The sequence below is a fragment of the Rhizobium sp. B21/90 genome, assembly GCF_019355815.1.
In the GTDB taxonomy this organism is placed as follows: Bacteria; Pseudomonadota; Alphaproteobacteria; order Rhizobiales; family Rhizobiaceae; genus Rhizobium; species Rhizobium rhododendri.
Genome location: NZ_CP072163.1, coordinates 1,611,009 through 1,668,679 on the forward strand (window position 1 = coordinate 1,611,009; position 57,671 = coordinate 1,668,679).

General features: G+C 55.3%; 52 protein-coding genes (1 of these 52 only partly in view). 31 read left to right on the plus strand and 21 right to left on the minus strand.

Annotated features, from left to right (window positions below; genetic code table 11):
- Positions 1-612 carry the 3' portion of a hypothetical protein gene (locus tag J5278_RS25430; protein WP_209186111.1) on the plus strand. It extends 78 nt beyond the left edge of the window, so only the last 612 of its 690 coding nucleotides appear in the window; its start codon lies beyond the left edge, outside the window; it ends in the stop codon at positions 610-612.
- A gap of 136 nt (positions 613-748) precedes the next feature.
- Positions 749-1,777, plus strand: coding sequence for a glycosyltransferase family 2 protein (locus J5278_RS25435; RefSeq protein WP_209186112.1), 1,029 nt, complete (start codon positions 749-751; stop codon positions 1,775-1,777).
- Positions 1,778-1,802: 25 nt separating this feature from the next.
- On the opposite strand, the gene J5278_RS25440 is transcribed toward J5278_RS25435, so the two are convergent.
- Positions 1,803-3,260: an efflux transporter outer membrane subunit gene (locus J5278_RS25440; RefSeq protein WP_209186113.1), complete on the minus strand. Its 1,458-nt coding sequence runs from the start codon at positions 3,258-3,260 to the stop codon at positions 1,803-1,805.
- A 710-nt stretch (positions 3,261-3,970) separates the two neighbouring features.
- Between J5278_RS25440 and J5278_RS25445 the strand changes: the two genes are divergently transcribed.
- Both J5278_RS25445 and J5278_RS25450 read left to right on the plus strand, forming a co-directional pair.
- Complete coding sequence (locus tag J5278_RS25445) at positions 3,971-5,128, plus strand: glycosyltransferase (protein WP_257623445.1); 1,158 nt, start codon at positions 3,971-3,973, stop codon at positions 5,126-5,128.
- A 254-nt stretch (positions 5,129-5,382) separates the two neighbouring features.
- Positions 5,383-6,186, plus strand: coding sequence for a YdcF family protein (locus J5278_RS25450; RefSeq protein ID WP_209186115.1), 804 nt, complete (start codon positions 5,383-5,385; stop codon positions 6,184-6,186).
- Positions 6,187-6,216: 30 nt separating this feature from the next.
- On the opposite strand, the gene J5278_RS25455 is transcribed toward J5278_RS25450, so the two are convergent.
- The 3 genes from J5278_RS25455 to J5278_RS25465 all read right to left on the minus strand — a co-directional run bounded on the left by J5278_RS25455 (position 6,217) and on the right by J5278_RS25465 (position 9,709).
- Positions 6,217-7,149, minus strand: coding sequence for a 1,3-beta-glucanase (locus J5278_RS25455; protein WP_142831101.1), 933 nt, complete (start codon positions 7,147-7,149; stop codon positions 6,217-6,219).
- A gap of 23 nt (positions 7,150-7,172) precedes the next feature.
- On the minus strand, positions 7,173-8,270 hold the full coding sequence (locus J5278_RS25460) for a glycosyltransferase family 4 protein (RefSeq protein ID WP_219258804.1): 1,098 nt from the start codon (positions 8,268-8,270) through the stop codon (positions 7,173-7,175).
- A gap of 101 nt (positions 8,271-8,371) precedes the next feature.
- Positions 8,372-9,709 carry an NAD(P)-binding protein gene (locus tag J5278_RS25465; protein WP_209186117.1) on the minus strand — a complete coding sequence of 446 codons (1,338 nt, stop codon included), beginning with the start codon at positions 9,707-9,709 and terminating at the stop codon, positions 8,372-8,374.
- A gap of 496 nt (positions 9,710-10,205) precedes the next feature.
- Here J5278_RS25465 and J5278_RS25470 point away from each other — a divergent pair, with 496 nt between their 5' ends.
- Positions 10,206-11,645 (plus strand): lipopolysaccharide biosynthesis protein, encoded by a 1,440-nt coding sequence (locus tag J5278_RS25470; protein WP_209186118.1) that lies wholly within the window; start codon positions 10,206-10,208, stop codon positions 11,643-11,645.
- Positions 11,646-12,095: 450 nt separating this feature from the next.
- Here the strand turns inward: J5278_RS25470 and J5278_RS25475 are convergent, their stop codons facing one another.
- The 4 genes from J5278_RS25475 to J5278_RS25490 form a co-directional block, all read right to left on the minus strand.
- Entirely contained in the window at positions 12,096-13,829 is a 1,734-nt protein-coding gene (locus J5278_RS25475) for a Wzz/FepE/Etk N-terminal domain-containing protein (protein ID WP_142831105.1), read from the minus strand.
- Entirely contained in the window at positions 13,826-15,865 is a 2,040-nt protein-coding gene (locus tag J5278_RS25480; protein WP_209186120.1) for a glycosyltransferase, read from the minus strand. The genes J5278_RS25475 and J5278_RS25480 overlap by 4 nt, the downstream gene beginning before the upstream one ends.
- A complete protein-coding gene (locus J5278_RS25485; protein WP_209186121.1) occupies positions 15,862-17,265 on the minus strand; it encodes a hypothetical protein in 1,404 nt (467 codons plus the stop codon). The genes J5278_RS25480 and J5278_RS25485 overlap by 4 nt, the downstream gene beginning before the upstream one ends.
- Positions 17,266-17,600: 335 nt before the next feature.
- Positions 17,601-18,323, minus strand: a complete 723-nt coding sequence (locus J5278_RS25490; RefSeq protein WP_142831108.1) for a sugar transferase — start codon at positions 18,321-18,323, stop codon at positions 17,601-17,603.
- 316 nt (positions 18,324-18,639) lie between these two features.
- Here J5278_RS25490 and J5278_RS25495 point away from each other — a divergent pair, with 316 nt between their 5' ends.
- Positions 18,640-19,713, plus strand: coding sequence for a glycosyltransferase (locus J5278_RS25495; RefSeq protein ID WP_209186125.1), 1,074 nt, complete (start codon positions 18,640-18,642; stop codon positions 19,711-19,713).
- A gap of 52 nt (positions 19,714-19,765) precedes the next feature.
- Complete coding sequence (locus J5278_RS25500; protein ID WP_142831109.1) at positions 19,766-21,148, plus strand: polysaccharide biosynthesis/export family protein; 1,383 nt, start codon at positions 19,766-19,768, stop codon at positions 21,146-21,148.
- Positions 21,149-21,809: 661 nt separating this feature from the next.
- On the opposite strand, the gene J5278_RS25505 is transcribed toward J5278_RS25500, so the two are convergent.
- Together J5278_RS25505 and J5278_RS25510 are read right to left on the minus strand one after the other, a co-directional pair.
- Positions 21,810-23,048: an FAD-binding protein gene (locus tag J5278_RS25505; RefSeq protein WP_209186123.1), complete on the minus strand. Its 1,239-nt coding sequence runs from the start codon at positions 23,046-23,048 to the stop codon at positions 21,810-21,812.
- 855 nt (positions 23,049-23,903) lie between these two features.
- Complete coding sequence (locus J5278_RS25510; protein WP_307877472.1) at positions 23,904-24,179, minus strand: helix-turn-helix transcriptional regulator; 276 nt, start codon at positions 24,177-24,179, stop codon at positions 23,904-23,906.
- 798 nt (positions 24,180-24,977) lie between these two features.
- Here J5278_RS25510 and J5278_RS25515 point away from each other — a divergent pair.
- Complete coding sequence (locus J5278_RS25515) at positions 24,978-25,535, plus strand: fasciclin domain-containing protein (protein ID WP_209186124.1); 558 nt, start codon at positions 24,978-24,980, stop codon at positions 25,533-25,535.
- Between the two features lie 69 nt (positions 25,536-25,604).
- On the opposite strand, the gene J5278_RS25520 is transcribed toward J5278_RS25515, so the two are convergent.
- A complete protein-coding gene (locus tag J5278_RS25520; RefSeq protein ID WP_153816490.1) occupies positions 25,605-25,763 on the minus strand; it encodes a hypothetical protein in 159 nt (52 codons plus the stop codon).
- 161 nt (positions 25,764-25,924) lie between these two features.
- Positions 25,925-27,466 carry a flagellar hook-length control protein FliK gene (locus J5278_RS25525; protein WP_209207428.1) on the minus strand — a complete coding sequence of 514 codons (1,542 nt, stop codon included), beginning with the start codon at positions 27,464-27,466 and terminating at the stop codon, positions 25,925-25,927.
- A 701-nt stretch (positions 27,467-28,167) separates the two neighbouring features.
- On the opposite strand from J5278_RS25525, the gene J5278_RS25530 reads away from it, so the two are divergent.
- From J5278_RS25530 to J5278_RS25600, 15 genes are all read left to right on the plus strand, one after another.
- Positions 28,168-29,391: a lytic transglycosylase domain-containing protein gene (locus tag J5278_RS25530; protein ID WP_209186963.1), complete on the plus strand. Its 1,224-nt coding sequence runs from the start codon at positions 28,168-28,170 to the stop codon at positions 29,389-29,391.
- Positions 29,388-29,759 (plus strand): TrbC/VirB2 family protein, encoded by a 372-nt coding sequence (locus J5278_RS25535; protein WP_142831946.1) that lies wholly within the window; start codon positions 29,388-29,390, stop codon positions 29,757-29,759. The genes J5278_RS25530 and J5278_RS25535 overlap by 4 nt, the downstream gene beginning before the upstream one ends.
- A 2-nt stretch (positions 29,760-29,761) precedes the next feature.
- Positions 29,762-30,082 (plus strand): VirB3 family type IV secretion system protein, encoded by a 321-nt coding sequence (locus tag J5278_RS25540; RefSeq protein ID WP_142831944.1) that lies wholly within the window; start codon positions 29,762-29,764, stop codon positions 30,080-30,082.
- A gap of 3 nt (positions 30,083-30,085) precedes the next feature.
- Entirely contained in the window at positions 30,086-32,605 is a 2,520-nt protein-coding gene (locus J5278_RS25545; RefSeq protein WP_219258805.1) for a VirB4 family type IV secretion/conjugal transfer ATPase, read from the plus strand.
- On the plus strand, positions 32,583-33,755 hold the full coding sequence (locus J5278_RS25550) for a lytic transglycosylase domain-containing protein (protein WP_209229818.1): 1,173 nt from the start codon (positions 32,583-32,585) through the stop codon (positions 33,753-33,755). The genes J5278_RS25545 and J5278_RS25550 overlap by 23 nt, the downstream gene beginning before the upstream one ends.
- A gap of 22 nt (positions 33,756-33,777) precedes the next feature.
- Entirely contained in the window at positions 33,778-34,569 is a 792-nt protein-coding gene (locus J5278_RS25555) for a conjugal transfer protein (RefSeq protein WP_209186960.1), read from the plus strand.
- On the plus strand, positions 34,566-34,808 hold the full coding sequence (locus J5278_RS25560) for a hypothetical protein (RefSeq protein WP_209188087.1): 243 nt from the start codon (positions 34,566-34,568) through the stop codon (positions 34,806-34,808). The genes J5278_RS25555 and J5278_RS25560 overlap by 4 nt, the downstream gene beginning before the upstream one ends.
- Positions 34,784-35,857: a type IV secretion system protein gene (locus J5278_RS25565; RefSeq protein WP_209188088.1), complete on the plus strand. Its 1,074-nt coding sequence runs from the start codon at positions 34,784-34,786 to the stop codon at positions 35,855-35,857. Before J5278_RS25560 ends, J5278_RS25565 begins: the two co-directional genes overlap by 25 nt.
- 58 nt (positions 35,858-35,915) lie before the next feature.
- Positions 35,916-36,650, plus strand: coding sequence for a virB8 family protein (locus J5278_RS25570; protein WP_219258806.1), 735 nt, complete (start codon positions 35,916-35,918; stop codon positions 36,648-36,650).
- Positions 36,647-37,480: a TrbG/VirB9 family P-type conjugative transfer protein gene (locus J5278_RS25575; RefSeq protein WP_257623446.1), complete on the plus strand. Its 834-nt coding sequence runs from the start codon at positions 36,647-36,649 to the stop codon at positions 37,478-37,480. Before J5278_RS25570 ends, J5278_RS25575 begins: the two co-directional genes overlap by 4 nt.
- An 8-nt stretch (positions 37,481-37,488) precedes the next feature.
- A complete protein-coding gene (gene virB10 / locus J5278_RS25580) occupies positions 37,489-38,826 on the plus strand; it encodes a type IV secretion system protein VirB10 (RefSeq protein ID WP_219258808.1) in 1,338 nt (445 codons plus the stop codon).
- Positions 38,823-39,872 carry a P-type DNA transfer ATPase VirB11 gene (gene virB11 / locus J5278_RS25585; protein ID WP_142831929.1) on the plus strand — a complete coding sequence of 350 codons (1,050 nt, stop codon included), beginning with the start codon at positions 38,823-38,825 and terminating at the stop codon, positions 39,870-39,872. Before virB10 ends, virB11 begins: the two co-directional genes overlap by 4 nt.
- Positions 39,841-42,651, plus strand: coding sequence for a type IV secretory system conjugative DNA transfer family protein (locus J5278_RS25590; protein WP_219258810.1), 2,811 nt, complete (start codon positions 39,841-39,843; stop codon positions 42,649-42,651). Before virB11 ends, J5278_RS25590 begins: the two co-directional genes overlap by 32 nt.
- Positions 42,652-42,735: 84 nt before the next feature.
- Positions 42,736-43,080: a hypothetical protein gene (locus tag J5278_RS25595; RefSeq protein ID WP_219258812.1), complete on the plus strand. Its 345-nt coding sequence runs from the start codon at positions 42,736-42,738 to the stop codon at positions 43,078-43,080.
- A 391-nt stretch (positions 43,081-43,471) separates the two neighbouring features.
- Entirely contained in the window at positions 43,472-43,813 is a 342-nt protein-coding gene (locus tag J5278_RS25600; protein WP_219258814.1) for a helix-turn-helix domain-containing protein, read from the plus strand.
- A gap of 35 nt (positions 43,814-43,848) precedes the next feature.
- Here J5278_RS25600 and J5278_RS25605 read toward each other — a convergent pair whose 3' ends face one another.
- The 5 genes from J5278_RS25605 to J5278_RS25625 form a co-directional block, all read right to left on the minus strand.
- Positions 43,849-44,364, minus strand: coding sequence for a hypothetical protein (locus tag J5278_RS25605; protein ID WP_219259240.1), 516 nt, complete (start codon positions 44,362-44,364; stop codon positions 43,849-43,851).
- A gap of 426 nt (positions 44,365-44,790) precedes the next feature.
- Positions 44,791-45,102, minus strand: coding sequence for a hypothetical protein (locus tag J5278_RS25610; protein ID WP_219258818.1), 312 nt, complete (start codon positions 45,100-45,102; stop codon positions 44,791-44,793).
- The gene (locus J5278_RS25615) at positions 45,103-45,726 is read right to left on the minus strand and encodes a thermonuclease family protein (protein ID WP_219258820.1); all 624 of its coding nucleotides are present in this window, start codon (positions 45,724-45,726) and stop codon (positions 45,103-45,105) included.
- Positions 45,723-46,352, minus strand: a complete 630-nt coding sequence (locus J5278_RS25620) for a thermonuclease family protein (RefSeq protein ID WP_219258822.1) — start codon at positions 46,350-46,352, stop codon at positions 45,723-45,725. Before J5278_RS25620 ends, J5278_RS25615 begins: the two co-directional genes overlap by 4 nt.
- A 17-nt stretch (positions 46,353-46,369) precedes the next feature.
- Positions 46,370-47,050 carry a thermonuclease family protein gene (locus J5278_RS25625; protein WP_219258824.1) on the minus strand — a complete coding sequence of 227 codons (681 nt, stop codon included), beginning with the start codon at positions 47,048-47,050 and terminating at the stop codon, positions 46,370-46,372.
- 115 nt (positions 47,051-47,165) lie between these two features.
- Here J5278_RS25625 and J5278_RS25630 point away from each other — a divergent pair, with 115 nt between their 5' ends.
- The 5 genes from J5278_RS25630 (at position 47,166) to J5278_RS25650 (ending at position 51,116) form a co-directional block, all read left to right on the plus strand.
- Entirely contained in the window at positions 47,166-47,498 is a 333-nt protein-coding gene (locus J5278_RS25630) for a hypothetical protein (protein ID WP_219258826.1), read from the plus strand.
- An 80-nt stretch (positions 47,499-47,578) separates the two neighbouring features.
- On the plus strand, positions 47,579-48,328 hold the full coding sequence (locus J5278_RS25635; RefSeq protein ID WP_142831914.1) for a ParA family protein: 750 nt from the start codon (positions 47,579-47,581) through the stop codon (positions 48,326-48,328).
- Positions 48,329-48,332: 4 nt separating this feature from the next.
- Positions 48,333-48,737 carry a hypothetical protein gene (locus tag J5278_RS25640; protein WP_142831912.1) on the plus strand — a complete coding sequence of 135 codons (405 nt, stop codon included), beginning with the start codon at positions 48,333-48,335 and terminating at the stop codon, positions 48,735-48,737.
- 5 nt (positions 48,738-48,742) lie between these two features.
- The gene (locus J5278_RS25645; RefSeq protein ID WP_219258828.1) at positions 48,743-49,135 is read left to right on the plus strand and encodes a hypothetical protein; all 393 of its coding nucleotides are present in this window, start codon (positions 48,743-48,745) and stop codon (positions 49,133-49,135) included.
- A 34-nt stretch (positions 49,136-49,169) separates the two neighbouring features.
- A complete protein-coding gene (locus tag J5278_RS25650) occupies positions 49,170-51,116 on the plus strand; it encodes a relaxase/mobilization nuclease domain-containing protein (RefSeq protein WP_257623447.1) in 1,947 nt (648 codons plus the stop codon).
- Between the two features lie 114 nt (positions 51,117-51,230).
- On the opposite strand, the gene J5278_RS25655 is transcribed toward J5278_RS25650, so the two are convergent.
- From J5278_RS25655 to J5278_RS25670, 4 genes are all read right to left on the minus strand, one after another.
- The gene (locus tag J5278_RS25655; protein ID WP_257623479.1) at positions 51,231-51,455 is read right to left on the minus strand and encodes a transposase; all 225 of its coding nucleotides are present in this window, start codon (positions 51,453-51,455) and stop codon (positions 51,231-51,233) included.
- A gap of 75 nt (positions 51,456-51,530) precedes the next feature.
- Positions 51,531-51,743 carry a hypothetical protein gene (locus J5278_RS25660; RefSeq protein WP_142831910.1) on the minus strand — a complete coding sequence of 71 codons (213 nt, stop codon included), beginning with the start codon at positions 51,741-51,743 and terminating at the stop codon, positions 51,531-51,533.
- Positions 51,744-51,772: 29 nt separating this feature from the next.
- Entirely contained in the window at positions 51,773-52,312 is a 540-nt protein-coding gene (locus tag J5278_RS25665; protein ID WP_142831908.1) for a hypothetical protein, read from the minus strand.
- A 204-nt stretch (positions 52,313-52,516) separates the two neighbouring features.
- A complete protein-coding gene (locus tag J5278_RS25670) occupies positions 52,517-53,521 on the minus strand; it encodes a class I SAM-dependent methyltransferase (RefSeq protein WP_219258830.1) in 1,005 nt (334 codons plus the stop codon).
- Between the two features lie 293 nt (positions 53,522-53,814).
- On the opposite strand from J5278_RS25670, the gene J5278_RS25675 reads away from it, so the two are divergent.
- From J5278_RS25675 to J5278_RS25685, 3 genes are all read left to right on the plus strand, one after another.
- A complete protein-coding gene (locus J5278_RS25675; RefSeq protein WP_209185776.1) occupies positions 53,815-54,735 on the plus strand; it encodes an AraC family transcriptional regulator in 921 nt (306 codons plus the stop codon).
- Positions 54,736-54,809: 74 nt separating this feature from the next.
- On the plus strand, positions 54,810-56,024 hold the full coding sequence (locus J5278_RS25680) for an MFS transporter (RefSeq protein WP_257623448.1): 1,215 nt from the start codon (positions 54,810-54,812) through the stop codon (positions 56,022-56,024).
- A gap of 9 nt (positions 56,025-56,033) precedes the next feature.
- Positions 56,034-57,434 carry a hypothetical protein gene (locus tag J5278_RS25685; protein WP_219258835.1) on the plus strand — a complete coding sequence of 467 codons (1,401 nt, stop codon included), beginning with the start codon at positions 56,034-56,036 and terminating at the stop codon, positions 57,432-57,434.
- The last annotated feature ends 237 nt before the right edge of the window (positions 57,435-57,671 follow it).

Sequence of the window (57,671 nt, forward strand, 5' to 3'; positions counted from 1 at the left end):
GCCACGCACCCCGGTGAGATCGTCATTTATTGCGGTTCCTATAGAGAACTATGGCGATCTGTGATTGTGTGCGCGGTGCTCGTCGCCTTTTACACAGCCAATATTTCGGCTCAGCAGCGTGGTTTTTTTCGCGAGAGCGATATGCTAAACCATTGGGTGACAGGTCTATTTTGTGTGTTCCTCAGCATCCTGGGGTGGTCTGTGGGCAAACGAAATCCGTGGAAGCCACTCTTCACAGTGAGGACCGACGGTATCGTCTACCACCGTTTCTCCGGTCAGATTATTTATTGGTCGTCAATCAAGCAGGTCACGCTGCGCGCAGCAGGGGTCGCCTCACAGGCCTCCATGATCGACATCCTCATTAAAGATGAGGCTGACCCGATCCTTGTGCGAAGAGCGACTGTGAAAAGCGCGTTGTTTTCTCATGTGCCGGGAAAGCCGAATATAAGTATTCCAGACCAGCCGATAGGTGGTTTGCCTTGCACGGATTTGAAAAGCGTGTTGCTTCGGGCACACTATCAGCATTCGCATCCACAGGTCGACGCCACCAATGTCGTATCGCTTTGCGCGTTTCGATCGAAGAAAAGCCAACTGAAATCTCTGCCGGAGTAAGCCACGTGTCCATCATCGTTCGAGTTGCATTTCGTTTCTGTTCACATCGTGGTCCGCTGCGACGTCTCGATCATGGCATAGGTGCTCAGCGACAGCGTGGCCATCGTGGTTAGTTTGTGTGCCTGGAGTGAGATCAATGATCGTCGACGGCAAGCCGCGTTTTAGTGTCATTATTACCTGCTACAACTATAAAGATTATGTGGCCATTGCTATCGAGAGTGTCCTCAATCAGCCGATTGCTGATTTTGAGCTCATTGTGGTCAATGACGGATCGACCGACACATCGTGGAGTGTCATCAGCCGCTATTCAGACAGAATAATAGGAATTAATACCGAAAACCGCGGCTTTATTTCCGCGTGCCTGACCGGTCTCGCGGCGTCCCGAGGTCAATACGTCCTCTTCCTTGATGCCGACGATATCTTGGACGAAAAAGCTCTTCTGACTGTGTCCCCTTATCTGGAGCCCGATGTCACGAAAATTCAGTACATGCTGCAGCCCATAGATGCACAGGGACAAGAGATAGGGGACGCCTTCCCGCGTTTGACTCCCGATTACGACAATCAAAAGATGATCGAGAGTATCAATCGTCACGGATATTATCCTACGCCGCCAACCTCGGGCAATATTTACCGTCGCGATGTGTACCTGACGATTGGCGCCATCGACTACGATTTCGGAATTGATGGCATTGCTTATTTAGCAGCCCCTTTCAAGGGCCGGGTGGTGCACATTGATCAAGCTCTGGGAAAATACAGGATCCACAATAACAATATGTCTGGGTTTGGTTCAAGTTCTCACCTCGGGATGGAGAAGACGATGCGGGTATTTCGATTGCGCCTTGCACATCTTGAAAGGCTGAGCAGGGACGGAAAACTCTTGGACGGCGCGATGTTTGAGATGAAGCCTGATTATTTGTATCTGGTGGAGCATGAGGTTTTTGCGCAAATCCTCAAGGGACAACGTATCGATCTCCCCCTAATTCGTCGGTATTGTCAGCAGATTGCGCAATCATTTTCGAGCGTCGAGACCCTGTCTCGATATTTGGTCGCCGTAGTGTTATTTCTGTTGCCCAACAGTGCTGCGCGAGCCATTGTTGAGTTCAGGATAAATCCTAAAAAAAATTCGCCGCTACGCACGATGATCAAACGGCTGTTTCGGCGATGATCCCTGTTTTTACAGGCAACTTCGACTACTCGTTAGAAACGCCGAGTTTTGCAACATGCTTTTCGGCTGCGGGACGCGACTGACCCTTGCTATCCGTCTGTAAGATAAACCCGGCGCCAATGGCGACATTTAAAGCTGCGTAGTCGGTTGCAAGTTGCTGGACTGCAGCAGCCAGATTTTGCTGGGCATTGGTAACGGAGCGTTGTGCGTCAAGAACATCTAGTAATGAGGAAGCTCCGTCCTTATAGCTTGCCGTCGACAGCGATACAGCGTCGCGATAAGACCTAACCTGGGCACGCAGTGCTGCTATTGTTTGCGGGTCGCGGTTGACGGCCACCAAACCATTTTCGACTTCTTCGACGGCGGTAAGCACAGTTCCTTTCCATGTCAGGTAGGCAACCTTGGCGTTGGATTCGGCGATTTTTACGTTTGCCCGCAGCAGGCCACCATCGAGAATTGGCAGGTTTAAGGCCGGGCCGAAAGACCAGGTGGTCAAGCCTCCGCCGCGACCGGCCGTATGGATGTAAGAGGGGGAGATACTGCCATTGAGTGTGATGCTAGGTAGCAGCTGGGCTTGAGCGATTCCTATCTGTGCGACAGCGGCGGCGAGTTGTCTTTCATCACGACGTACATCCGGACGATTGCGGATCAAATCCGCTGGGACACCCGCAGAGACGCCACCTTTGTATACTGGCTGCGTTTCGCCGCGTTTCATCAGCTCAAGAATTTCGGCTGCTGGCGCGTCAAGCAAGGCCGCGATGTGGTGAACCTCGCGGCGATAGTTTACTTCCAAACCGGGAACTTCCGAAAGTGTCGAGTTGACCAGTCCCTCCGCCTGAACAACATCCAACCTCGAAGCAGCGCCGGCAGTGAGCTGGAACTTTGTAAGGTTAAGCGTGTCTCGTCGAGATTTTAGGTTTTCCCGGGCGATCGAAATACGAATCTGATAGTAGCGCGCATTTATGTATCCGGTGACCACGTCCTGCACGTAAGCCAGGCGGGCGACATCGACAGTCGCAAAGGCAGCATCGAGCGAGTCCAACGCCCCCTCACGGGCTCGACGGTACTGCCCAAAGAAATCGAGTAGCCATGAAGACGTTGCTCCCCCGCGAGACGTACTGGTGCTGCTCGCCGCTGTGCGGAGATTTCCCGTTTCACCGCTTATGGTTTGGTCCGCGCCAACTGCGATGTTTGGCAACCCACCAGATCCAGCGACGACGACATCACCTTGGGCTGCGTTGATCGCCTCAATCGCAGATAGAATGGTAATATTCTGAGAGAGTCCCCTGGCGACAAGCGCCTCCAGTGTCTCGTCGCTATAGGCGCGCCACCATTCCCTGGAGACGATACCATCAGAAGATCCGGCGCTCGGCTCTGAAAAAGTGGCCGGCAAAGGCATGATTGGCGGCTTATAATCAGGGCCACTGACGCAGCCCGAAAGAACCAGGAGGATGGCAGGAGCGCACCTTGAAATAAAAACCACGCCAGATCCCCCAAAAGCTTGTTTCAGCGAGGAGATCGCACCGTTCTGGTTATCACCACCTGAATCGTGTTGCTGCGCCTCGAATCGAAATTCACAAAACCATTCGCTCCGTCGATGAAGCCATTAATGGGTTAATAAAACGTATCATTCAAGTATGGAATCACAGAATGAAAGTTGTAATTCAAAAAAACCTTTGACGGAATTACACAGTCGTAGCTGTATATAGCATATGGTGAGTACAGATAGTCTAGAAGATGGAATCTAGCCCTATTTCTAAACATGAGATATTTTGAATATTGTAAATCGTGTTGCGGGCATGCATAAAAGCGGAAGGCGCTGCAAGCTGCGTTTCGCATATACCCATGGTGCACGCGTTACAAAACGGTAAGCTGGACGATATTTTATGCCAATGATTTCTCGTGGTGTGACCGAAGACGGCGCTTAAACTGTCATGAGCAGGTCACGGACACCATTATTCGCACCCCGCCTCTTTGGAATTTGATCAGTCATATTTCGCAGTCATTCTGTTTCGAATGAAATAAGAATTCAATTGCCCGTTGATTTGCACTAGGGGTAGATAAGATAATAGCTCTGGAACTTGCGGAGGCACTCCTCCTCAAGGTGCTGAGTTAGACGTTATTTTGTGAAAAATGGCCTGAAAGAACATTCTATTACGGTATTTTATCTTTAGGCGGAGTTTTATGTCGCTAATGTCGTCAATCGTCGCAGATAAGAAAATAAAAATATTATATATACAACAAAATACTAAATCATTTGCCGGCGTGGAACACGTTGTGGATACAGTTTGCTCTGAGATTAGTCGCAAGTTTGGTGCTTCGATCGAATTGGATGTCCTCTACACATCCAAGCACAAGAATAGACCGAAATCCCGTCCCGCTTATAATGAGATCACCCGCATCAGTCGAAATACTCTTCATATGATGAAAATTTGCCGGCGCACCGTGGCATGCAAGGACTACCAGCTCGTCGTCGTGCCTCAGATAGAACCTGCAGTTCTAGTGATGATCGCGTGTCTTGGTATCCCTCAACGTATCGCCGTCTATTTGCATGGAAATCCGCATAGGGAATGCAGTCACTGGAAGGCGAAGGTGTTATTCTTCCTCATGAAGTTCTATTTTTTGCAGCACGTGTCCGACGTTTTTGGAACTTCGCCGCGGCAGCTGGAAAGCTTTAGAAAGATGTTTGGCAGTGAGGTGCGCCAGACCTGGCTGCCAAATCCCGTCAGACGGTTCGACGATCAATCGAATTGTGCCATCGATCAGGACTTTGTGACCTTCGTCAATGTGGGGCGCTTTACCCACCAGAAGGGGCAGGATATTCTGATATCTGCATTCTCGGAGTTGGCAAGAATACGAAAAAACGTAAGGCTGAGGATCGTCGGATACGGAGAAGACGAGGCCGCCTTGCGCCAGCAAGTTTTGCAACTGAACATGCAATCTGTGATTACTTTTGACAATCTTCCAGACAATCCAGCTCCCGCGTTGTCAGCGAGCGATGTTTTTGTTTCAACATCGCGCTGGGAAGGATGGTCGTTGGCGATTTGCGAAGCTCTGCGATTTGGCATGCCGGTGGTCTCCACTGATTGTCAGTTCGGTCCTAGCGACATCCTCACCGACGAAAAGCTGGGACGCCTGGTTCAGGCTGATAAGATTGAACAACTGGTGGCCGCTATGGCTTATTACGTCGACAATCTCCGCTATGAGAAAACGTATTCAGATTATCGGAAAGCTTATGTTTCTCGCTTTGACGTCGATCAGATCGTTGATGTCCATGCAGCGGCGATACTGACAGCCGCGGGCAGGGCACCAGTGAAAATGGGAGACGTACCGGCGTTCGAGGCTCGGTGATCGGTTAGAAAGTGTGAAAGCCGGTGGCGCAGGTTTGGCCGTCCCTCGAACCAATCGGCAGAGCAAGGCTATCGAGCCCTCTAGCCGGCCATCACATGAAACCGGTGAGAACCGATAATGAGGTAGCTAAGACGGTTGGCTGACCGTAGTCCAATCGTTGACGGGGACTTTGACATTGGCAAGTCAATTCACGGTGGGAACGTCGTCCGAACGCTCCGACTTCCAGGAAATCTAATCCTTTTTAGGCGAACAAAATGTTCATTATTTCAAAAGTCATTTGGATACTTCTGCAACCTTTTTCTCTTTCTCTCATTTTTTGCGTCTTCGCACTTGTTGCCATCTGGTTCCGCAGACGGCGGCTCAGCTTGTTGCTTGTCCTGGTGCCGGCTTCCATTCTTCTTGTCGCTTTGTTCACAACGACCGGGGTTGTCATGGTTGAAGCTTTGGAGGATCGCTTTCCGCGCCCTTCTGCTGATCCACTCGATGTTCAGTGCGCCATCATATTGGGGGGTGGTTTTACCAACGACGTTGATACAGTCCGAGGGGGATACGAAATGACGGATGCGGGAGACCGGTTTGTGGAAGCACTCCGACTGGCCAACAAGTTTTCTGCTATGCGCATTATCGTATCAGGAGGGGACGGTTTTATTACCGGCGGTTACCTGGGAGATGGAATTATCGCCGAGAGGATGTTCACTGTCTTTGGAATCAAACATGACAGGCTACTGCAAGACAGCACATCCCGCACGACCTTCGAGAACGCCATCAATACCAAGAAACTCCTCGATGCCAATGGTTTGTCCCACTGCCTTCTCGTTACCTCTGGCTTCCATATGCCGCGGTCTGTTGGTATATTCCGTAAACTGGGTATCGATGTGATACCATGGGTTACCGATTATCGCACAATTGGAACGGAGAGCTTGCGATTTGACATATCTCAGCCGGAGGCAAACGCATCACTCCTTGGCGTCGCTGCGAAGGAATGGATAGGCATGGTTGGCTATTATATGACTGGTCGAACCTCTTCGCTCTACCCAGGCCCTAGTCAAAATCAGTAAGAGCGGCACCACACCAACAACGGTCTCAGTTCAGGTGTAGACCCGGACATAGTCGACGCGCATGTGGGCCTCATAATCGTTTGGATCTAGCTGAGTGGGATAGGGAACGTCGGCCCGCAGCGCCAATGTTAGTATCGGCCAGTACACATCGTTGTTAGACTGCATCTCAGCTGCTCTTCCAATCGTCCAGTTTACAGGTTCGAGGGTTTTGGGGTCGATAACTGGCTTGCGCTCGAAATAGAGCCTGAACTTTGCGTCTTTCACAAGAAGTCCGTAGCGGAAATATCCCTTGGTGATGTCGACGTCGGTCGGAACGCCAACGCCTTGGTGATGCTCGTTCGGTTGTCCCCATTCGTGCAGGTAAGCCCCGTATAGATCACTTTCCGATCCCTTTTGCTCGACGATGTCGAGCTCGACAGTGGTCTGTGGGTGAAGAATGCTCCTGCCGTTCATCAGCCAGAATGCGGGGAACGTCAGGAAATGTGCCGGAAACCACATTCTTGCTTCGAAATATCCCTCTCGCCAGCCCTGCAGGATTGTCCCATCGGGCTTGGCTGTCTGAATGTTCCCAGATACCCACTGATATTCTGGATTATCGTTGCCATAATAATTTGGCACATTCATTTTGCGACCCAGATGACGGACCGACATTTGCAATGCCTTGCCATTTTCTGTCGAGGGGTCGTCAATGATCGCATATGGATTGTAGCCATCTTCGCCGTTGATCCGACTGAACGCTGATCGTCCATAAAAGCCTGTATCAGATGTGCTTGGTTTTGCGCCGGCGTACCATATGGCGGGATCCAACATGGCAAAGTTCTCATCAAATGTCAGCGACATGTCCTTGGTGGGGTCTTCGGTTTCATCAGCTTGCACATCAGTGCCTATCATGATCAAGGTGCCTGCCGCTGCAAGCGCTGCCGATCCAATCAACACGTCGCGCCGGGATTTCAAAACTGCCATCGTATCCTCCAGGTCTATCAGTTTCATTTTGTTGCCGGGTGCGTGGAGCCGCTTACGATCGGCGACTTGTCACGCAGGGCGCTCTTGTAAACGTCGAGCGTTTCGGCAGCCACGCGCTTTATAGTCATGCGCTCAATGTTGAACTGGCTCTTGCGTTGCCATTCCTCAACCAGCGACGGGCTTTCAAACAAACATCTAAGTACTCTTGCCCAACCGACGATATCTCTCGGCTCGACAAGCAATCCTGCCGCACCGAACTCAATCAACTGCGGTATGCCATCGACGTTCGCTCCGATGATTGCACACCCGGCCTCCCGCGCTTCCGAAAGCACAAGGGGCGCGGGGTCGGCATGCGAAGGCAACGCGAAAATGTCCGCACTTGCCATCCAACTGAAAGGATCATCTTGTGGACCCATAAAAAGGATGGCGCTGGCGCACTCCATCCATGAAGCCATGTCGCGATATTTGTGCTCGAACGGCCCGCCGCCAATCACATACAGCCTCGAGTTCGGGACATCCCGGTGCGCTATTTGGAACGCCTCGAGCAGATCTGGGAGCCCCTTCCTGGGGTGCAGGCCGCCGACGAAAAGGACGCTGGGAGATTGCAATGCCAATTCAACATGTGTTCGGTTCCCGGAACGGGCACAACCGATTGTTCCGTTCAAAACCACACGCAGGCGTCGAGCACTGATGCCACGCTTGATCATGGAAGCGCCAACCGCGTCGCTCACCGCTATGACGCGTGAACCCAACCCCATCAAGATAGCACTTTTCTCAAACTCATTGTGGACAGTTGTGATGAGGGGAACGCCCACGATCTTGCACACCGGCCATGCGAGCACTGCGCTCGTCATCATATGGGCGTGAACGATATCAGGTTGCCAATTTCGGACAAAAGCGCGCAAGGCAGCAATTGACCTGAGTGCGGACAGGGGCGAGCGCTGATGGGAGAGAGTGGTCTGAGAAACCGAGTTATTAGATAGCAGCTCATCGAAATCTCCGCCCCCGCTGGCCAAACAGACATTATGTCCCAGCTTGGCCTGAGCGCAAGCAAGATCCACTGCTGCATGGACATGGCCGTTGGAGCGATTTGTGTGATTGAGAATATGCAATATGCGCAAATACGCCTCCGGGCATTTTGTGGTGATTGCTGGACTTTCAAGCCACGTTCGGACTGCCGCCACGTCAGGTGAGAGAACCGGGCGTAAATTGAAGCAAACGGTTAAGCTGCTGATGGACGGAGCGCTTCTTCGGCCTCCACAGTTGAAGATCGTGCAGTGGGTTGATAATTGAACCCGCCTTGTCGACCGAAAGATTCAATGCCGAATACGCGCAGTTTTTCTATTGCCTCTGCTGCATGTTGGGCGGCTCCCCGTCTGTAGATAGGATAGGCATGGCTAAGCACGCGGGCGCCTTCCAATCTAAGCTCGCCTTTGAAAAGGCCGTTTTCAGAGACGTGTTCACGAAAATCTGCTTCAGCGCTCTCAATCGTACCGCCTGCGTGATGGGCGATGACCTCGGCACCAAAATACTCTCGAGCGTCAACCAGGCCGTAAAAATCCGAATGCATAGTCAGCCGCTTCCAAGCGCCTTTGTACGAGAAATTGTAGATAATTGGCTGGCGGAAACCGCGGTCGCCTTTGAAACTGAAAAACAATCCGATCAGCGTGATTGTTTCGAGAGGAGGGCCGGGGTCCAAGCCGCATAGTGCGACCGTCCGTTCGATCGGAATGGTAGATATAAGTCTGCTGGTGACGACGATCCGATCTTTCGTGCGCAACCGAAACTGACTTCCGGCTTTCTCAATGCTTCTCATTTGCGCCGACAAACTGACAGCGACCCCCTCGGTCTCAAGCTTGTCAACAGCCACTTTATACAAAGCGCTGAAGCCGGCTTTCGGCCTGGCCAATTGCCGATTTGGTTTGCCCGAAGGTCGTCGCGGGAGCAACCGCGATAGTAGCTTTCGCAACGACGCGTGCTCGCTGATCCACATCATGCGCTTTTTGGCCAAATCGATATCGATCTCTGTGGTCGAGATGCCGTAGAAGCGCTGCATGTACGACTCCAGCCCAGAACGTCCCAGCAGGTATTCCCCTATCCAGAAGCGCGCAAAGTCGTGCGCATTGTCCATTCGCCGCCTGAAGAGACGAGAAAAGATGACCGATGCGAATATCCTGACGGTGCCCACGGGGCCACTACCAAAGATGTCATCGCGGATCGAGATTGGATAGCTCGTCACCATTCCCTGTGGGTTCAATCGCGCCCACTCCGGCTCAATTGGTAGATACAGAGGTAGCAATTCTGGGAAATAGAACAGGAGCGGTGAATCATCCTGGAAAACTAAGCTGCCAATATCAAAAGTATAACCATTTGAAGACCAGTCCAGGTGATTTCCACCAACGTGCTCATAGTCGTCAATGATGAGAATGTTACGGTGTCCTTGACGCGATAAAATGGCCGCCGATACGAGCCCCGATATTCCAGCACCAAGTACAACTGCGTCAAATTCTTCCTCAAGGAAATAGGATGCGCGGTCCTGATGAATAAGGTTGTCGGTCATAAAACGTCCCCGCTCCACCGCTATATTTATGATATCTCAAAAAAAGAGAATTTTAAAGTCTAATTGGCAGAACAGGCGAGATATCTGCATCGTTGTTGAATTTGGTTCTGATCGTAGCGCACTATTTGTCCAAATATCCGAGATTTTCTTTGACTATGTCTGAGCGGACCGATTTTATATCCGGTAGCCTATATGTAGGAAAACGTGGTACGTCTTGGTGATGCATTTCCAGTGTTCTTCGACGTCTCCGTTCGTACTTGGCTGATATTTTCGCGATCAAAGGATGGATAAGTGCAGCGCCAACGCCTTGATGCCCCCAAGTCCAAAGCTCGATTGTGGGTGACGGCCGATTTTCTGCCGGTAGGATACTCTCTAGAAAGGTCGCGTTCGAAGATTCGCCCTGCTTGCTGTTTTTCGCTCAGCATTGGCCGACGCTCTTTTGTGAAAGTAACGTTGCGTGGCTGCGTTTTGTCACGAGCCAACCAAGTGAGCCACAATGCTTGCCTTTAAAGCGGTTCAGGGTGCTAGCTGGCTAATCGTCTCGCGGTTCGCAGGAAAAATAGTCGACTTCTTTACATTGCTAGTTTTGGCACGGATTTTAACACCGTCGGACTTCGGGCTAGCCGCCTTGGGTATGTCTCTTGTTGCAGTGGTGGACACTGTGCTCGAGATGCCCGTGACCCAAGCGCTATTGCGCTTAGACGTAATCGATAAGACGCATCTCGATACGGGTTTTACGTTGAGCATCCTGAGAAGCGTACTGATTGCGATCATCATCTTTTGCGCTGCATGGCCCTTTTCATTCTTCAATGATAACAGCGCGCTTGTACCCCTTGTCGCAGTTTTGACGGTTGGCCCCTTCGTCAAAGGTTTCAACAGCCCCGCGATGGTTCATTTCGCGCGTGATTTGGACTTTAGACGGGCCTTCATGATGGAGTTCAGCGGCAAATTTTTCTCATTCTTTTTGACGATCTCGATCGTCTTATTGGGCGGTGGATACTGGGCGATTGCTGCGAATTTTGTGTCAAACTGCATCATTTCGGCAATCGTATCCTATGTACTGGCACCCTACAGGCCGGCATTCTCACTGGCACGCTTCTCAGACTTCTCGAGTTTTATAGGTTGGTTCAGTGGGTCTCAGCTTGTCTCCGCATTGAATTGGCAATTCGACCGCGTCTTCATCGGAGCGGCCACAGATAATGCAACACTTGGCCGATACGCGATTGCAAGCGATTTGGCTGGGTTGCCATCGCAGAGTGTGATTGGACCTGCCATGCAGTCTGTCATGTCAGCATTTTCGCGTATTTCCGGGGATGTGGAGCGTCTCAGGCTCGCATTTTTAAAGACTGCCCGTTTTGCGATGTTGATATCGTTGCCGATCTGCGTGGGGATTTCCCTGACGGCAGATCTGCTGACGGAGATATTGCTTGGTGCAAAATGGCAAGGTGCTGCGCCGGCACTGAGTATCCTCGCCCTGTCAGTGATCACGACGCCGTATTTCCAAACCCTTTATTCGGTGGGTTTGGCGGTGAATCGCCCAAATATTCTCTTCAAACTAAATGCCATAGACCTGATGTTGCGGATTATTCTAATTTCGACGGGTATCTTGCTCTACTCCTACATAGGCGCGAGCGTAGCGAGAGTGCTCCTGTCTGTCATCATGTTCGGCTTCTACGTTTTGGAGGCTCGCCGATTGCTGTCGCTCAACATAGGTGTTCAGTTAAAAAATCTCTGGAAAGTGGGGGCAGCCAACGGGTGCATGGCGGTCATCGTTCTAGCATTGCGTTACCAACTTGTCGGGTATCCGTTGAACCATACCGTTGAGTTGGTGATGGTGTCTGCGGCTGGAGCAGTCGCCTATACGCTTTCCCTTCTGGCACTGGGGATGAGACTTTCCGTCGGCCGCGGCAGGTTCGAAATCATTGACCAGGCATGAAGCCCTGCTTGACCGCGAAACCGGTTGACGTGACCGCTAGTGTGGTCGGCCAGTTCGTCCGTCGGCGCTGATCGTTTCACCCTAGCGGGGACCGGGATTCATTGGGTTGAAGCCGCCAAAACGCTTCATCACTTTTCCGTTGCCCGAATTTTGATGGTGAAGTAACGCGCTAACAAGCATAGGACAAGGAATAGTTAGGGTCGATTTGAAAGCCCCGGAATTTCCTCAACTTGAAACAGCACTGTTCAGGGCGCTGAATCAACAAGCACACCGCGCTGGTAGTTGGTTGTAAGCATAATCTGACGGGCAGTGGACGCGGGACGTCGCGGGCTGCGTCTTGAAGCGGTCGAGCGAGACAGCACTCCTTCGATCAAGGTTTCGTCATTCATCTGGTCGAGCGCCACCACCGCATCATTTTGCTGGTTCTCAGGTGGCGGTGGCTCGCCTTTACTACGCCTTGGCACGGTTAAGGACGGTGCCAATTACATTTGCTCCGGCCCTGCGCAGTTGTTGAATTGTGTCAATGGCCTCATCGATTGTCGTGCGTCCCTCAGTAACGACCACCACAACAGCATCAGCATGTATGGCCAACGCCAACGCGTCTGTCGATCCTGTCAGCGGTGGCAGATCTAACAAGACATCGCTGGAGATGCGAGCTGTTTCAATGAGACGAGAGACTCGACGATCTCTGAAGTCGGCGAATAGATTTGATTCCGCATTCTTCGAGTGAATAGGGAGGACGGCGATGTCATCACAGTCGCCATGTGTAAATATGACTTCCTCGGGCTTCACGTCTGCGATCAAGATGTCCGCGAGATTCGTCGCCATGGATGTCTCTTGCGAGGCATTGTCAGGCAATTCGTTCACATCAGCTTTGAACAGTGTGACATGGCGGCCGCTATGGCTGATTAATTGGGCCAAACTCAAGCAAAGTGTGGACGCTCCGCTCGGTGCGTCCCAGCTGGCTATGGCAACGACGACGCTTCGTTCGCTGCGGACCGACGAGCAAGCAATCTCGATGGACGTTCGAAGATTGCGGACTGCAGCAGCGTATGGACTGCGGGGTTGACCAACAACCATGGCAGCTCTGTAGCCATCTGACCGCCAAGTTGCATTGCTGCGGCTACCTGCATCCGGAAGGATGCCGAGGCAGACTACACCCGTCTCTCGTGCCAACTCCTTGGCACTGCGAATTTTGCGGTTGAAGGCCAGGTTAAGTGCAAGGCTGAACAACCCGATCAATAGACCCAGCACTCCTCCCAAAGCGATGATGAGTGAGGTCCTGGGGCCGGACGGGCTCAACGGCGCCAAGGCTGCGCCAATGACGCGGGCATCCGCGTCCGGCGTTCCGATCGCTGGTAACGCTCCGTTTTTGATCGCTGTTGTGGCAGCGTCAACCTGCGCGTTGAGTGCATCGAGACGCCATTGCAAGGCCTCGGTACCGGAGATTGCCATCTGCAATTTAAAGGCGACGGATTGCAAGATGTAGGCTGAGACGGCCGCATTCGCTACAACTGCCGGCAAATCTCTCTCAGAGGATGAAAAGTCTATTTCTATGACATAGGATTGGCCAAGACGGCGAGCCTCGATGTGTCTGGTAAAGTTCAAAAATGCCGCCTGGCGAGCATCGGTTGTCTTTCTAAGCTCTTCCTCTACCCCCAGGCCGACAGGGGTGGGAGTGGCCTCTGCCATGTCGAGTGCCGTGGAAGTCCAGGGAAACGCGGACCTCAACCGGCTTTCCGCCACAGCCCTTAAACTGGAGAGCATTACGCTCACCTTGGATGGAGGGCGCGGACCGAATTCCGGATTTTTCTGCAGTTCGAGCGTGTCGAACACGGTACTCAAAAGACGCTCGGAACGAATGATTTGCAATTCACTGTCGGCGCGGTTCAAATCGAGCCCCTGTGCACCGCCGTCCTGACCAGACACGGCAGCTTGGCGCCGAGGTTCCAGGAGAAGGGTCGCCGTCGCTGTGTAAACCTTCGGAAGCGAGTGCGCATAGACCACTCCGAACGCAAGACCGACTGTGGTAAAGACGACAAGTTTATATTTATGACGAGTTGCAAGCACCCCAGCTGAGCGTAGAAGTGCAAGTGGTCCTTCGTTGACAGTTTCTGCGGGGGTAGTGTCAAAGCGCCATAGTCGCGAAGCGCGCTCCCAAGGTTGCGGACTGTTATTCGTCATCTCGACTTCGCTCCTACATTGACTTTAAGCGTACGGCTTGCAGAGGACAGCATTGCGGCCTTCTCAGGCGTGATTTTCCCACACACCACATCTGCGATGGCAATCAAGTTGCCCTTGGCTCGCCCGCGTCGGTCAATAAACGGCTCCGGCTTCAGGGCTTTTACGAAATTGCTCAGCATGTTTGCACCGATGTGCGTAAAGACCCGCTTTGACGACATGGTACCCTTCAATAGGAGATAAATGGGATTGGCGATCTGAGAGTAGCCGAGGCGGTCTCCTGCGACGCGGCCGCTTTTGACTCCCATATGGACGCCGAAAGCATCAGCGCCCTTGACGAGCCGACCGCCCGGTTTTGCAATGGCTGCTGCAAAATCCCGGTCCTCAAGCCAGCCATACAGTACCAACCGCTCATCGAAGCGCGTGTCGCCAATGGCGCTGACGCGAAACGCCATATTGCAGCCGTAAGGACTGTAGGGCTCTATCCATGTCCAATCGCAAGGCGGGGCGGAATCGATGAGACGGAGGCCCTCGTCGAAGGAGACGGCATCTCCAGTGATGCCATCTTTGAGGACGCGACCGGTAAAGCCAATGACCTGGCTTTCGTCGCGAAACGTCGCGGCGGCCTTCCTAAGCCATTCTTTATCTGCGATGAAATCGTCGTCGAAAAAAGCCACGATCTCGGCAGTCGGCGGCAATGCGCCAAGCGCGGTGTTTCGCTGTGCGGCAAGACCCGGAGGGCCCGTCAACACGGTCACCGCCGGGTTGTCAACAAGATCGCCGGCATCTGCAAGATTGACGCATGAGACGATCAATGCCTCAGGCGCAAATGTTTGCGTACCAAGCAGATATTGAACAGTCGCCTTCACAACCTCAGGCCGTCCCCTTGTCGCGACAACCACGGCCGTGCGGGGAAGGCGTGGCTGCGGTGGATTATAGGATTGTGCCTGCGACGAGGGTCTCTCGAGCAAATCGAGATAAACTGCAGCTGCGTCGCACCATCGAAAGCGGTGCGCTTGCTCGTGACCGCGCCCGACAAGATCGGTACGCAATTCGGGCGAAAGCACCAGGGCCCGAATGCTGTCGACCCAAGCCTTAGCATCGTTCGGCGACGCCATTAGAGCTGCATCTCCACAGACTTCGGGCATGCTGGCACAGTCGGACGCGACAACCGGGCAGCCGCGCGCCATAGCTTCGATAATCGGAAGGCCGAAGCCCTCCGTAAACGATGGAAAAGCTAAGCAGAGGGCATTGTCGAGTAGATAGGCTAGATCGTCGTCTGTCACGCGCCCGATAAATTTTACGTTGGGCCGACTTTGAAGAATGTCAGCCGCGTAGATTCCATCTCCGCCACCGGCAACCACAAGATTGATTCCAATCGCATCCAGATCTGGCGCCGCATTGACGAGCAACGACAGATTTTTGTGGCGCGCCCGTGATCCCAGAACCAGTACAAACGGACGTCCTGTCGTTGCTTCCAGGACTTGAATGAAGTCAGGTGCAATCTGGGCTTTTGCCGGATCCCATTTCAAGGCGTGTTCATGTCCATTGGGAATAACGGCAATATCTTTGAGGGAGACGGGCAAATGCCGTGCGATTTGGCGGGCTGCAGCGTGAGACACGGCGGTGACGCGGGCTGATCGTTGCGCCAGCACCGGCTGCAGCGTCTGATAGGCTGCGCGGAACGTGCGCCCGTAGCTCTCAGGGGACGCAAAGACATTTGCGTCGTGAATACAAAGGATTTGATCGGTCTTTAAAAGCGGCGCCGTGTTGCACAGGTTCAAAAGACGCCCCTGGCATCGCGCTGGCAGTATGATTTGCTCCCAGGAGTGGCCAGCGAGTGGGCCAGCCTCAATGAGGCTCAGATTCGCCAAGCCGAGATCGCGAGCGCCCCGTGGCGATACAATCTGCACGCGCTTCGCAGATGTTGCCAACAACTCATCCAACGCTTTGACAACATTTGTCGCGTACCGCTGCACGCCAGTTGCCTTCTGGACAAGGAAGCGACCGTTGATCGTGAAGGATGCCGTCTCACTCATGACTTAACTCCTAGGAAAGGATAGGGTATTGCGGCTGTCCGTGTCGCGCGCTCTGGCTCTGCTGTGGCTAAGGCTGCCAGCAGATAGAAGAACAAGCCTTGGTCAATTGCCGAAGACACCAAGAGATCTCCGAACATCAATCCTAGACAGCCATTACGGGCCGAAAGCCGGACATCTGCGGTAAAACTTCCAGGAAGGCCGCGGCGCTTCAGCAAAGCACCATAGGTAAAAGCGCAATAGAAAAATAACCCCGGTAGCCCGACATTTGACAGCAATGCGAGCAGCAGGCTCGAAGTACGCGCGGTCCCCAGACCAACACCCATGTAATAGCTATCTACAAAATTCTTAATGCCGAGCGCGTTCCAAGAATTGCGTTCAATCCCTGAATCGGTTGACGCTTTACCAAGAACAACGAGGTCGGCGTAATTGTAAACGACCTTCGACAAAACAGGGTCGATAGCGACCCAGAGGCAAACCGCCAGCATGATGATGGGAAGGAAAATAATTGCCGCTGTTGTTAAACTGCGAGTCTTCTGACGACCGCTCAACGACAGGGCGGTCACATAAAGAAGAACGAGGATCACAGGAGCGCCGGCCAGGCCTGTCGATGACGTGGACAAAACGACAAGGATAAGCGAGATCAAACCGGTAAGTCCGGTCAAAAAAGGGCGTCTGCCACACAGCCAAAGCGTTGTGCAGAAAGCAAACGTACCAAGCGCCGTGCGTGCGAACGATGACGTTTCGGTAAATGATCCGACGATGCGCTTGACACCTGCAACCTGTTCATCCGTGTGAAGCGTGTATCGTGCGTTTCTCATGAAGCTCAGAACCGCTTGAGTTCCCGTGCTAAAGGTTGCGATATCGAGAAAGGCGAATACGACAATGAGCACCGAGCAAGCCAGCAAGCCCGCGACAAGAGAATTGAAGCCTCGATGAGTTGATGCAACGGCAACGGTGATGGTAAAACAAATAAAATTACCAACCATGTAAACGCTTTGCGTCAAATTGCTGGACACAGTGGTCAGGGGAACGGTGGATCGAGTTTCGCCATAGACTGTGCTGCCAAGCGGCACGATCTGTGTAGCGCCTTCCAACAGGCGCGGTAAAAAGTAGGCGCTGATCAGTCCGTAGATGACCAGACCAGCAAGCCAAAAGCCAGGCTCGGAGGGGCGCAATGCCTGGACAAGGGCGCGCGCCTCCTCGCGCCGGGTCATGACACCCAATGCCAGAAAGCCAAGAATAACGTGGCCTGGTTGGATATTCGCTGCGCCAACGAGCATTGCCGCAGATGCGCCGAAAATTGAAGCGATGGCCGCCGCGATAATTGTTGTGTTACTTCCCCGAAGGAGGCAATAAAATCCTATCAAGATCGTTGCAATGCCGATCGGCTCGACACTCATGCCAGCACACGCAACGGTGTCGCCACACACTGATGGCGAAGCCAGAAATATCTGCTGAAATGGTTTCGAACCACCGCCATCAACTGTACTCTATTAAACACGATATTTCAGGGGTTCGGTGAGCCTCACGTCGACGCGTCCATGTCTGGTGAGACATGCCTGTCAGAGGTCGACATCGGTTCACCTCTATCGGTAGTCTTTAGGCTGCGACCACGCGCCGGCCGTAACGTTTATTTATTGGTCGTCGTACCGACCGCATGGCACGACAGCGTTGGTCTTTGACAGCACTTGTTCTTGAGAGCGAAGAGGCGGGAAATGGTTGTCATCTCCCATGCTCAATAGCTGCCACGCGTACTGAGAACGGCCGGAATAGTTTTTGCCATAATGACGAAATCGCCAACTAAACTTCGCTCTGCCACGTAGCGAACGTCAATTTCGACACGCTCGGAATAGCTTGTCTCGCTTCTGCCGCTCACCTGCCAGAGACCCGTCAATCCCGGTCGAACGGCTATGTAGTCAGCAATGTGAGGTCCGTAGAATAAAGTCTCGCTTTGTGTGATAGGGCGAGGACCCACCAAACTCATATCCCCACGAAGCACATTCAATAGCTGTGGAAGCTCGTCGATGCTGCTGCGACGCAAACTGCGCCCAAACGCCGTTACCCTAGGGTCTTTCTTGAGCTTTCGACTCGCATTCCATTCTGCTTGTATCTCCGGATTATCCTTCAGGTGTTTCTCCAGGACCTCATCGCTGTTTTTCACCATAGTGCGGAACTTGAAGCAGTGAAACGGCACGCCGCGCTTTCCGATGCGGCGATGGGCTATCAGGATAGGCGCCCCCTGGGTCGCCAGTAAAATCAGGGACACCATTGTGATCAATGGCAGCAACGCCACTAGAGCGATTAAGGCTAAAAAGGCATCTATCAGGTATTTGAAGAAACTTCCAAATCTATCCTCTGCTTTTCGGTGATCTACAGTTACCGGCGGCGGGATAGATGCAATATTCGCAGTAGGCTCCTCCGATGCGTCAAAGCCAGTGATCAGATCGACGCTTTTCATTCGATACTCCTCAATGAGACAACGCTAACCACCTACGGAGGCTCGGCTTTACACTCTGAAGATAGGTTAACAAGTAGTAAAGGGTTTGACAATAACATAATTAAACAGCATCATTTCCTCGCGACATTTAAACGTAGGTATGCAGTTAATCAAAATTCGGAGTCGTCCGATATATTTAGGTGAAGCAAACTGAATATGTTCTTGGATGAAGTATGGTTTATGGTCCTTTTGCTTCATATTCGCGAAGCACAATTCAATAACATAATCAATGGGGTTGCGTTTGCGTGTAGCTATAATACATTACTGGCTTGTTGGAATGCGTGGTGGCGAAAAGGTCCTCGAAACACTCTGCAAGATGTATCCATCTGCTGATATCTACACACATGCATATGACCCAACGGTCATATCAGAAGTAATAAAGAGTCATAAAATTATCACTACATTTATAAATCGACTGCCATATTCTACTAAGCTATATAAAAAATACCTTCCATTGATGCCAATGGCCTTAGAGCAACTTGATCTAAGTGAGTATGACCTTGTGATAAGCAGTGAATCGGGGCCAGCAAAAGGAGTTCTGCCTATGCCGGGCGCGGTTCACGTCTGTTACTGTCATTCCCCCATGAGATACATCTGGAATATGTATAATAAATATTATGAGAGCTCTGGATTGGTCACGCGAATGCTAATGCCTCCGCTTGCTCACTACTTGCGCAACTGGGATGTTGCGACATCTAACAGGGTCGATCACTTCTCTGCTAATTCCGCAACCGTTGCTCAGCGTATCAAAACTTACTACCGGCGCGACGCCCAGGTAATCCATCCTCCTGTTGATACCAATGCATTCAAGGCGGCCGCCATGCATGATGTCGGCGATTATTATCTGATGGTCGGAGAACTGGTCAGTTACAAGAGGCCGGATTTGGCCGTGATTGCCTGCAACCTCCTGAAAGCCAAGCTTGTCGTGATTGGCGGCGGAGAGATGCTCGAGCGAATAAGAAAACTTGCTGGACCGACTGTGACGATCTTGGGGCCGCAACCGTTTGACGTATTGAGGCACCACTATGCCCATTGCCGCGCGCTCATCTTTCCAGGGGAGGAAGATTTTGGGATTGTTCCTGTGGAGGCCATGGCCAGCGGTCGTCCTGTTATCGCCTACGGGAGAGGAGGGGCGACAGAAACGGTTATCGCGGATGAAAGCGGGGTCTTTTTCGATGTCCAGACCACGGAGGCGCTTATAGACGCTATCGAGAGGCTCGAAAAGATTGATTTCAATCCCGCCGCTGCTGTCAGGCGTGCCGGAGACTTCACCACCAATGCCTTCGTGGAGAGGTTTGGCGCTTTTGTCGATGAGGCGATCAGTCCCGCTCGTGCGATGAGGACGGCATAAAGATGCTGATTGCGAAGATTGCCAAACATCAAAGTTCAATTGGGGTGTAACCATGCGTTCAGCAGTTTGGGAGAGAGCCACGTCTAACGTCTTGTTGTTGTGCCAGCCATTGCGACGGCTGCGTATAACCCCAACCTGGCGCCTGCTGCTTGGATCGATTTTCGGCCTGGCGATCCTAAGTGGGTATTCTGCCCTCGCGGAAGATTACATCCTCGGTCCTCAAGATAAATTGAAGATCCGGGTGTTCGAATGGCGGCCGGTAACCGGCACCGCATTTGAATGGGTCCCGTTGAACGGCGAGTTTGTTATCTCTGCCGCAGGAACCCTGTCGCTGCCGATTGTCGGAGTGGTACCGGCGAGTGGGCTTACCGTCGATCAGATCTCAGATTCGATTGGCGAGCGCTTGAAGAACCAAGTCGGTATGCAAAAGCGACCAAACGCCTCGGTTGAAGTGTCGGAATATCGGCCGTTTTTCATCGCAGGTCTGGTGACCAAGCCTGGAAAATACGCTTATAGTCCTGGCCTGACGGTGGTTCAGGCGCTCTCCATGGCAGGGGGGATGACAGGTCCTGTCGATGTGAACGTGATGGGTCTGCAACGTGATGTGCTCACAATGCGGGGTGATCTTCGTGCTTTGAATATCGAGCGTTTTGGGCTCCTTGCCCGCCAAGCGCGGGTCGATGCCATCATCAACAATCAGCCTTCCGTTGTCTTTCCTCCAGAACTAACGACCCATTCGGGTCAGGCAATTGTCGATCGCATCATGAAAGAAGAGGCAGACCTCTTCGATACCCGCCAGCGGTCGATCAGCGCTGAGATCGTCGCACTCAATGAAGCAAGAGTTCTTGCTTCGAACCAGATCGAGGCGCTGCAGTCGAAAGCCACGTCCCTGGCAAAGCAGATTGACTTGGCCAGTAAAGATCTTGGAACCGTCAATAAGCTGGTATCTGCCGGACTGAGCGTGTCGGCGCGATCCTTGGGCGCCAGCCAGAATCTGGCAGACCTCGAAAGTCGAAGTCTTGATGTTTCGCTGGCCAATTTGAAAGCCCAGCAAGACGTTGCGAAGGTTGATCGGGACATAACCGATTTACGCAATCGCTACCGAGTGGATGCGTTGACCGAAGCAGCGGACGTCAGGGCGAAGATTGGAGCCAATGCTGAGAAAGTGCAGACAACGCGCGCGCTTTTAGACAATATTGCGCTACAAGCGCCTATGGTCGCCAACTCAGCCGTGGAAGACGGGTTGCAGTCATTTGAAACGACGATTGATCGACTGGTGAGCGGTCATACCAGGACCCTCGCGGTGGGCGACAATGACGCGGTCGAACCCGGCGACCTCATCCGGGTTGAAAAATTGCCCGAGACAAATCTCGGTGCGCCGCAGACAAATTCTCGCAGGCCGGGCCCGTCAGACCAAAAACGCGACGGCTTTTAGAACCGGTCTTCTAAGTTCATCCATTTTTATCGCTGCGCGCGGGCAGAGATTTGCATAAATCGGGCGACTGCTATAGACAAGATTGCACTGCTATTGTTGGCGGGTCTCGGAGCTAACTGTTGATGCATTGGAGTTTCTTAGTCTGGATTTTGGTGGGCATGGTGTGCGCCATCAGAGTTCCAATACTCCATTTCACGCTTGTCGTGATTGCCGGCGTTTGCGTCTATGCAGTCGTTTTTCAGTCGTCTTATGTTTCCGCCGGACAACTGTTGGTCTGGTGCCTCATCTACGGCGCGCTTCTGCAGTTTGGGTATGTGTGCACACACTGTATCTTTTATCTCACCTACATCAGAACGGCGGTCAAAGAACGACGCTCGTCCAGTCAAAAAAATCGGTCCGGATCTTACCCTGATTGAATGTGCTGATCGAATATTTCCAACGACACATGACAAAATCTTTTTCCTTCCCAATCTGGTGAGGATGTCATCTGTGCTCCGTTAAGCGCTCGATAATAGCCACCCTTAGCCCTTGTTGGTTGCGATGGGAATTGACAACTGGCCCCACCGATATTGTCTTGAAAGACAATTGGCCGATCAAATCACACAGTCTGACCGTCACAACCATGTGGCACCCGGTAGAAGGCAAGGTGACGCGCGCCGCGTTAACGGATGGTTGTGAAGAGGTCATTTTTGTCCAGCGAGCGCCTGACGCAATCGAATGCTTCCCACTGAGGAAACGCCGATCTCATATAGGCTTCGTCCGGAATCTTGTGATCTTTTCCCCAGTGTGGTCGGGCTGAAAATGAGCGCATGAGATCCTCGAAAGGGCGCAGGATCTCATCTTGTTCGCTTCGTTTAATCATCCAATAAATATTGAAACAGACAGCATCCTGGCCCGCATTTGGGCCAAGGTAGGACAGGTTATTGCCCTTGACGAATTTCATTTCCATAATTTTGCCGAAGTTTCTGCTAGCAAATTGACTTGCTGCGATACGATCCACAACACGCTCCCAGTCCTTCGTGTCGACCGAATATTGCATACTGATCCGAACGTCACTTTTTGATCGTGCTTTTGTCGCCGGCACGTTTGAGCGTATTATGTCTTGAGCCAAATGCACAGCCGGGCGGATTATCGATCTCAGCATCGACTGCCGTCTTGGCTCCCAAACTGCATTTCGGTGGCTGACATAGGGATTGAAGCCCTCATGCCTATCTTGCCGCTCTTCCAGGCAATCGACCTTTATCTTGTTTGTGCCGAGCGACCAGTGGACCCAGACGTGCGAGTATCGCGACAACACGGCAGTGCGGGTCGCCATAAATTCGTCGAGGTCGATCTCAAGTTTGGTGTAGCGGACCCACGGCATATCAATTGCTTGAAAAACGACTTTGGTGATGACCCCAAGCATGCCGACTGAGACCCTGGCCGCACACATCTCGGCCTCAGACACCAATTTTCTATCGAAAGTCTTGAGCTCACCGGAGGCAAGCACGACGTCCATCGACACAACGAAATCGGACATTGTACCGCTCCGGTGGTTTGTGCCGTGCGTCGCCGTCGCCACCGCACCGCCCGCGGTCATTTCTGGAAGAAAAGCGAGTGATGGTAGACACAGGTTTCGCCGACCGAGCGCGCGTGTAATATCGCCCATGCGCACGCCGGCGTCGACCGTTATGGTCTTTGCAGCCCTATCGATGACACAGAGCCTTCGCAATCCATCCAATTGCAGAGAAATTCCTTTTGTGAAAGAGTGTTCAGACCAAGAGTATCCAAGGCCCATAGGCCGAATTTTCAAACCAGAAGATGTCGCATAAGATACAGCGCGAATGACATCATCTATAGATCGTGCGCGTATTACCTTGGCTGGATAGAAAGTCTTGAAGCTATCATATATATATACCATATTTTATCCAAATACAGATGCTACGATTGCGACGAATGAAAAAACTTTCTCGAAGCTATATAAATGAAATTGCACCGTCTACATAAAATCTGTGCACCTGAGAAATTTATTTAACTATCCCGAAGGATTATGCAATAAAGATGGAAGCGCATTCATCTTATATATTGGTTTGCCTTTCGGCGGAATATTTCCGAATAGTATTGCCAGTTTTTTCAGATCAAATGACACGTTTTGATATGATATTGAGTGTTCCAGCATGCCGATTGCTGGCAGATTTCTAACTCTTGAAGACAATTTATTGGGTTGTACTGCGAAGGCTTCCGCCCGATAATTTTACCCTGTAAATCCTGTAAATCCTGTAAATCCTGCACCTCGCGCGTCGATGGGCGACCTTGGCCTGTTACGCTCGCTGCTGCCAACCTTTAAACTTTGCCCAATGCGCGGCAGAGTTTCACCGAAGTCGGCGAGATCGTCATCCTTAAATGGATGCGAGAACCTTTGTGGTCCCAATAAAACCATTCTTTCGTACCGTCAGCGTGGACTGTCCGCAGGTAAGTGGCCTCACATGTCGAATTACGGTATTCTCCGCGAAAGTTTATTCATTGGTAAGACAAAGCCCCGTCACGCCGCCAATGTCGGCGACAGGCTGTGGAGTAACCTGCCGTATCGGACGAATGGCGATGATTATCGACGACACACTCGGTGGGTGCTTTAGCAATCAATCTTCAGCGTGGTCCTTTGCCAGCGCTGCGACAAGTCCTATGATGCGCTTTCTGATTTCTGACGATCGGATGCTTGAGAACGCACGGTTGAGATTGCTGCCTTCAATGGTGGCAACGAATTGCGTCAAGTCCCTTAGCGGGGATATCGCATCGCCATCGTCGTGATCAGGCTGCGGCTCATTTCCTTCAAAAAAATAAGAGACGGGGACTTCGAGGTCCGAGCGATGTTGCTCATACGACTGGCACTGACGCGGTTGGACCCCTTCTCATATTTCTGCACTTGCTGGAACGTGACGAACAAACCATCAGCCAAGACAGTCTGGCTCATTCCCTTGATCCTGCGCTGCAGCTTAATGCGCCTCCCGACCTCAATATCGACCGGATCTGGTTGTTTCGAACTCGCGGTCAAATGATCTTTTTCCTTTTCAGATCGACGGTCAACCGTTATCGATTTATTGAATAACCTTGGAATGAGCAATGATTCTTATGCCGTTCATGCATATCCCGGCCGAAATTCTCCGAGTTTGTTAAGAAATACCTTGGTTATTATCTCAGTCTATCTTGACAGATATGCCGGGCATTTGCCCTTACGACGATCGTTTCGTGGCTTCATCGAGGACGTTCTGTGCCGTCATTATACGCTTACTTCAGAAGCGGAAACATCAGGGTCCGCACGTCCCATCCCCGACGCTCTCACTTTTGACACGTCAGCCGCAGCACACCAGGAATGCGATGACCATTCCGAGAGCGATAATCGCAACATTTGCAGAAACGCCTTCATAGCCGACAGAAATGCAGGGCGGGCCAGGTTGCCGCGCAGCCGCGGTATCGCAAAAGCACACCTGCGAAACAGGGATCAACGGTAAAGATGCCAAGATGAGAGCAACAGTGCGGTTTTCGTTAGGTGATCGGACTCGTTGACTTGGAGACGTCGTGCTTGATCCCTATCTCTTCCCATTCGGCGACGCCGGCTTAAGGCAATCTCCATCGCGCGACCTTCACACGTGTGCCGTAACGAGGGTGGACTTGTCGAGCAACAAAAAATTCGCTCTCAGTGCTGCGTTCGTGTGTCGTCAAAATTTCATATTTGCTTTGAAACCATTGTTAGCGAAGGGCCGTAGCTATCGCTGTATCCATGACGGATACGCGCCATCGGCGTTAGGGAGAGGCCTTTATTCGAGGGGCCAGAAAAACCGGGAAGAATTCCATGATCAAGTCCACACTACGCATAGTCGCAGTCGCGGCTACGCTTGCAGCAGGCACCATGCTGGCACATGCCGAAAACCCAATGGTTGGTGGCGCGGCAATGTATGCTGACAAAAACATCGTCGAAAACGCTGTCAACTCAAAGGACCATACGACACTGGTTGCAGCCGTCAAAGCGGCGGGCCTCGTCGAAACCCTGGAAGGTAGAGGGCCTTTCACCGTCTTCGCACCAACCAACGAAGCCTTTGCGGCTCTGCCGGCAGGTACGGTCGACACGCTCCTGAAGCCTGAGAATAAGGACAAGCTGGTCAAGATCCTGACCTGCCACGTGGTTGCTGCCGACGCCATGGCGGCGACCGTCGAAAAGATGATCAAGGACGACGGCGGCAGCCACAACATCAAAACCGTCGGAGGCTGCGTGCTCACGGCAAAGGAAGACATGGGCAAGCTCACCCTGACGGATGAAAACGGGACCGCCGCTACTGTCACCATCGCTGACGTGAAGCAGTCGAATGGTGTCATCCACGTCATCGACAAGGTACTTCTGCCAAAGATGTAGTCCCAAAATTGGGCGCATTCTATGCGCCCAATTGCCAGGGCCACGCTTGTCGCCCGGACTCAGAGCCGCTTAAATAGCTTGCGGCGGTTGCCCTTCTCGATTTTCATTAGGATCGAAAGGAGATGCTGCCATGAAAATTTTGCGGCTTTTGTTGGAGGGCAGTTGCGCCAGTGGCTGGAGTGCCGGCAACTCTGCAACAATCACCGGCGCTCCACTCTCGATGGTCATTCGCGACCGTTCCGATCTTGTTGCGACGGGCGACACGACATCGGCTGAAGATCGCAGGCTTGATGTGCGGTCAAACTTGTGTAACGCTCGCTACCTGCGAAGTGTAGATGAGCCGACCACTCGACTGCCAGGCAACATGTGGTCAAGGCGTGGTCAAAGTGTCAGAGATAGACGCCCCCGGCACGAGCCCGCTGAGCACCGCCAGCAACGCTATCGTCCGTACCCACGTTGCCTGCGCGCGATATACCATCTTGATCACCGGCCTGTCGTCCTGAATTCTGTCTGCGAGCCTGGCCATCGCTGCCCTGCCCCTGGCTTGTGCCGGGTTGTTGCTGCTGCTGACCCTGGGGGCTCTGCTGGTTGTTGCTCGATGTGTCCGGCGCTGTGTAGGTCACGGTCATGCGATCGACGCTGTAGCCCTGCTGGCGCAGTGAATCGATCATCGCGCTCTGGTCGTTGCTGAGCTGCCTGTAGGCCTCGGCGGAATGGACCTTGAGATCGACGGAAAGCTGCTCGCCCGAAAGCCGCATGGTCGCGGTGACGATCCCGAGGTTATCCGGATTCATCTGAATTTTCAGAGTGTTCATGACTTTGCTGGCACTGGTTGTCGCCGATGCTCCGGTCAGCGCCGCATTGGGCTGCATGGCCGCTGCCCAGTCCTTGTTGCCCGTCAGCGAATTGGCGACCAGTGCCGAATTGGAGCCATCGGCGAGGCCGACGAAGCGTCGGGAGTCGAGGACAGTGACGGTGGCCCCAGTGTCGCCGCTTGCCGATTTGATATCGAGCTGAGGCGTATCGTCCGCATTCCGGCTCGCTGAGAGATCCAGCGACTGTACCTTGCCACTCGCCCGATCGACGTTGAACGTTACGGGGGCGTCACCGTCGGTAGATGTGCCGGCAACGGCATTGCCCTGACCAGCGCTGCCCATTGACGGCGCCAGCATGGTCATGCCTACGGCAACGGCGTCGCCGCTGTCGTCCGCGGCGTCGGCCGGAAGCGCATTTGCAACAGAGGCCGCGCCGGGATCGATCTTGCCATTGCCGGTGTGGAGCTGCCCGGCTGCGGCCAGAACGCTGGCTGAGGTCTGTGCGGGGATGACGGCGGCCGACAAACTGGCTCCGAGCAGCGACAGCACGTCAGCCACCGCGCCGCTGGCGACACTGGCGTCTGATGCATTGGGATCGGCGTCCTTGTTATCGTCGGAGGCAGCGCCGCTTTTGCTGCCCTTGACGCCCGGAATGTCACCTTTGACGGGTGTGGCTGGCTCGCCTGTCGCCGCGCCGGCAACGACATCGGCCAATTGCTGGGCAAGTCCAAGTGGCGAAGTTGCCTCAAGATCGCCCGGTTTCACCGAGGCTCTGGATGTCTGGTCGTTGACGGCGTTGGCTGCCGCGGCGAGAAATTGCGCGGAAGCATTCACGCTGTCATTGCCGGGCCATTGCACTGCAACTGACGGCACTGCCAACGACGCTGCATTCGCCTGATTTTGATCGCCTGATGCGCTTCCTGCAGCGATGGCCTTTGCATCGCCCGTTGTCGGCGTCGTCAGGTTTTTGCCATCCTGATCACTTGCCGATCGGTCGAGAGCGTCCCTAAAGCCATGCGGGTCATCACTCTGCCTCCCGTCGCCGCCAATTCCATTCTTTGGAGAATTCACACCGACTGCGCACGCCGAACCCGTTGCCATAATGACGTCCGCCATATCTTTTCCTTTTTGCCTCGGAACTCAACTGCAGAAAAGCGCACTCATGGGCAGGTGTCTAGGATGACTATCAAAGAAGGATCCCGCCGGTTCGACGTTGCTAATCGAATTGAACCGCTGTTGCGGGCTCCTTCATTCTGTCGCCAACGCTATTTGCCATTTGTGATATTTGATGCGGTTGCCTCATTCAGGCCTCTGCCTCAGGCTTAATCGTTAGAACTTGCGCCAGGCTTTGCGCATCATGCGGATGCCGAGAGCGTACACCCGTAGGTTGAGGAGTTTGGCGAGCGCCCGTGGCTGGGGCTTTCAGATACAATATTGGCCCCTCCCGCGGCAGTCACAAGAGGCCGGACGTGATCCGAATGCGTCTGGGCCATCGTATCATCCGCTTTCAGGTTGAAAACGATCATACCACGACACTGTCATGCGTACGATCAACATGTACATCTCACCTCCGATAAGCAATATATGTCGACGATACAGACGGAATTGCCCAATTTCGTGTGCCGGATCTCTGCTGGCCGCTCGGACACTCATGCAAGCTCGGTGCTGGTAAAGGACGGGACAGCTGTCCGCTTTGCTCGCATTTGGGGGCTCTGACAACCTCAGTATCCCTAGACGCCGGATAACTGGTCGCCCCAATTGACATGCCTCAGGAAGCGCTCCTTCCCGGGTAGCTCCTTCCAGATAATTATACTCCAGTGAAATTTGCAGTTGATTTCCGTGGCGGAATGCGGTTCAAAGACTTATACCGCAGTATAAGTTTCGTTGGTTTCGCCATGGATCGTATTCCGCTTTCACCTGTGAACAGACCGCAGATATCTTGGTCGCCAAGAAGACTGTGGGTTGCCGGCGCTTCGGCTGCCCTGCTCACCGGCTTTGCATCGGGCCCTTCTGACAGCAACCATCATATCGCTCCGGGACTATCTACACAGGTCAATAAGTCTAGTGGCGTAGGCGCGACTGTAAGAAAGCCTGCGGTGCTGTCGGTGGCAATCCCAGCGTCTGGATCTGTCGCGATCAAGCAGGCTGCCGTCCCGGCACTTGAAGCGACGAACTTCAACCAGCGCTTTGAAGGGCCGCGCGACGAAGATCGGAAGTGGGATAGGGCTCTTCTGTTTGAGGTGGACGGAGAGTCGGATAATAATCCCTCGAGCTTACCTGGAAAGGCGCCTGATAGCGCGACTGCACGGTGCGAACGCACCGTGCAGTCGCCCATTGGTGCTCATTCTCTTGAGAGCCCGCCAGCATCTCCGGTCACGGACCTGGACACCAGCTTGAATGTCGATGCCAGCGGGTCAACAGCACAGGCTCGCCCCGATCTTTTATCCGGCATCCCCACGGACTTTGCGAGGCTCGCGCTGGCGATTGCCGCGACGGATGGAGTTGATCCGAACTGGGTGCTTTCGGTCATGCGGGCCGAGAATGGCGGCTTCGATCCAGGCTTGGTGAGTTCTGCCGGCGCCATCGGACTAATGCAGGTGATGCCACGCGTAGGCAAAGCCTTCGGTGCCAAGGATTTGACCGATGCCGAACAAAACATCCAGGCAGGCACGAGGTTTCTCCGGTTCCTTATCGATAAGTACCGAAATCCGGTGCTGATCGCCGCGGCCTATAATGCCGGTGAACCCAACGTCGACCTTCGCCACTCCCTGCCGCTGAACCGCGAGACCGCCGACTTTGTCACACGTGTCGTCGGATACTATACCGGCACAGTGGTCAGGCAAAGGCATCCGCAAGCTATCCCGCCCTCAGCGCCCGTACCCATCTCGCCGCGCGCCGGGCCTGCCGAGCGAGTTAGATCCCCAATGCTTGTTTTCTCTGCTGCACAGCCGATCCCGCCGGACGCCCGTCCTCAGCGTGAGGAAGGGCGTAGAGATGTTGGCGGACCAGTCAAAATCGTCAAGGAAGAGGTGTCTAAATGAATCCCATCGCGTTCGCAGCCCACACGGCCGCTCTCTATAGCAGCGTTGCCTGGTCCTCCATGGCTCGCCGAAAATGGCTCGGCAACGCCGCCATTGTGCTTGCGGCAAGCCTGATTCTGCTCGCCGCCCAGTACGAGCCGGCGGCGGCACAGAACCTCGATCGTCTCCAGCAGGCGGCTGATCGGCTGGTGCAATTCTTCACGGGCCCGTTCGGCCGCTCGGTCGGCGCGATCGCCTTCATTGGCATGTTCCTCGCAGCGGCCTTCGGATACTGGTCGTGGGGGGCGCTCCTGCGTGTCGGCGGATGCCTTGCCGGTATGTTTGCCGCAGCCGAACTCGTTGACTTCCTCGCCGGCGGGGGGACGTGAGCATGGCGGGTAATGATTCCGACGGGCGTGACGACTACATCGAATCCCATCCGGTTATTCTCGCGCTGACGCGGCCGCCAACAGTAATGGGAATACCCTACACATATTTCCTGGCGGAATGCTTCATCTCGCTGATGGTGTTCTTGATCTTGGGATCGATCCTATGGTTCCCCGCATGTTTCGCCATTCTGCACGGCATCCTCTACGTGCTTACCGTAAAACTCGACCTCTGGTTCTTTGAGATCGTCGGTCGGCTGAGCATGTGCGGCGTCAATCCTCTTGGCCGGAAGCTCGGCGGTGGCGTCAGAACCTACGGGGTGTAAGCGATGAACACGATGGCGAGATCGCTGAAAGGAAGTCTGTCGAGGGGCTGGGAGATCTTTGCGGATCGCCGTGTCGCGACGCATGTCCCTTTCTATGTGCCGATCGAGAACGGCATCATCCGCCTGAAGAACGACTGCCTCGTCTCGACCGTAAAGCTGACCGGCTTTTCCTTCGAGACGGCCGACATCGAGACAATCAACATGCTGCAGCGACAGCGCAACGCCGCCTTCCGCGCGATCTCTTCGATCGGCAGCTTTGCGCTCTATACGCATGTCGTTCGGCGCAAGGTGGCGCCCTCGTTACCCTCGGCTTTCGCCGATCCTTTCATGCAGTGTCTCGACCATGTCTATCAGAAGAGCATCTCCAAGAACGAGATGTTCGTGAACGACACCTATGTCTCGCTGGTTGTGCGGCCGATGTTCAAGAAAGGGTCAGCTCTTTCCCGCATCATGGGCGCCGGCGGCACCATCGTGCGCAAGGAACAATTCCGTGCGATGCGCGACAAGCTGGTCGAGGCGACGCGGGCACTGGAGAAATCGCTTGGCATCTACGGTCCGAGGGTCCTTCGCGACGTGCAGCGCGTGCACGCGGACCTCGGGAATAGCAGGACGATATTCCGTGATGTGTCGGAAGACATGGTGATCGATGAGACCGCGCAAAAAGTCTGGTTCTCCGAACAGTGCGAATTCTTCTACACACTTCTGAATGGCGGACGCGTCCGGCCGATCAGGCTTGGGACGATCCCGGCCGACGAGTTGCTGCCAGCGCGCAGGACATCGATCGGCAACCGCATCATCCATCTGCAGGGCGACACGCCCGATGACGACCGCTATGCGGCGATGGTCTCCCTGAAGGAGTATCCGCCCGAGACCGGCGCAGGCATGCTCGACTATGTCCTCAAGCTGCCGTTCGAGCTGGTGTTGACCCAATCAATGTCCTTCGTCGATGATATGGCTGCGCGCAGTCGGATAGAACGACTAGACCGCCAGATGTCGAAGGCCGACGAAGGTGGATCCAGCGTGCAGGCCAATCTCGACATCGCTCGCGACGAGCTCGCACGCAAACGCGTCGCCTTCACCGAGCATCATCTGACAATCATGCCGATTACCAAATCGACAACGCAGCTCGACGACGCGGTGGCACTGATCGGAAACGAACTTGGTGCGCTCGGAGCGTCATATGTCCGAGAGGATCTGAATGCAGAACCGGCCTACTGGGCGCAGCTTCCCGGGAATCAGGCCTATATCGCGCGCCGGGCTTTGATCTCGACACTCAACTGCGCGGGCTTAAGCAGCTTCCATGCCTATCCCTATGGCAAGCCGGACGGCAACCACTGGGGCCCGGCGATCACCATCTTTGAGACGACCTCCGGCACGCCCTTCTTCTTCAACTTCCACCAGGGGGATGTCGGGCACACGACAGTGTTCGGACCGACGGGATCCGGCAAGACTGTCATCATGGGCTTCCTCATTCTGCAGGCCTATCGTGTCAGCCCGCGCCTGAAGACAATCGTCTTCGACAAGGATCGCGGCCTCGACATCATGGTGCGGGCGGCGGGCGGAACTTACATGACGCTGGAGCCCGGCAAACCCTCCGGTTGGAACCCATTGCTACTCGATGACACAGAGGGAAACCGGGTTTTCCTGTACGGGCTTTTGAGCTTCATGCTTAAGCCGTCGAAGGAAGGCGAGAGCCTGACGCCGCAAGAAGAATCAATCATCCGCAGCGCGATCAAATCTGTCCTCAAGACGAAGGGCAGGTCGTACCGCCGTCTCTCGTCGTTGCGGGCACTGCTTGCCGGCAGCGAGAGAACGGAGGGCAGCCTGATCGCCCGGCTCGACAAATGGGTCGACAAGGGGCCCTATGCCTGGCTCTTCGACAATGCCGAGGATATTCTCGATATCTCGAGGCCGATGATCGGCTTCGACATGACTTCGATCCTCGACGATCCTACGGTGCGCACCGCAGCACTTCTCTACATGTTCCATCGACTCGACGAAATCTACGACGGCAAGGCGCCGATCATCAATCTGATGGATGAGGCCTGGAAGCTGCTCGATGACGATGAGTTCAAGCGCACGCTAAAGGATTACTTCAAGACCATCCGGAAAAGGAACGGTCTGGTGATCTTCGGCACGCAGTCAGCCGACGATGTGGTGCGCTCGAGCGTCAGCCGCACGATCATCGAGCAGACGTCGACGAACATCTTCTTCGCCAATCCGAAGGCTGACGAAAGCTCTTACATGGAGCACTTCGGCCTATCCCGGGCCGAGTTCGAATGGGTCAAGAACGGGGATCCGAATTCGCGCTTCATGCTGATCAAACAGGCGAAGAACAGCGTGATTGCCCGCGTGGACATGTCCCACATGCCCGAGTTCATCAAGGTGCTGTCAGGCCGAGAGGAGACGGTCCGTGAGGTCGAGATGCTGCTCGACGAGCATGGAGAGGATCCGAAGAACTGGCTGTCGAAATTCTGCGACTGGAACGGGGTAGCGGTCGATGAGCAGCGCAAAGCGTCTTGAGAGAGTTGCAGTCGGCGGTTTGGCCCTCGCTGCGGTTCTTGCTGGCAGTACGAGCCATGCGCAGGTGCCGGTCATCGACAATGCGCGCCAGAAGATCCAGCAGGCGACATTGAACTGGTACCAGGGCTATCAGGCCGATTCCCGGAAGCTGAAAGGCGCCTCGGGCGGCACGACCGACAGCGTGGCACCCGGTCAGGGTTCCGGCGCGCCCGCTGATTGCTCGGCGGACGGCATGGCGGGCGGCACCGCGCCGGCGGCGCCATCTCAGCGCACGCCGAGCCAGCAGGAAGTTGCCAGCATGGTCGAGGATGAGGCAATCCGGCAGGGCGTCGATCCGAATTTCGCACTGGCGATCGCCGAGCAGGAATCCCGCTTTCGCCAATCCGCCCGCTCTGCGGTCGGAGCCACCGGCGTCATGCAGCTGATGCCGGGGACAGCCGCTCAGCTCGGCGTCAACCCCTACGATACGCGTGATAACATCCGTGGCGGCGTCAAATATATCAAGCAACTCCAGGGGATGTTTGGCGACCGCTACGACCTGATTGCCGCCGGCTACAATGCCGGCCCGTATCGGCAGTCGCTGCAGAATGGCCAGATCCCAAACATTCCGGAAACCCAGGACTACGTCAAAAAGGTCTCTGCCTATTATGCGCGCAACAAGGCTCAGAATGGTGACCGCACCCCGACGCAAGGTGCCGGCGAGCCGGAAACCGTCAGCTACGGGAACGGATGCGGCGAGCAAATCAAGAAAGCCGTTGACCGGAATACGCAGGCGCAGGTCGAGCGCGGTTCGGTCTGGAACGAGTTGCTCGGAAAATCGACCGAAGCGAACCAGCAATATCTTCAGCGCCTAAAGGCTGGCCTTCAGTCGTCATCAGCGAGCCTGCGCGGGACTGGCGGCGGCAATGCCAAAGATTACGACGGCTCGCTTGCGATGGCGCAGATCCAATGCCCGACCAATATCATTGATACCGGCGGCACGCGCTGCTTTGCGGTGCCGTCGAGCGCGAGTACCGAGCAGATCCAGCGCTGGCTCTTCGACCTGCAGGAACAGGCCCGCGCCGATGGCAACGTCGCGACTTTCTCGGTGATGCAAGATCCCGCCTTGGGCCTCGTAACAGTCGTCGATGCCAGACCCACCGCGAAGTGAACGGACAGGAGAGGAAAGTTACATGAAGATATCACTCTTAGCGGCGACTTTGAGCTTGTTGGTTGTTGCTCAGGCGCAGGCACAGGTCCCTGTCAAGGATTCGGAAAACATCTCGCTCAGCGAGGAGATCAAACGACTATCGTCGGAGATCCAGCAGGACACATCCGTCGTCAAGGACAACACCACGAAAACTCTGGCAGCGATCACAGGCGACCGGACGCAGGATGCCAGCCAGTTTGCCAAGCTTGCGACCGGCAATGGCTTCAGCATGGGACAGGCGCCGGATTTCAGCACTATCCTATCGAGCAACCAAGCTGTGTTCGGAGGGATCGGCGGCCAGTTCCAGAACACCGCGGCCAAGCTGATCAACGGCCTCAACCTGGTAAAGATGGTGGTCGATAGCGCCAAGGGCGGCGGGCTGTCAGGCGCCAACCAAGTCTATTCGCAGGGAATCAATGCACTCACCACGCTCACCGCGCTCACCGACGCGATGAACAGCGCGACGAAAGACCGGCAGAACTCGTTCATGCAGGCCACGCAACAGATCGGAACGGCAAAAGACCTGAAAGGGGCTCTGGAGCAAAACACCCAGATGGTGCTTCAGGGGAACCAGACCGCCAACGAAGCCGTCGGCTCGTTGAACAACCAGGTCATGCTGCTGAACCAACAATACAAGGCAGCGCTCGCCACCTCATCGCAGAACCTCAAGACCTTCGCTCCGCTTCCCGACAGCGTGATGCGTGACGGCGGAACCGCGCCACAGGGCAGCTCGGTTCGTGATCAGTTGAAGGCTTTCGAGGAGCAGAACCATTGAGGGTCACCCACTTGCTGGCGATCGGCTTTGTCGCGCTTACCGGTTGCGCCGGGAAATACGAGCAGATGGCGAAATGCTCGGCCGACGAAAACCCTGTGCCGGCACCCAGCTACGGGACAGAGCTGAAGCCGACAGCTGCGGAGGTGGCGGTCGAGGCGGCAACCAAAAACGATTGCGGCCCAATGCGCCCTGTCAATCAATTCCAGGATGAGACATGGATCCCGTCAGTTACGCGATAAATTTCTATGGTGATGCGCTTCGATATTTCGACAAGATCAACGAGGCGTCTCTCGAAAGAGCATGGGGTTTGTTTGCCGAGAACAGCAATCTGGTCTCCGGCATACTGGCGATCTTCCTGATCCTCTACTTCCTCTGGGGCGCGCTCGGACTATCCAGCGTTTCCCTGCAGGATATGGCCCTTACCGCCTTCAAGCTTACACTCGCCTATGCCCTGATCATGTCATGGGCGAATTTCTACGACAATATCGGCCAGTTCGTGTTGTCGGCACCGCAGGATCTTGGCTCAGCCATTTCCTCGGCAATGGGTGGTCAGTCGGCGGGTTCGGATATCGCGAGCCAAGTCGCCAGCATGGCGCGCAAGGTCTACGACTTTGCCATGCAGCTCTTCAATTCCTATGAATCCGGATGGCTGCCGAACGTCACCGGCGCCGTCGTCGTTTTCATCGTTCTTGTGTTCGGCCTGTTGCCGATGTTGCTGATCCTCACCGGCGTCACGCTGTTTGCCAAGATGATCACCGCTGTCATGCTGGCGATCGGCCCGATTGCCATCCTTTCCTATTTCTTCGGAATCACGCGGTTTGTCTTCGACGCATGGGTGAGGGGTGTCGCCTATGGCATGTTTATGCTGCTCTTCACTTACATCATGGCCGGGCTGTCGTTCGGGTTCCTGATCGGCATGATGGACACGATCAACGGCGACATGGCCACCAAGGAAAACGCGCTAGCGATCGTGCTTGCCATGGTGCTTTATCTGGCTCTGATCTCTTATTTCATCTTCCAGGTCCCCGACTTTGCGCGCACGTTTTCCTACGGCACCGCATTCTCTGGTGTTCCGGGCGGCGGCGGGGTTGATACCGCATACAGTGCTACCCGCAGACAGTTGGCCTCCAGCAATTCACGCGCCGGCCAAGCAGCTGCAGTCGGGCTCGGCATGCTGGCTGGACCGAGAGGGGCCGTTACGGCAGCAGCTCTTGCTGGTCGCGGCGGCATCGCCGGCGCCGGCGCCCTCGGTCGGATGCTGACCAATCGTCGGCGCAGCAGCGAATGACCAAGAGAGCAAGAACGGCTTCAAATTTCTCAAAAATAGCGACTTCGAGGTTCGAGACTTGGCATTGTTCAGACGGCAATTGAAAGCGGCGCCAGCCGACCGTGTCCCCGGTCCCCAGGATATCTACGACCAGCATCTTTCCTGGGGCGAGAAGAACCGCTCCCTTCGCACTTTGATCGGTCTCATCCTGCTGGTCTTCGCAGTGGCCGGCTGGATCGTCGCCGGCGTGCTTTCTTTTTCGGTGGCGCAACTGTTTCCGCTCGTGCGCACAGAGGTCGTGCCGCTGATCGTCGATAAAAACACCGGTTACATGGAAACCGTCACCACACTCGACAAGGACCGCACGAACGTCTCCGAGATCCAGGCAGTTCGCGCCTCGTTCGTCGGCAATTATGTCATCCGCCGCGAAACCTACGACCCACGCTATCTGTCCGAGAACTTCGACATGATTGCGCTGTGGTCGGAGCCGGGTTCGCCGGCGTTCAAGGATTATTCGGACTGGATGAATCCCTCCAATCCCAGAGGTCCGGTGAAGACGCTCGGAACGACCGGTGAGATCAGACCGGAAATCCTGTCGGTCAATCCACTCAATCAGACGACGATGTCGGTCCGGTTTGAAACGAGAGAGCGCCAGCGTGGCGGCGAGGTCGTCAACCGGTGGTCCGCAACGGTTCGCTATAAACAGATCACCCTTCCCGCCAGCAATCGGGTCCGGCTTTACAATCCGCTCGGCTTCGTGGTCACCGAATATGTGAAGGTCCCCGAGACCATGCCTTCGGGGCTCGTTCAATGAAGCGCAGGATGTGGATAACCGCCCTGTCGCTGTTCTTGGCGAGCTCGGCTGCCCAGGCTGAACTTCTCGCCCGCCCCGGCAGGCTCGACCCCCGGGTGCGGACACTGCCGTATTCGGCAGAGCAGGTGTTTGTTCTGACCGGCACCTACGGGATGGTCACGACAATCCTGTTCGGCGCGGACGAACAGATCACGCAGGTCGTCGCAGGGGATACAGTGTCCTGGCAGATCCTGACATCGGCCGATCGCCGTTCGCTGACCCTGAAACCGATGGAAAAGGACGCCCCGACCAACCTCTCGGTGGTGACGACCAAACGCACCTATTCCTTCGACCTCGAAGTGAACGACAGCAAGTCTATCCAGAACCAAACATACAACCTGCGATTCATTTACCCGGAAGATACCGGCCTGAAGGGAACGGCAGAGCTCTGGAAGCAGGCCCAGGACGCCGAGCGAAATCCGAACATCAAGAATATTCGCCGCGACAAGGTCAATTACGACTACGGCTTCAAGGGCAGTGATGCAGCCAAGCCGCTCTGGGTCTTCGACGACGGGCTGAAGACCTTCATGAAGTTCACAGGCGATGTGCCCGCCATCTTCATCGTCGACGCCAAACGTCGAGAAAGCCTCGTCAATTATCGACGGGAGGCGGATTACATCGTCATCGACACGGTCTCGCGGCAATGGACGCTGCGCTACGGCACTGAGAACGAGATCTGCCTGTTCAATCTTCGCACAGCCCCTGCCGATGTGCCGGCCCCGATCGAAGGTGCCGTGGCGCCAAAGCGGCTCGGCTCCGGTGGGCTCCGGTCCGAACCCAAGTCACGATAGGAGGCACGATGTCGGATCCGAACTATCACTCGATCGACACCGATACCGCAATTGGCGGCCAGGTCCGGCGATCCGGGATCGGGTTGATGCGTCCGATGGCTGTGGTGGTCGCGATCGCCGGTATCGGCGTTGTTCTCTACTTCCTGTTTTCCGGCGGTGAGCGGGAACCGACCGTCGACACGACGCCTCGGGAAGAATTCCGCCCGGTTCAGGCGCCGAGGAACGAGGGCTTCAATCCGCCGGCGCCGCCGCCCTTGCCGACCGTCCAGGTACCAGAGGCTCCTCCGCCCCCGCAACCCCCGCTGCCGGAACCAGTCGTGCCGGCCCCGGTCCAGATCGCGCCGCCGGTCGATGTCGATTGCTCCAGGGGAAACAATCCCGACAATCCAAGATGTATCGAGCTCGCCCGAAAGGCGAAGCTTCTCGAGCGTGTCCGCTCGTCCGCTGTCGTCTTCGATCAATCCGAGCAGAGGAACGGATCCGCATCGGCTTCCTCCGATGCTTCGGGAGCCGGCCTGGTCGGCGCGAACGGCTCGTCTGGGGCGCCCTCCGGTGGAAACCCCGATGCCGGCGGCGCTACAGATGGCGACCGCGCCTTCCTGAAGGCGATGGGTGGCCAGGGAGTGGAGGTCTCGACGGCCACTGAGAACCGGCACATCGATGCCTGGATCCCGCAGGGCACGATGATCCGCGGTACGCTCGAAACGGCTGTGAATTCCGATCTCGCCGGCATGGTGAAGGCGATCGTCCGGGAGGATGTCTATTCCTTCGACGGCCGCCGCATCCTCATTCCCGCAGGCTCCTCGTTGATCGGCGACTACAAGTCCGGTGTCGAACGCGGGCAGGAGCGCCTCTTCATCGTCTGGACCCGGATGATACGTGGCGATGGTGTTTCGGTCCAACTTGGCTCCTACGGCACCGACCGTCTCGGCCGCTCCGGCATGACCGGCGTCGTCGACCGGAAATATTGGGAGCGGTTCGGGCCGCCGGCGCTGATGACGATCATCGGCGGCGTGACTCAATACATCGCTCAGCTCGGTCAGAAACAGGATCGCAGTATCACGATCGTCAATACGGACGGAACCGTGACCAGCATTCCCCAGGACAACGGAACCACCTCGCAGGATCGCGCACGCGAGATCGCTGCAGAGACCATCGCGTCAGGCATTCAGCAGCTTGCGACGGAGGCGTTCCAGGACACTAAAAACATCAAGCCGACGATCCATATCGCCCAAGGCTCCGATATCACCGTGTTCGTCACACGAGATCTGGATTTCTCCGATCTCTATCCAGACCCGGTCCGCGAAGCGTTTGAGCGCTTGCGCAGAAAGAAGCTCGGCAAATGAATGCTCGTTTATCGATCTCCGCCGAACAACACTTCCTGTCCGAGGCGCTCGAGCCCATCAAGACGTTTCTCGACGATCCCGGTGTGGTCGAGATCTCCTGTCAGCGCAGCAATGAGATCTGGCTGGAACGCATCGGTCAGCTCAGCATGGTGAGGCAGGCGGTCGATGGGCTCGACCAGGAGGCGATTCGTCACATGGCGTCCCGCGCGGCGTCGTTCACCAAGCAGACCGTCAATGCCGAGAACCCGTTGCTGTCCGCTACCCTGGTCGATGGTGAGCGCGTGCAGTTCATCCTCAATCCGACCTCGGCGACAGGACACGCTTTTTCGATCCGCAAGCAATTCATACGCCGGTTCGATCTCGACGACTATGAAAAGGCCGGTGCGTTCCGATTCACCAAGGTCACCGGCGACGACTATATCGACGATGTCGATATCGAGTTGTCACGTTTGCTGCGGGCCGGAAGGGCACGCGGATTCTTGGAGCTTGCGGCTGTCCATCACCGCAGCATGTTGATCTCTGGTGGCACGTCGACCGGCAAGACAACGTTTCTCAACACCATGCTCACCGCCATTCCGAACAACGAGCGGTTCGTCTTGATGCAGGATACTGCAGAACTGGAGCCTTGCCAGGAAAACGTCGTTTCGCTGCTGGTTTCCAAAGGAGGACAGGGTGAGGCCCGGGTGACGATGACCGATCTCCTTGCGTCGGCGTTGCGCCTGCGGCCGGATCGCATTTTTATGGGCGAGCTGCGCGGTGACGAGGCCTTCGACTTTATCAACGCGATCAATACCGGCCATCCGGGCTCGATGTCGACGATCCACGCCAACTCGCCGCATCACGCCTTTAACCGACTGTCGACGCTGGTGCTCAACAGCAACGTCCGCATGGAGCGCGACGACATCATCCGCTACATCCGCTCGATCATTCCGATCGTGGTCCAGTTGAAGAAGAGCGATGCCGCCGGTGGCCGCGGTGTCAGCGAGATTTACTTTGCCGACGAGGTGGATGAAGATGGAAAGCGTCGACACGGACACGCAGGCTGATCGCCCGAAGTGGACGGAGCTTCAGAGAGCTTCGACCTTCACTTTTCCGGTCGCCGTACTCGGGGCTTTCGCGGTGTGGCTGTTGTTCTTCACGCTGATCTACGACGCCTATGTTACGTCATTCGGATCGACCTCCTATTACGACTACATCGCTCAGGCTCGTCTCCTCGATAGTCTTGTTTATACATGGTCCATCGTCCGGGTCCGCAACACGGTCGGGCTGTCGCTGCTCGCCCTCGCCCTCGCCACGCCGTTCCTGTTTTTTCTGCTGTGCCTTTGGATGCTGAAAGGGGGTAGGGCGCTATCGCGGAAGATCCTCTATCTCCTTCACATCAGGTCGATGTTCACCCTGATTGCACACTCGGCACTCATTTTCGCCGCCGCCTATGGCGGTGTCGCCGTCTACGGGATCGTTTTTTACCTCGTGGCGACAAGGGCCGGCGGACATGTCGATATTGCCGACTACTATAGCAATCACCTTGCAGCGATGTATCAGGCACCCTTCGGTGCGACCGACGCGGCAGGCGCATATCGGAAGCCCTCGCGACAGACAGTGATCGGCGCACTGGCGGGCCTGGGGGCAGCAGGCGCGCTAGTCGGGGTTCCAATCGGCGCCGCGATCCAGAAACGCCAACGGATGATCATGGGCAAAGCGCGGCTGGCAACCTTGAAAGATGCCGCCGACTTTCAGTTGCGTGACAAGTATGGCATCGTGCTCGGCTTGAAACAGGGGCTGCTTCTGCGCAATGACGGCGACCAGCATGTGATGGTCATCGGCTCGCCGGGACAGGGCAAATCGCGCGGCTTCGTCATCCCGACCATGATGAGTTTTAAGGGCTCGCAGGTCGTTCTCGATATGAGCGGTGAGCTTTTCGAGGAAACCTCAGGCTACCTTAAGGACAGGGGCTACGAGATTTTCCTGCTTGCACCGGGGTCCAATTTCACCGACGGCTACAATCCGCTGGATCTGATCAGTGCCGATCCCAACCAGAGGATCACAGATCTGCAGAAACTCACGCAGATGCTGCTCCCGGAACGTCTGCGATCCGATTCCTCCGATTTCTGGGAGGAAAGCGCCAGGATCCTGCTGACGGCAATGCTGGGTTTCGTGCTCGAATGCCCTGATACCCGCAAGTCGCTCAGCGAGCTCTACCGTATCCTCAACTCGATGTCGGATGAGCGCAAGGTGATCATTCAGCTTCTGGAAAACTACGAGGCCGTCCTGTCCGACCAGACCCGTATGCAACTGACCAAATTCGCCGGGCGCCACGAAAAGCTCGGGGAGGGCATTGCAGCGGAGATCGTCGCCAAGCTCAATTTTCTGCAGAACCCGCTGGTCGAGGCACTGACATCGATTACGTCAATCCCGATAGACGCCATCAGAAAACGGAAAGTGGTGATTTACGTTCAGGCCGACTGGAATGCCATTCAGATCTACGAACGGCTGATCTCGATGTTTATCCAGCAAATGGCCGACAAGCTCGTGCAGATGGGACGGTTGCGCAACGGCGAGCACGAAGTACTGATGATGCTCGACGAGTTCGGCAATGGTGGCCGCATCGACACTGTCCTGACACTCGCTCCGCTGATCCGCAAGAACGGCGTTCGCTTCGTGTTCATCCTGCAGGATGGCGCCCAACTCGAACGGCTTTACCAGCGCTCTGGCCAAAAGATCCTCATGGGTGCATCGACGATCAAGCTGTTCATGAACTTCCAGAACCAGGAGGACGCGACGGCGGTGTCGATGGCAGCCGGCAGGACGACGGAGTGGGTCGAGCAGTCATCCTATACCCATCGCCATGGTCGCCGCGATCGATCGATTGCAAAGGTGCCGGTTTCGGTCGATCTTTTGCCGGTTAATACGCTGATGATGATGAAACCCGAGGAGGCGATCCTCCAGGTCACCGGCATGCCGCTAATGCGTATCATGAAACTGGACTCCGGTGGCGAGCGCATGTTTTCGAAGGCGCGAAAGTTCAAGCCGGCGACACGGCCATGCATGGAGCCGGTCGAATGGACGATCGCTGATAGCGACGCAGTCAAGCCAATCGTGGCGGACCCTGAGGCGGCCATCCCTTCGAAAACGAGAAGCCCGCCGCCCGGGACTCAAAGCGAGATCGACTTAGGCGCCGTGCAGCGACCGCCGCAACCACAGAATATGCGCTTCATCGTCAAGGACGGGGTACGCTACGTCTATATATCATCGCTCGACGAACTTCGTCATCGCCTGGATCTCGACGAGAAACGTGAGGCCGGTGTCAGTCCGGAAGACCTGCCCAAGGGGAACGGCGTGCGGGAACCTGATAGCCGAAGGAACGGGCCGGCCGGCCGGCAGGAGAAAGACGCCGGAGGCAACCGTGCTCCTCTCCTTGCCGAGGAGGGTAGCGATGTCGAGATTGATATCGATCGGGAGAAGCTGGCCCGTAGCGTCTATTCAGGATCTCCAGGAAAAGCGCGAAATCCACCAGGTCGCATTCCGGATTCTCGGGACCAAGGCGGCGAGCGCTCTATCGGCCCGGCCATTCTTCAACGTCAAGAGGTCCGGGAGGTATTCGGAGCGGATATCAACGCCTTGAATGACGTGATTTTCCAACGGGCTGATGGCGCCTCATTCGAGCCAGCGACGCTGAACGCCGATGTCGAGCTTTTGATTGGACGTCTCTGCGAACGCCTGGCGAGCGAGAGTTCAAAAGCCATTCTGCAGGAGTTCGCTGACGTTGCGCGAGATCCGCTGGGTGAGGAGAGGATGCAGGTCGAGACCGATGGTGGCGTCGACTAGCTGATAGGGTTGGCTTGTCAGTACCGTTCTGTTGTCCAAGCCCTCGTGCAGGGTCCACAATAGTTGCCAAAAAGGGGAGATACCGTGGCGGAAATCAAATACTTCAGGCGTGGAGGTCTTTCGAAAGAGGAAAGCCTCGATCGAATTGTCGACGCTGCCAGAAACGACGGTGGCCTTTGGTTGATGATCAAGGAGCGCGCAATGGAGACACGCGCGCTGACGGTCGAGTTCGAAAGGCTGGGGGCAAACCCCGGCGAAATGGAGAGGCTATTTCCAAGGCGCCTGACACCGACGATCTCTGAGCTGGTTGACGAGCTTGTGTGGTCCATCGCTGGAGGCTGTCCGCCGGAGATGAGGGTTCTTGTTCAAGATGCGTTGCTCCAGGCAGCGAACGCAGAACTCGATGCGAACAGGGGGCGGCCGTCGTGAAAAGACGGGACTGACGAGATCATCTCTCTATTTGTTGTTCGTCGACCATCGCTAGAGGACTTGCAGACCGGCTGCGCGTAAGCCTGCACAGCGCGAAGCCGTCACTCGAAATCCACGTTTGGCAGAGGAAGGAATGCCATGCTACCGCCGGTCCTCTTGCACGGGCCGAGCGCAGCAGTGTAAGACCCGTGAGGACCGTGTGCACAGGTACTGAGAGACAGTCAAAATAGCGTTTAGGCATAAGCCTATCGTTTCGCAACGACGACAGGAATTGGATGAGCAGCGAAACCTCGAGAGCATTCCCCATCGGTCGCCGCAACGCCACGTTCCATGGCTGCGACATACTATACGGCCGTCGCCCAATGCGATCCACGGTGGAGGATGGCTGTCGATGCCACGGCTGAAGGGCGATGCCTCCAATGACCGGCAAGACGTCTCGCGCCTGACATCTCTTTCCTTTCAGGAAAGACTTGCCATTGGTCTGGACCGTTTGAAATCCGAGCGCGGATTGACGAACAAGGAGCTCGGCGAGCAACTCGGCGTGTCGGAAGCCTATATGTCGCAAGTGACCCGCGGAATGCGGGACGTGAAGCTGACCACGCTCGACAAGATGACCCGAGAGTGGAATGTCACGATAGAGGATTTGTTCACGGTTACTGACGACGATCTCGCCCGCATTGCTGCGAAGAAGGCGCGCCGAAGCCAGAGGAAGCCCCCCAAGCCGTTGTCCTGAGTATCGCTGCCGTGGACGCAATGTCGCGCCAGCCACTAATGGTCCAAATCGAACCAAAATCGCTGCTTCACACCTTTGTCGTTCGGGATATCGAAAAAGTAGGGCTCATTCCGTCGCGGCCTTGGTGTCGCAATTTGTTCGATACAGCTGTCGCCCTGGTTACCGAAAACGCGTCGTACAGTTGTAACCTTGAGCGCCGCGTTGGATCCACGCTGACTTGGAGACCGACATAAATCGACGGTCTTGATGCATTGGTTGGGTTCACCCCGCAAACCGGCGTCGCCTTGCGAACTGTAACCGGCCGTGGTTCCGGCCGGGCAGTCTTCAAAGATGACATGGCCGGGCTTGCCGGCATTGGCTTCATGGCAGACCGGCCACGAAAAGGCCGGGTCATTTATCGCGGCAATAAGGCGCGTCATCGGCGCAACGCAGTAGGGAACGCCATGCCAGGATGGGTTTTTAGATGCCGCGCATAGCAGAACCTGGCATCCCCAGGACACGTCGTCGGCCTTTGCGGCGGTGACAGCCGAAACAGAGGTCGAGCCCACCATCAATATGGTCGCAAGTACGAACGGTCTCACTCTATGGCTCCTTTCCCATGGTCATTGGACCTGCGCCCCTGTTTCGCCGATCATCGCGAACGACAGCATTCCAGGTTGTGTCGCCCCGGCGAATGAGCCCCTGGCGGGTGTGATCAAGTCGGTGCAGGTCACGCCCGGTTCGGCTTGACGCGCTTTGCACTTCGAAATCCGGATCGAGCGGTCGGATCTGGTAATCGCAGCTGATGCCTCCTCATCGTTGGGAGCGTCGACTTGCGACTTTTGCTTACCCTCATCCGTCAGCCGTAAGATCTCATGCTCAAGCTCTGACGCCTGGCGGCTTCGCGCCATCTCGTTGACCGCGTAGCCGGCAGCTGTTCCAACAACAAGACGTAAGCCACCACGACAGCTTACCGACGGACTTGTTCGCCGTCATAGTCAGTATCCCTCGACGCCCAGCCGCCTCAGGACGATGGCCGGGTTGGTTTCGCAATCCTTTTTCCAGTCGACATGCTGGGCGCAGGCGTAGGCATATTGGCTGAGGTCGGCTGAAGAGAGATCCGCGAGCGTGTTGCCGACTGCCTTCCACTTCTGCACGTCCGCTGGATCGCAGCCGGCGCCTGCGGCACCGCAAAAGTCTGGATTACGCTGCTCGATCTGCGTCCGGCTAGTGCTTTCTTGTCCGGTCGCCATCGAAGCACAGCCGGACAGCAGCACCATCGCCATGGCGGTTTTTGGAAAGTGGCTCATTCAGCCTCCGTGCGTGTTACTGAGCGACAGGGAATTGTTCGGGCTCACAGGCAACGGCAGAGGTAAGCCGCTGTCGTGTTCTGGCGAAGGGCCTTTAGCCGTGTCTCCAGTGGCCACCGATGCGGTGTAAAGCCATGGAGGAAGCAGATCTGGCGAGGACCAGACGCCGTAACCGAGCCCTCTGGCCTTCCTTTCAATATCGAAATAGGCCGGCACCTGAGGCTCGCCGCGATAGTTGAATGCGTAGCCTATGCCTTCTGCAATCGCCGTCGCGGCAAGGTTCGTCTCCCCGACAAAACAATGGGCGAGGATCATGCCCCTTCCGTCGCGGTCGATCGGAGTACAATTGACGTCGTGTCCGAGTGTACGAAGGATCATCCATGCGCGCGCAACCTGACCCGCTGGCCACGTTACACCATCGCTCAACGCCGTCTGTTCGATGCGAGGGGCTTCATATCCGGCAAGCCGCACCACCTGTCCGCTCCTTTTGAATTCAAACGTCGTGGTATCGACGACCTGAACTTTTCCATAGATCTGCCGGGGCAGGTCGGCCGGACGGTTCTGCCCTAGCGATCCTGTCGCCGTCAGTGTGAATAATATAATTGAGAACGGTACAGTTCTCATCGCTGCGCTCCGGCAATTTTTGTGAGGACCGGGATCGGGTGCGGCATATCCGAATACGCCCAGAGGCCCGCGCGCGCTGATCGCGCACTCTCCTCCGCCACCCTATATCCGGGGACGATCAACTGACCGGTGTCGTCAATCGCCGCAAATCCCCATCCCTGGGCAATCATATAGGTTGCCAGATCATAACGCCGTTCACCTGTCGTCGTCTGGCAGGCAACCACAGCGTTGTTCTGGTCGATATTTCTGATCGTCGTGCAGACCGGCCTGGTGTCTCTGATCATTGCCTGCGCCATAATGAGGTTGAGCTGGCCACAGTCTCGCACAGCGCCCGGGGAAATCGTGATAGACGTGCCTCGAAGACACGTCTGCAGGCCGTAGAGACGATATCGCCGTCCGCCTGAAACCCAGGTATCGCCTGTTTCGAATTGCGCCTGCGCTGGAAAGGGAGCAAATCCAGTTTGACCCTCTATCTTGCTGTCCTCGACTAGACCTCCACCTCCATGCGCCTGAACGAGCGTGATCGGAGCAGGGCGTGCCGCTCCAGGAAGGGTCGAGCCTCCAAGCATGGGCATGATGGTGATCCCGGCGTAGAAGCCAGAAGCTAGGAGCGTGGACATCAACATCAGGAACCTCATCCGGATCACTTCATGGAAGGATTGGCGCGATGGCGTTCACCGTAGGGGTGGACGAAATAGGTATTTGCCCAGATTCCGACCCGCTTCCTGTGCGCATCTTCCTCAACCTTGGCATAGTCTGGAAATATCGGCCAGCCGGCGCGGTCACGTGCGGCGAAAGCCAGTCCCCTGCCGATGAGCGTCTCGGATATCGATTGCACTGCTTCATCCTTGTTGAAGAAGCATTCGGCATAATGCACCGGCGGCGTGCCCCGATTTTGGCCGAGGACGTGGCACGGAAACGCGTCGCCTGCCGCCGCCTTTGCCTCGGCGAGTACCGCGGTCAACCCGGCCAGCGAGATCATGGCGCACGTCGCCTGTAGGCCTGCAAATGCAATCTGCTCGGTTGAAAGGCAACCCTGAGCGCCAGCCAACTTAACCACCGTCCCGTCGGAGGCCAGAAACGCGCTGCCGCCCAACGCGCCCTGAGGTCTGATTGTTTGAAGATGAAGTCGCGTGGCAAGCGATGACGTATCGAGGGGCGTCTGCGGTGCAGGAACAAGATCTCGCCCCTGGGCATAGGCCGTTTGATATTCGCTGACGAACTTCGCAGCCGTATCATCCTGTGCTGCGAGCGCAATGGCCATCGTCGCATTGGCAAATGTGCAGAAGAATAAGCAGTTAAACCACCACGCGCCAGGATTCATGCTCGCATTCCGTAGTCTGTTGGCAATCTAAAACATGCACAAAATTATACTGCAGTGCAAGTCTGGAAAATCATCGGCGATTGGGTTATGTCTCTTGGGACTACGGAACATGCGCATGGAGAAAGGCGATGTCAGCATACCGGAAGGCCCTCAGGCTAATAACCTTCCCATTTCGGGCGGCGTGGATCCTAATTTTGCTCGCGAACCTTTTGGTCGTATCGGCTGTCTGGGTGTCGTTGGCGGCATTCGTTTCATACGGTCTTGCTTTGACGATTTCATACGCCTTCCTTCCGACGGAGTGGACCCGGGGGCTTTGGCATTGGGCGGCAGAGCTCTATGCCCAATCCGGTTGGTTCAGCGCCGCAACCACATTCTGTTTCGTGCTGCTTTTACTGCCGATCCTGAAGTTCTGGCCGGCCAGAGACTCGCAAGCGAAAATAGCGCGTGAGCGCAAAGCGACACGGCAGAATAACGATCTGATCGCTGCGCGGCAGCAACGATTAGCGAAGCTTCGGGAATGACGACGCGATGACAGTCAAACCACTCTCGCTAGCCATCTCGACGTTCAAGGGCGGTGCCGGAAAATCGACCTTGAACATCAATCTCGCAGCCGAATTTGCCCAACAAGGACACCGGACGCTGCTGATCGATTGCGATGAACAGGAGTCATCGACGCGCTGGTACAATGTCTCCACGAAAAGGGGACTTCTTCCGACCAACGGGACCCTGCTGCATCTACGCGTGGCTCCGGAGGACAGGTTTGTGGATCGCCTGGCCGACGCACCGGAGGCCGATATCCGGATCTATGATGTCGGCGGATATGTCCATCAACGCGCAATCGACGTTTATTATGAGTGTGATGCTGTTCTTATCCCGGTTATACCGGAGCCGACGGCCGCGACCTCGGCCATCAAGGTGGCGACAATCCTGAAGGAGATTTCCAGAAAGCGGGCTGAGGGACCAATTCCGTACGCTGCGATCTGGAACTATGTCGACATGATCGCGCTCAAACACAACCGCTCGCTGCCCGAGGTTCACGCCATCCTCACAAGCGGCAGAATTCCGGTGGTGGACACTGTTGTTCGCAAGAGCAACCACTTCAGCGATGTCGGAGCCGGCTTCGGCTCGCTCTATTCGAAGCTCGCCAGCATAGAGAATAATCCGGTGCTGACGCCGTCGGCAAAGCGTCGCGCCTCCGAGAGCGTTCTCGACGCGATCGATCTTGTAAAAAGGATCAACAACGAATTCATCAACCTACTGCAGGTGGAGGCCGCATAGCGCAATGTCGAGGGAAAGAATACCGGCTGGAAACATTCTCGCTCTTGGTCGATCTAGAGAAGATCGGGCGAAGGACGTGGAGGAGACGGCGACCTTCTATATGCCAACCAACGTCGATCTTGGAAAGCTTATGCCCGAGGAACCTCCTCGAACAAAAGAACAGCAGGCAACCGTCCGCGGCGCACCGCAACAGCGCCGTACGTCTGGCAAAAACGTCCGGACCAGCCCTTCAAAGGAGGGAAAGAATCCGCCTGCGGGCAGCCTCATCACCAAACGAAAACGTATTTCGCTTTATCTCGACGACGACGTGCTCACAAAGATCTTTCGGGTTTCGCTCGAGCGTCACGAGCAACTGTCATCGGCTACGCACCGGTTGATACTTGAGGCTCTGCAGGCGAGGGGGCTATAGGAGAGATGCGCCAACCGGCTATCATGTTCCGTCTACCACCGCACGTCCTGGTTAATGTGGAGGCCCTTGCCAGACGGCTCGATGTGTCTGCCAACATTGTCGCCAAGCTGATCGTAACGCGGGAAATCATGCATGTTCCTGCAATGCTCGAAGAACATGACCGGCAATTGGCAAATATGCACCAGTTTCTGCGCGAACTGGCCTTTCGAAACGAGACGTTTCTCTCCGACAAGGGAGCCGAGATTGCGGCAGTCGAGCCGATTATGGAGAAGCTTGCGCAGGTCATGGCCGCTCTCGACGCCATTCGCGATGCAGCTTTTGTCAGACCGTCAACCTATATCGCCGACCTGATCGGGAAACACGATGATCGACCTTTCCAGAAGTCGCTCCGGATCTAGACCGGGCTGTCGTCGGCTCCCAAGCTATTTCGAGATGATCGACGACGAACTGCGTCGACGCGGCGGGGGCGGGGGCGTAAAAAGGTCGATACCGGCGAGACTGGCCGCTCCGTTGACGAGACAGGGCGGGGCGGCTACGGCATTCAGTCGAGCCGCCGGCAACAACGCCGTTGTGGTCAAAGTCCTGTCTTATGGTGCCGGTGCTAGTTCGATGCGCAACGTCCTTGCCTACCAAAGCAAGGAGGAGAAGGCGCGCGACCAGGACGGCCGTGAAGTGTCCGATCTCAATGCCACGGTGCGGTCATGGGAGCGCGAGTTTGGAAATCGGAAAGGCAGCGATGATATTCTTCGCTTGGCTTACGAGCTCGAAAGCGCAGACCGGGAGCGGGTTGCCCGCGCCCTCGGCTCCCTCGCCGACGAAGGGTTTCGCGAGGTCGGCGATATCGACCGGACCTATGCATTCAGTGTGGGCGCGAGTGTTAAGGGTGGTACGCGTCTGCATTTCGCTCTTGTCATTGCCCATGAGAAAAAGGATCGATCGGACCGCAGCAGCCGAAATCGCATCGCCGCCGAAATCGACAACGTAGGTGCGATCGACGCTCGTTTGAACAGGGTGTTGAGGCAGGAAGGAATCACACCAGTTTCGCGCTGTCCGGTTGAATTTTCATCTGGCCCGAAAGGCCTGACTGCGACCTTTCACGCCATGCAGCGAATAGATGCGGAGGTGACGATCTCGACGAAGACGCATGTCGAGGAACGCCCTGGCGCGAGCGGGCGCTACAAGCAGGGCACGGCGCGGCGGGAAGTTAGCACAAAGGATCACAAACAGCTGACGGCCGAGAGCAAGATTATCGGCGCCCTTCTGCAGACCCGCCAGCCGAGGGATTTCATGCACCTGCTCTTGTCTGGACCAGCCAATGTCGATCGCGACCAGTTCGTCCTCGCGGGGCGTGACTTCCTCAAGCAGCAATTTGTTGGGCATCGCTATGCCTACGCCATCCATAACCGAACCGATCACGGAAAGCATCCACACCTGCATGTCATCGTTGCGCTGCGCAACACCAGTGGAAAGATGCTTAACCCCAACATCCGCGACTTCACCGAATGGCGCTCGCGCTTTGCGGAGAGGGCGTGGGAGCGTGGCATCGCAATCGGTCTTCACAAGCGCGTCGACCGTGCAGCCCCGCCGCCCGTCAAACGATGGGAATGGGAAATGTTCCGGCGGATGGGAGCAACCGCGCCGTCAAATGTAATTGAGAAGGTTAGGTCGAAGATTCGCGACACGCCGACCGCACCGAAGCATGAAGGCGCACGGGTGAGGCTCGACCAGAGCCGACGTTCAGTCGAGCGCGTCATTCAGATGCTTGAAGGGGTCGCCAGGGACAGATCAGCACCCAGTACGGCACGAGAACTGAGCCATGATCTCTGCATCGGTCTTCGGCGCGAGTATGGCAGGCTTGAAGCAGCGGTCCGCGAGGGCCGTGATCCCACACGGGAGAAAGGTGAAGAACACATGCTGCGGTCCACACCCATCAGCGCCACCCAGGCAAAGGCAGCCAAGGAAACGATAGCGACAACCGCCAGCAATGCGGCAGCAAAAATCACGGATTCGTCCGATCGGCAGATCTTTGAGCAGGCGACGAAGATCATTGGAAAGGTTGTCGGACTACAGTTGGATGCAAGGGTTGCAAAGCAGCGGGATCGTATCGATGCAAGCCAGGTCAAGCGGAAGTCGGAACCCCTTGAAACAAAATCGGCCGCCGGTCGTGACCACATCGACGAGCTTAGAATAGTGAACAAGAGCTCGAACAATCGCTCTATCGATGCAGCTCGCATCGCTCGCTCCAATACCGAGCGCGACCGACCTGAAAAAGATCGTTCGGATAGCGAGCGGTCAAAAGTGCAGCAGCGCGATAGGGAGATTCCGAAATCCATCAAGCTTCGCCCGCCTCAGGAAAAGGACAGAGACCGCGGCCGCTGATGTCGTTATTAGGGGCTACCGACGATCGATCGGCTCACACTTAAAAAACTGACCGATTGCTGCAGAAAAGCACATCTCATCCCTATCGTTTTAGCCGTGCTTGTTCGGGATAGCCTAGACCGCCACGGTTTCCCAAACCCCGGCCTTGCTACAACGCCGGAAACGACGATAGATCAAGTTCCAACTCACATATTTGGGCGGAACATCGGGCCACGGCGCTCCGCACCGAAGCCGCCAAAGGATACCATTGATGATCGTTCGATTTTGCTCAGGAGCCCGCCCCCGACCACGGCTTTCAGGCTCTAACGGCAGCAAGTCTTTCAGAACCCGCCATTCCACTTCAGTGAGATCGCCCCAGCCGAAGTCTGCCTCCAACTAGCAGCCTCGATTCAACCATCTCTCATTCCGGCAATATCAGCCACGTTTCCGATCCGGGCTGAGCGCCAAAACTTCGATGCCATCTGGTGCATAGGCCTTTCCGTCCGCCATCCGAATATACATTTCATCAAGCGGTCCCTCATGACCTTGCTTAGCCGTGATCACTAAAATCCAGAGAGGATCAGTTCGAATGTCATAGCCGCCGACCGTATTGCTCAGCGTTCCGATCTGATCCCAATCAACGGCCATACTGCTACCCCCCGATCTCAATCTCGATTCTACCGCCACCGCCCACTATGGTCGACGTCAAACGCCAATTTCTCCCCGATGCCTAAGATTCGTCCGATGGCGCTGGAAAGCGAGTCCATGTCGGTAATTTCAATTCGATCAGGTTGCGACTTAATTTCGTTGAGAATATTCTCATCGCCTCTCCCGCTAGAACATAAAATTCCCAAGATGCCCGCTTCTTTTGCCGCACGGATAGATTTCACTAAACTGCTGACAATCACGACACTACCTTTATCGGCCCCATAGCACTCGATGGCTCTGAAAATCATGCGCGTGGCGGTATTGGGTCGCGATTTGTTTGAACCTTGAAGTTCGGTTCCGTTTGGTTGAGACGAATCCGTGTCCGTGATCCAGAAATCGGGTCGTGCTCCCCGAATGGAAAGCAACTCAAAGAGGACTGCCATCACGGTCGAAATTTCTGATGTTCCGGCCCCTTCACTTCGGCGCGAGATAAAGCCAAAGTGAACGTTAAGTTCTCGGATTTGTTTTAGAACTTCGACGAATTCGTGATTAATATCCTTCAGCGTCATGTCTCTGGATACACCTCTATGCCTCAGGAGGAGACCTTCTTCCTCAAAAATAACTAGGCCGGCAGAAGCAATTCTTCGTAGTTGGCAAATCATACCTTGACCACCGGGGCCAACAAGGTCCCGCCTTTTTGAAGTGTGCACATATAATCAGACGCTGGCTAACGAGTGGGGGGCTGTTTCGCCGCCATGTCTGGTCATGGTTGCCTAAAGCCTAACACCTTGTGTTTGCTGCTTCGGATTCGGATAAAGCCGATGAGGAAGGTCAGTATAGACATATTCTCCTGGTATTGCGGCCGGGCACAGCTTCGATAGAAAGAGGTCGAGATTTTTTGCGCTGTTGCTGGACACAAGCGAGTAAAAATTGCCGCTGTTCCATGTGACGAATGTGTGCTCGAAAAAGCGACGCAGTGTCGCGGCAATGTTCGCCAAGCTGACTTCGTTTCGATTCATTCGTGTTAAAACAGTTTCTTCTTTTTTTCGAATGTCGGAAGGGGTAAAAAACCGAGCCTTGAAGCCGTGGTCCTTTTGCCGCTCGCGCCGATGGTATTCCTCGGCGTCGTCGTGCCTGAATTTTTCGATGAAGATGAAAAGCCCGTCTTTTCTGAGATGCTGCGATACAAAGCGAATTTGATCGAAGCGATTGGGCGAATACATCTGAAACGTCGTGTCCTCGACGATGATGTCAAAGCCGCCAGTGAATGCGCGTAGCTCATCATCATCTTGGATTTTTCGCGCAGTCAGATGATGAAATGGTCCGTGAAAAAATGTGGCATGCGGAGGAACACCGTAGGCGTAGAAACTTCGCAGATTCTCGACATTTGGGCTGCAAGATAATGTGTCTATCCTGCCATTGCCGAGTTCGGCAATCACGCGCGCCATCGTGCCCTCTGCTGTTCCCAATGTGTAGAGCTTCAACCGTCCCTTTCTGGCTCGGGCATATTTGAGGATTGCACAGCCCATGCGGCATTCCTCTTCGAACCTATAGGGTATGCTGCCGAGATAGTGCTGATCGAATGGCCCTTGCCGTAGCGGATGAAGAGCTGAAAAGCGCTTAAATGTTGAGTCGAGCGGGAAGAGCCGATAGTCGAGCTTCGGTGGCCGAATGGGCATGCCAGTTTGACCAGCTGCCGTTGTCGAAAAGAATTCCGAGAGCTCGTTGAGACGGGGTGCGCGGTCGCACTCCACTATGAAATCTTCAAATCCGTGCATGCGAAAGACCTGCCTTTCTCTCGCATTATCGCAGCCTGCTCATTTGAAAGACGAACTTCAGAAATTCGAAGCGCCGGCGCTGATCTTGAATTATCAACGACACCAACGCCCTTTTTGCGACAATGCTCGGCCGAAGCATGACCGCGCGCTCTGGTTTCTTGCATCCACGATTTTGATCGGCTTACATGAAATTGATATGAAATTCGACCTCAGGTTAGAGGAGGTTTGATCGGCAACTTTTAGTCAGATATGCTTGCCTCTACACCGATCTTAAACAGGAGAAGCCAGTCAACTTGGGGATCGTTCCGGCCGTTCAACCCGAAAAAATAAAGCAGTCGCAAGCGCAGGTCATCCTTCACAAGCAAGGTCGTTGGAGCCACGCGCGCGCCGATGTCGTTCGTCGGATCGGCTTAGCTCGGCAGGAAATCGACGTGGTAACGGATCACCACCTGATTTTTCTCAACATACGCGGTGCGGCGAAGTCCGGCGAAAATTATATTGACGGGCGAAATGTCGGCTTTACTCCGCGTCAGGACGGCTCACTCGTTTACGTTCCGCCTGGCTGCCGCTGGAGTGGTTGGGACGAGGGCGACTGCGAGGCCTGTTATCTCATGATAATAGTGGCGAGCGAGTTCTTGTCCGACTTATCTGCAAGGTTGCCGAGTGCGGAAAGCTTGCGTCCGAAGCTCGGTTTCAGGGATCTGCCGATACAATGCTTAGTGCGTCAGATTGCCCGCGAGCTCTTGAATGACGATCCTATTACCGACCTGATCGTCGAAGGACATCTAACGGCCATCTTTGGACTTTTGCAACGTGGCTCTCGAACATCGGGCAAGGCGCACCGCGGAGGCCTGGCGCCGGCGCTGCTCAAGAGAGTGATTGAAAAAATCGATGCGTATATCGAGCGACCTCCAAGCGTGCGCTTGCTCGCTGAAGAAGCAGGCGTGACCTACGAGCACTTTTGCCGCGCATTCAAGTACTCGCAAGGCATAACACCCTACGCCTTTTACAATATGCGTCGCCTTGAGCGCGCCAGCGACCTTCTTCGTACGACAGCGATGACTGTAACGGAGGTGGCGCTTGCCTGTGGCTATGCGAGTGGAAGCCATCTCTCGACCAGATTTCGACGCGATACGGGGATTTCTCCTGAGGGATACCGTGCTGTCTGGAGGGAACCTGCTCGTTCCGAGCCAAGAATAATATCAATTTCATGAAAGCCGCAGGCCCCTGAGGGGACTAGAATGAAATCATTCTATTGCCAGGAGGGCTTGCTGATGGGGTCGGGATATTGATACGCGGCGCAATCAAGCGGAAGGCCGCTTGCCGCATCTTTTTGTTCTGCGTGGTGGCATCGTCTGTCGGCCGCAATGCCTATTTTGTGCTAACGGCATGGATCGCCGTCGATATTGGCCACAGGGCGAGCGCTCTTGCCATTCTCCTCGCGCTCGGCAGTGCCGCCGAATTGTTGACGAGTAATGTCGGCGGCGCGGTGGTCGATCGATTAGATCGCAGCATTGTCTGTATGATCTGTGATCTGCTGCGGGTGGCGCTGATGGTATCGACCGGAGTAGGTTTTTCGTTTGTGGACCCCCTCCTCATCCTATACATTTCATGGATCATCTTTGCTGTCATCGACAGAACCTATTCGACGGCATTACAAGCCATGATTCCGTCGATTGTCGGTGCCGAAAAGCTCGAGTCATTCAACTCTGCCTCGTATGTTGGAATGCAAGCAGGCAATTTGCTCGCAGCCATTGTCATGGGAGCCGCTCTGACCGCTATGGGCATGGATCTGGTGCCTGTCCTACCTGGCGCTTGCTTTATTCTCTCTCTGTTGGCGTTGCGGGCTATGCGCAGCCGAAGGCAACTCTACTCTTCCAAACAGCTCGCTATGAGCGGCGGCATTCGTTACCTCGACCTCTTGCCAACGACGTTCACACTTCAGTCGCTGAAGGTCAACGCGTCTATATACGCTCTGATTTACACAATGGGCATGCTTGTGAGCGTGCTCGCCTCAGCATATGTGATCCATGAACTGGACGGCACGGCGCTGCAATTTGGCTATCTTGAGGCGGGATGGGCCTTTGGTTCAATCTCTGGGTGTGCGAGCTTTTTTTTGGGCCGTGGGCATTGGTGGCAGAACATTCTTGTTCATTTGGGGCTTGCTGGCCTGTTTCTTCTCGGTTTTTGGATGGTCCCAGGCGTTGTCTTGGCGGTCTTTCAAATGACGATTCTTGGTATGAGCTATAATATCGCGCGTGTTCTGATCGACGTGCAGGTTCAATCCGTTGTCCCAGTTAGTATGCTGGGACGTGCTCGCAGCCAGATCCACACACTTTGCATGGCTGTCGGGCTCTTAACCTATGGAATCATCGGCTTTTTCGGTAACACCGTCCTGCCTTCACAAATATTCGCGTATTTCGGCGCGGTTATGATCGCCGTTGCTCTCGTCCTTTACTTTAGGATGGATCGGGGAGGGCCGCTGAAAAGCCGGCTTGTTTGAGGAGTAGAGATGTCGAGCGAAGCAGAACTCGTATCCAAGGGCAAGGTTTTGGCTCTGATATTTGAGCTTTTACCCTGGGCTCGACCGTTCGAGCAGGCGCCGGTGGAAGCTTATGCCAAGTCGGTCTTCTCTGTTGCGCGCCATCATCCCGCCTGCGCTGCTCGCAGCCAAGCCATGTCGCTGTTGCAGTCACGGATTGGTGCGGTGGCGCGGCGCCGGGGTTTTTCGGAAGAACAAGCATCTCGACTTGAAAGAGAGATTGAGTTCGCGCCCGTCCTGCAGACCGGTCCGCACCTTCACCTTTTGATTGAGCCCGATGCATTCTATACCCATCTTTTCTCATTGATGGGACTGCGCGCCCATGGCAGGAGGTGCTACATCTCCTATGGTTGTTCGACCGTAAAGTTCGTGGAACGCGGCCGTAAGGGTCCTGCTTGGCTTCAAATTGAAGGCGAGGCGATCAATGTCTTCGGCCTGTCGCGCAGCAAGATGATCCCCTACAGCATTTTAGGCAGAAACAATCGCTACAGCTTCCGACTTCAAAATGCCGACAAGCCCGGCCCCGACTCAGACGCAATTTCCTACCTACGTGCGAGCTTGCCCGCCGACGCGTTCCCTTCAGCATCTGAGGCAATCAAGGCGGCTAACATCGAACTCTGGAATCGCTATTTCGACCGCCGGATCGACTTCCTTCAGTTCGATGATGATGATGTTGCCGATCTCGTGAGAGATCATCTTTGCAATGAGCGGTCCTGGTTGCGGACGGGGCTGATCGAGAACAGACCTTTTGCTGTCAAGCTGCTCGATTGCATCGATCAACTCGCCGGTTCGACTTGGCAGGGTTGGCTTAAGAACTCGACGCACTTTTTCTGGGGCTCTACTAATGGGCGGTTAATTCCGCTCTGGCTCGATGGTTCCGTTCTCCGTTCGAGAGGTGCAGATGACATCAGAATTGACTTTCTATCGGAAGGTCTGATCGAGGCCTTGGCGAAGCGGCGGATCGTACCGAACCTCCTCCTAATGTTTATCGTCACATCGATTCTGCCCGGCGTTCGTGCACTTGGCGGAAGTCGACACACCGTCTACTATCCTTTGATGCGCTGGGCATTTTGTGAAGCGCTGAGAGGCCAGGATCATGATGCGCAACTTCTCACCGCGCTGGCCGTGGACGAGCGACCGGGCGCGTGGGCCCACCGAATCATCTCCTCGCCATGCGAGCCATTTTCGCTCTTGAACACCGTCGGCGACGCCGGCGTTGAGACGCTTCTCGACCGGTTCGGCCACATGCGTATTGACGAAGCTGTCGGATCGCTGACAAGCTTCACAAAGGATCCTTTATGGGCGGAGCTGGCCGCAGCTTTCGCATCAGGAAAGGTGAGCAAGGGTTGCCAGCAATGGGCATTTTCCTGATCGTGCTGTAACAATCCACCGCGACACCTTATCTGCGAGGTCGTGAGCTTTGGCTCGATGAACGAACTCGCACTCCTGACCCGAAGTCTTTGAATTTTGTGACGAATTCGGTTGCGCAGCGAGCGTATTTCAACTATCTTTCTCGGCGGGGCGGTACGCGCTGCCTTGGGGATTAGAACCCCCTGCTAGCGGTTGGTGCCGGCCGGTACGGCATCACACTTCTTAACCTTTGTGGTC

Excerpts from the sequence above, each read along its gene's own strand:
- J5278_RS25435 (WP_209186112.1), top strand. The coding sequence starts at position 749 with ATGATCGTCGACGGCAAGCCGCGTTTTAGTGTCATTATTACCTGCTAC.
- J5278_RS25445 (WP_257623445.1), top strand. The coding sequence starts at position 3,971 with ATGTCGTCAATCGTCGCAGATAAGAAAATAAAAATATTATATATACAA.
- J5278_RS25450 (WP_209186115.1), top strand. The coding sequence starts at position 5,383 with ATGTTCATTATTTCAAAAGTCATTTGGATACTTCTGCAACCTTTTTCT.
- J5278_RS25455 (WP_142831101.1), bottom strand. The coding sequence starts at position 7,149 with ATGGCAGTTTTGAAATCCCGGCGCGACGTGTTGATTGGATCGGCAGCG.
- J5278_RS25465 (WP_209186117.1), bottom strand. The coding sequence starts at position 9,709 with ATGACCGACAACCTTATTCATCAGGACCGCGCATCCTATTTCCTTGAG.
- J5278_RS25470 (WP_209186118.1), top strand. The coding sequence starts at position 10,206 with ATGCTTGCCTTTAAAGCGGTTCAGGGTGCTAGCTGGCTAATCGTCTCG.
- J5278_RS25475 (WP_142831105.1), bottom strand. The coding sequence starts at position 13,829 with ATGACGAATAACAGTCCGCAACCTTGGGAGCGCGCTTCGCGACTATGG.
- J5278_RS25480 (WP_209186120.1), bottom strand. The coding sequence starts at position 15,865 with ATGAGTGAGACGGCATCCTTCACGATCAACGGTCGCTTCCTTGTCCAG.
- J5278_RS25485 (WP_209186121.1), bottom strand. The coding sequence starts at position 17,265 with ATGAGTGTCGAGCCGATCGGCATTGCAACGATCTTGATAGGATTTTAT.
- J5278_RS25490 (WP_142831108.1), bottom strand. The coding sequence starts at position 18,323 with ATGAAAAGCGTCGATCTGATCACTGGCTTTGACGCATCGGAGGAGCCT.
- J5278_RS25495 (WP_209186125.1), top strand. The coding sequence starts at position 18,640 with ATGCGTGGTGGCGAAAAGGTCCTCGAAACACTCTGCAAGATGTATCCA.
- J5278_RS25500 (WP_142831109.1), top strand. The coding sequence starts at position 19,766 with ATGCGTTCAGCAGTTTGGGAGAGAGCCACGTCTAACGTCTTGTTGTTG.
- J5278_RS25505 (WP_209186123.1), bottom strand. The coding sequence starts at position 23,048 with ATGGTATATATATATGATAGCTTCAAGACTTTCTATCCAGCCAAGGTA.
- J5278_RS25515 (WP_209186124.1), top strand. The coding sequence starts at position 24,978 with ATGATCAAGTCCACACTACGCATAGTCGCAGTCGCGGCTACGCTTGCA.
- J5278_RS25520 (WP_153816490.1), bottom strand. The coding sequence starts at position 25,763 with ATGACCATCGAGAGTGGAGCGCCGGTGATTGTTGCAGAGTTGCCGGCA.
- J5278_RS25525 (WP_209207428.1), bottom strand. The coding sequence starts at position 27,466 with ATGGCGGACGTCATTATGGCAACGGGTTCGGCGTGCGCAGTCGGTGTG.
- J5278_RS25535 (WP_142831946.1), top strand. The coding sequence starts at position 29,388 with ATGAATCCCATCGCGTTCGCAGCCCACACGGCCGCTCTCTATAGCAGC.
- J5278_RS25540 (WP_142831944.1), top strand. The coding sequence starts at position 29,762 with ATGGCGGGTAATGATTCCGACGGGCGTGACGACTACATCGAATCCCAT.
- J5278_RS25545 (WP_219258805.1), top strand. The coding sequence starts at position 30,086 with ATGAACACGATGGCGAGATCGCTGAAAGGAAGTCTGTCGAGGGGCTGG.
- J5278_RS25550 (WP_209229818.1), top strand. The coding sequence starts at position 32,583 with ATGAGCAGCGCAAAGCGTCTTGAGAGAGTTGCAGTCGGCGGTTTGGCC.
- J5278_RS25555 (WP_209186960.1), top strand. The coding sequence starts at position 33,778 with ATGAAGATATCACTCTTAGCGGCGACTTTGAGCTTGTTGGTTGTTGCT.
- J5278_RS25565 (WP_209188088.1), top strand. The coding sequence starts at position 34,784 with ATGGATCCCGTCAGTTACGCGATAAATTTCTATGGTGATGCGCTTCGA.
- J5278_RS25575 (WP_257623446.1), top strand. The coding sequence starts at position 36,647 with ATGAAGCGCAGGATGTGGATAACCGCCCTGTCGCTGTTCTTGGCGAGC.
- virB10 (WP_219258808.1), top strand. The coding sequence starts at position 37,489 with ATGTCGGATCCGAACTATCACTCGATCGACACCGATACCGCAATTGGC.
- virB11 (WP_142831929.1), top strand. The coding sequence starts at position 38,823 with ATGAATGCTCGTTTATCGATCTCCGCCGAACAACACTTCCTGTCCGAG.
- J5278_RS25590 (WP_219258810.1), top strand. The coding sequence starts at position 39,841 with ATGGAAAGCGTCGACACGGACACGCAGGCTGATCGCCCGAAGTGGACG.
- J5278_RS25600 (WP_219258814.1), top strand. The coding sequence starts at position 43,472 with ATGCCACGGCTGAAGGGCGATGCCTCCAATGACCGGCAAGACGTCTCG.
- J5278_RS25605 (WP_219259240.1), bottom strand. The coding sequence starts at position 44,364 with ATGGTGGGCTCGACCTCTGTTTCGGCTGTCACCGCCGCAAAGGCCGAC.
- J5278_RS25610 (WP_219258818.1), bottom strand. The coding sequence starts at position 45,102 with ATGAGCCACTTTCCAAAAACCGCCATGGCGATGGTGCTGCTGTCCGGC.
- J5278_RS25615 (WP_219258820.1), bottom strand. The coding sequence starts at position 45,726 with ATGAGAACTGTACCGTTCTCAATTATATTATTCACACTGACGGCGACA.
- J5278_RS25620 (WP_219258822.1), bottom strand. The coding sequence starts at position 46,352 with ATGTTGATGTCCACGCTCCTAGCTTCTGGCTTCTACGCCGGGATCACC.
- J5278_RS25625 (WP_219258824.1), bottom strand. The coding sequence starts at position 47,050 with ATGAATCCTGGCGCGTGGTGGTTTAACTGCTTATTCTTCTGCACATTT.
- J5278_RS25630 (WP_219258826.1), top strand. The coding sequence starts at position 47,166 with ATGGAGAAAGGCGATGTCAGCATACCGGAAGGCCCTCAGGCTAATAAC.
- J5278_RS25635 (WP_142831914.1), top strand. The coding sequence starts at position 47,579 with ATGACAGTCAAACCACTCTCGCTAGCCATCTCGACGTTCAAGGGCGGT.
- J5278_RS25640 (WP_142831912.1), top strand. The coding sequence starts at position 48,333 with ATGTCGAGGGAAAGAATACCGGCTGGAAACATTCTCGCTCTTGGTCGA.
- J5278_RS25645 (WP_219258828.1), top strand. The coding sequence starts at position 48,743 with ATGCGCCAACCGGCTATCATGTTCCGTCTACCACCGCACGTCCTGGTT.
- J5278_RS25650 (WP_257623447.1), top strand. The coding sequence starts at position 49,170 with ATGATCGACGACGAACTGCGTCGACGCGGCGGGGGCGGGGGCGTAAAA.
- J5278_RS25660 (WP_142831910.1), bottom strand. The coding sequence starts at position 51,743 with ATGGCCGTTGATTGGGATCAGATCGGAACGCTGAGCAATACGGTCGGC.
- J5278_RS25665 (WP_142831908.1), bottom strand. The coding sequence starts at position 52,312 with ATGACGCTGAAGGATATTAATCACGAATTCGTCGAAGTTCTAAAACAA.
- J5278_RS25670 (WP_219258830.1), bottom strand. The coding sequence starts at position 53,521 with ATGCACGGATTTGAAGATTTCATAGTGGAGTGCGACCGCGCACCCCGT.
- J5278_RS25685 (WP_219258835.1), top strand. The coding sequence starts at position 56,034 with ATGTCGAGCGAAGCAGAACTCGTATCCAAGGGCAAGGTTTTGGCTCTG.